The sequence below is a fragment of the Parapedobacter indicus genome, assembly GCF_900113765.1.
Taxonomy (GTDB): domain Bacteria; phylum Bacteroidota; class Bacteroidia; order Sphingobacteriales; family Sphingobacteriaceae; genus Parapedobacter; species Parapedobacter indicus.
Genome location: NZ_FOQO01000004.1, coordinates 346028 through 403698, shown reverse-complemented (window position 1 = coordinate 403698; position 57671 = coordinate 346028). Strand labels below are relative to the sequence as shown.

At 47.3% G+C, this 57671-nt stretch carries 54 protein-coding genes and 3 tRNA genes (1 of these 57 cut by a window edge); 32 read left to right on the top strand and 25 right to left on the bottom strand.

Going from position 1 to position 57671, the window contains the following annotated elements:
• The first annotated feature begins 3 nt into the window (after positions 1-3).
• Together BMZ56_RS10940 and BMZ56_RS10935 are read left to right on the top strand one after the other, a co-directional pair.
• Positions 4-1362 carry a UDP-N-acetylmuramate--L-alanine ligase gene (locus BMZ56_RS10940; protein WP_090626612.1) on the top strand — a complete coding sequence of 453 codons (1359 nt, stop codon included), beginning with the start codon at positions 4-6 and terminating at the stop codon, positions 1360-1362.
• A 76-nt stretch (positions 1363-1438) separates the two neighbouring features.
• Entirely contained in the window at positions 1439-1774 is a 336-nt protein-coding gene (locus BMZ56_RS10935; protein ID WP_090626611.1) for a helix-turn-helix domain-containing protein, read from the top strand.
• A 144-nt stretch (positions 1775-1918) separates the two neighbouring features.
• Here the strand turns inward: BMZ56_RS10935 and BMZ56_RS10930 are convergent, their stop codons facing one another.
• From BMZ56_RS10930 to mqnC, 3 genes are all read right to left on the bottom strand, one after another.
• Positions 1919-2116 carry a hypothetical protein gene (locus tag BMZ56_RS10930; RefSeq protein ID WP_245893175.1) on the bottom strand — a complete coding sequence of 66 codons (198 nt, stop codon included), beginning with the start codon at positions 2114-2116 and terminating at the stop codon, positions 1919-1921.
• Between the two features lie 84 nt (positions 2117-2200).
• Positions 2201-2764: an SMC-Scp complex subunit ScpB gene (gene scpB, locus BMZ56_RS10925; RefSeq protein WP_090626610.1), complete on the bottom strand. Its 564-nt coding sequence runs from the start codon at positions 2762-2764 to the stop codon at positions 2201-2203.
• A gap of 15 nt (positions 2765-2779) precedes the next feature.
• Positions 2780-3904: a cyclic dehypoxanthinyl futalosine synthase gene (gene mqnC, locus BMZ56_RS10920; RefSeq protein WP_090626609.1), complete on the bottom strand. Its 1125-nt coding sequence runs from the start codon at positions 3902-3904 to the stop codon at positions 2780-2782.
• Between the two features lie 155 nt (positions 3905-4059).
• Between mqnC and BMZ56_RS10915 the strand changes: the two genes are divergently transcribed.
• The 9 genes from BMZ56_RS10915 (at position 4060) to ku (ending at position 16417) form a co-directional block, all read left to right on the top strand.
• Entirely contained in the window at positions 4060-4641 is a 582-nt protein-coding gene (locus BMZ56_RS10915) for an RNA polymerase sigma factor (RefSeq protein ID WP_177195121.1), read from the top strand.
• Between the two features lie 70 nt (positions 4642-4711).
• On the top strand, positions 4712-5761 hold the full coding sequence (locus BMZ56_RS10910; protein WP_090626607.1) for a FecR family protein: 1050 nt from the start codon (positions 4712-4714) through the stop codon (positions 5759-5761).
• Between the two features lie 403 nt (positions 5762-6164).
• Complete coding sequence (locus BMZ56_RS10905; RefSeq protein ID WP_245893173.1) at positions 6165-9680, top strand: SusC/RagA family TonB-linked outer membrane protein; 3516 nt, start codon at positions 6165-6167, stop codon at positions 9678-9680.
• A gap of 42 nt (positions 9681-9722) precedes the next feature.
• Positions 9723-11456, top strand: coding sequence for a RagB/SusD family nutrient uptake outer membrane protein (locus BMZ56_RS10900; RefSeq protein ID WP_090626605.1), 1734 nt, complete (start codon positions 9723-9725; stop codon positions 11454-11456).
• Between the two features lie 12 nt (positions 11457-11468).
• The gene (locus tag BMZ56_RS10895; RefSeq protein WP_090626604.1) at positions 11469-12467 is read left to right on the top strand and encodes a sugar phosphate isomerase/epimerase family protein; all 999 of its coding nucleotides are present in this window, start codon (positions 11469-11471) and stop codon (positions 12465-12467) included.
• A 132-nt stretch (positions 12468-12599) separates the two neighbouring features.
• Positions 12600-13898 carry an MFS transporter gene (locus BMZ56_RS10890; RefSeq protein ID WP_090626603.1) on the top strand — a complete coding sequence of 433 codons (1299 nt, stop codon included), beginning with the start codon at positions 12600-12602 and terminating at the stop codon, positions 13896-13898.
• Positions 13899-13909: 11 nt separating this feature from the next.
• A complete protein-coding gene (locus BMZ56_RS10885) occupies positions 13910-14638 on the top strand; it encodes a (Fe-S)-binding protein (RefSeq protein ID WP_090626602.1) in 729 nt (242 codons plus the stop codon).
• A 50-nt stretch (positions 14639-14688) separates the two neighbouring features.
• Complete coding sequence (locus BMZ56_RS10880) at positions 14689-15594, top strand: sugar phosphate isomerase/epimerase family protein (RefSeq protein ID WP_090626601.1); 906 nt, start codon at positions 14689-14691, stop codon at positions 15592-15594.
• Between the two features lie 67 nt (positions 15595-15661).
• A complete protein-coding gene (gene ku, locus BMZ56_RS10875) occupies positions 15662-16417 on the top strand; it encodes a non-homologous end joining protein Ku (RefSeq protein WP_090626600.1) in 756 nt (251 codons plus the stop codon).
• Between the two features lie 196 nt (positions 16418-16613).
• On the opposite strand, the gene BMZ56_RS10870 is transcribed toward ku, so the two are convergent.
• The 4 genes from BMZ56_RS10870 to BMZ56_RS10855 all read right to left on the bottom strand — a co-directional run bounded on the left by BMZ56_RS10870 (position 16614) and on the right by BMZ56_RS10855 (position 22356).
• Positions 16614-18194, bottom strand: a complete 1581-nt coding sequence (locus BMZ56_RS10870; protein ID WP_090626599.1) for a RagB/SusD family nutrient uptake outer membrane protein — start codon at positions 18192-18194, stop codon at positions 16614-16616.
• 20 nt (positions 18195-18214) lie between these two features.
• Positions 18215-21340, bottom strand: a complete 3126-nt coding sequence (locus tag BMZ56_RS10865) for a SusC/RagA family TonB-linked outer membrane protein (RefSeq protein ID WP_090626598.1) — start codon at positions 21338-21340, stop codon at positions 18215-18217.
• A 441-nt stretch (positions 21341-21781) separates the two neighbouring features.
• Positions 21782-21854: transfer RNA gene (locus BMZ56_RS10860), tRNA-Thr, on the bottom strand.
• Positions 21855-21939: 85 nt separating this feature from the next.
• The gene (locus BMZ56_RS10855; RefSeq protein WP_090626597.1) at positions 21940-22356 is read right to left on the bottom strand and encodes an OsmC family protein; all 417 of its coding nucleotides are present in this window, start codon (positions 22354-22356) and stop codon (positions 21940-21942) included.
• A gap of 147 nt (positions 22357-22503) precedes the next feature.
• Here BMZ56_RS10855 and BMZ56_RS10850 point away from each other — a divergent pair, with 147 nt between their 5' ends.
• From BMZ56_RS10850 to BMZ56_RS10835, 4 genes are read left to right on the top strand one after another with little or no spacing between them, the layout of a single operon-like run.
• Positions 22504-23691 carry a cysteine desulfurase family protein gene (locus BMZ56_RS10850; RefSeq protein WP_090626596.1) on the top strand — a complete coding sequence of 396 codons (1188 nt, stop codon included), beginning with the start codon at positions 22504-22506 and terminating at the stop codon, positions 23689-23691.
• Positions 23692-23723: 32 nt separating this feature from the next.
• Entirely contained in the window at positions 23724-24929 is a 1206-nt protein-coding gene (locus BMZ56_RS10845) for a polysaccharide pyruvyl transferase family protein (protein WP_090626595.1), read from the top strand.
• Between the two features lie 9 nt (positions 24930-24938).
• Positions 24939-26120 (top strand): THUMP-like domain-containing protein, encoded by a 1182-nt coding sequence (locus BMZ56_RS10840; protein WP_090626594.1) that lies wholly within the window; start codon positions 24939-24941, stop codon positions 26118-26120.
• A 43-nt stretch (positions 26121-26163) separates the two neighbouring features.
• A complete protein-coding gene (locus BMZ56_RS10835; RefSeq protein ID WP_090626593.1) occupies positions 26164-27156 on the top strand; it encodes an LLM class flavin-dependent oxidoreductase in 993 nt (330 codons plus the stop codon).
• Positions 27157-27203: 47 nt separating this feature from the next.
• Here BMZ56_RS10835 and BMZ56_RS10830 read toward each other — a convergent pair whose 3' ends face one another.
• Positions 27204-27800 (bottom strand): DUF502 domain-containing protein, encoded by a 597-nt coding sequence (locus BMZ56_RS10830; RefSeq protein ID WP_090626592.1) that lies wholly within the window; start codon positions 27798-27800, stop codon positions 27204-27206.
• A gap of 41 nt (positions 27801-27841) precedes the next feature.
• On the bottom strand, positions 27842-30304 hold the full coding sequence (locus tag BMZ56_RS10825; protein WP_090626591.1) for a bifunctional UDP-N-acetylmuramoyl-tripeptide:D-alanyl-D-alanine ligase/alanine racemase: 2463 nt from the start codon (positions 30302-30304) through the stop codon (positions 27842-27844).
• 65 nt (positions 30305-30369) lie between these two features.
• Between BMZ56_RS10825 and BMZ56_RS10820 the strand changes: the two genes are divergently transcribed.
• From BMZ56_RS10820 to BMZ56_RS25980, 5 genes are all read left to right on the top strand, one after another.
• A complete protein-coding gene (locus BMZ56_RS10820) occupies positions 30370-30816 on the top strand; it encodes a regulatory protein RecX (protein WP_245893169.1) in 447 nt (148 codons plus the stop codon).
• A 64-nt stretch (positions 30817-30880) separates the two neighbouring features.
• A tRNA-Gly gene (locus tag BMZ56_RS10815) sits at positions 30881-30956 on the top strand.
• Positions 30957-31013: 57 nt separating this feature from the next.
• A tRNA-Leu gene (locus BMZ56_RS10810) sits at positions 31014-31099 on the top strand.
• Positions 31100-31235: 136 nt separating this feature from the next.
• Complete coding sequence (locus BMZ56_RS26170) at positions 31236-31427, top strand: redoxin domain-containing protein (RefSeq protein ID WP_219822840.1); 192 nt, start codon at positions 31236-31238, stop codon at positions 31425-31427.
• Entirely contained in the window at positions 31381-31605 is a 225-nt protein-coding gene (locus BMZ56_RS25980; protein ID WP_219822841.1) for a peroxiredoxin family protein, read from the top strand. The genes BMZ56_RS26170 and BMZ56_RS25980 overlap by 47 nt, the downstream gene beginning before the upstream one ends.
• Positions 31606-31800: 195 nt before the next feature.
• On the opposite strand, the gene gldG is transcribed toward BMZ56_RS25980, so the two are convergent.
• The 7 genes from gldG to BMZ56_RS10770 form a co-directional block, all read right to left on the bottom strand.
• On the bottom strand, positions 31801-34206 hold the full coding sequence (gldG, locus tag BMZ56_RS10800) for a gliding motility-associated ABC transporter substrate-binding protein GldG (RefSeq protein WP_090626589.1): 2406 nt from the start codon (positions 34204-34206) through the stop codon (positions 31801-31803).
• A gap of 346 nt (positions 34207-34552) precedes the next feature.
• The gene (locus tag BMZ56_RS10795; RefSeq protein ID WP_090626588.1) at positions 34553-35128 is read right to left on the bottom strand and encodes a hypothetical protein; all 576 of its coding nucleotides are present in this window, start codon (positions 35126-35128) and stop codon (positions 34553-34555) included.
• Positions 35129-35209: 81 nt separating this feature from the next.
• The gene (locus BMZ56_RS10790) at positions 35210-35935 is read right to left on the bottom strand and encodes an ATP-binding cassette domain-containing protein (RefSeq protein WP_090626587.1); all 726 of its coding nucleotides are present in this window, start codon (positions 35933-35935) and stop codon (positions 35210-35212) included.
• Positions 35936-35941: 6 nt separating this feature from the next.
• Positions 35942-36886, bottom strand: a complete 945-nt coding sequence (locus BMZ56_RS10785; RefSeq protein WP_090626586.1) for a glycerophosphodiester phosphodiesterase family protein — start codon at positions 36884-36886, stop codon at positions 35942-35944.
• Between the two features lie 58 nt (positions 36887-36944).
• Positions 36945-37457 carry a shikimate kinase gene (locus BMZ56_RS10780; RefSeq protein ID WP_090626585.1) on the bottom strand — a complete coding sequence of 171 codons (513 nt, stop codon included), beginning with the start codon at positions 37455-37457 and terminating at the stop codon, positions 36945-36947.
• On the bottom strand, positions 37450-38640 hold the full coding sequence (locus BMZ56_RS10775; protein WP_090626584.1) for a BT_3928 family protein: 1191 nt from the start codon (positions 38638-38640) through the stop codon (positions 37450-37452). Before BMZ56_RS10775 ends, BMZ56_RS10780 begins: the two co-directional genes overlap by 8 nt.
• Before the next feature lie 23 nt (positions 38641-38663).
• A complete protein-coding gene (locus BMZ56_RS10770) occupies positions 38664-39206 on the bottom strand; it encodes a DUF1599 domain-containing protein (RefSeq protein WP_090626583.1) in 543 nt (180 codons plus the stop codon).
• 139 nt (positions 39207-39345) lie between these two features.
• On the opposite strand from BMZ56_RS10770, the gene BMZ56_RS10765 reads away from it, so the two are divergent.
• Together BMZ56_RS10765 and BMZ56_RS10760 are read left to right on the top strand one after the other, a co-directional pair.
• A complete protein-coding gene (locus BMZ56_RS10765; protein ID WP_090626582.1) occupies positions 39346-40140 on the top strand; it encodes a HipA family kinase in 795 nt (264 codons plus the stop codon).
• Positions 40118-40501, top strand: a complete 384-nt coding sequence (locus BMZ56_RS10760; protein WP_090626581.1) for a DUF3037 domain-containing protein — start codon at positions 40118-40120, stop codon at positions 40499-40501. The genes BMZ56_RS10765 and BMZ56_RS10760 overlap by 23 nt, the downstream gene beginning before the upstream one ends.
• A 32-nt stretch (positions 40502-40533) precedes the next feature.
• Here BMZ56_RS10760 and BMZ56_RS10755 read toward each other — a convergent pair whose 3' ends face one another.
• Genes BMZ56_RS10755 through BMZ56_RS10740 form a run of 4 tightly spaced genes read right to left on the bottom strand, consistent with a single transcriptional unit; the run spans position 40534 to position 42684 of the window.
• Positions 40534-40926: a c-type cytochrome gene (locus tag BMZ56_RS10755; protein WP_090626580.1), complete on the bottom strand. Its 393-nt coding sequence runs from the start codon at positions 40924-40926 to the stop codon at positions 40534-40536.
• Entirely contained in the window at positions 40923-41567 is a 645-nt protein-coding gene (locus BMZ56_RS10750; protein WP_090626579.1) for an SCO family protein, read from the bottom strand. Before BMZ56_RS10750 ends, BMZ56_RS10755 begins: the two co-directional genes overlap by 4 nt.
• 6 nt (positions 41568-41573) lie before the next feature.
• A complete protein-coding gene (locus BMZ56_RS10745) occupies positions 41574-42017 on the bottom strand; it encodes a hypothetical protein (protein ID WP_090626578.1) in 444 nt (147 codons plus the stop codon).
• Positions 42018-42027: 10 nt separating this feature from the next.
• Complete coding sequence (locus BMZ56_RS10740; RefSeq protein WP_245893165.1) at positions 42028-42684, bottom strand: AlbA family DNA-binding domain-containing protein; 657 nt, start codon at positions 42682-42684, stop codon at positions 42028-42030.
• Positions 42685-42768: 84 nt separating this feature from the next.
• On the opposite strand from BMZ56_RS10740, the gene BMZ56_RS10735 reads away from it, so the two are divergent.
• The 3 genes from BMZ56_RS10735 (at position 42769) to BMZ56_RS10725 (ending at position 45716) form a co-directional block, all read left to right on the top strand.
• Positions 42769-43998: an MFS transporter gene (locus BMZ56_RS10735; RefSeq protein WP_090626577.1), complete on the top strand. Its 1230-nt coding sequence runs from the start codon at positions 42769-42771 to the stop codon at positions 43996-43998.
• A 325-nt stretch (positions 43999-44323) separates the two neighbouring features.
• Positions 44324-45061, top strand: coding sequence for a CoA transferase subunit A (locus tag BMZ56_RS10730; RefSeq protein ID WP_090626576.1), 738 nt, complete (start codon positions 44324-44326; stop codon positions 45059-45061).
• Entirely contained in the window at positions 45051-45716 is a 666-nt protein-coding gene (locus BMZ56_RS10725) for a 3-oxoacid CoA-transferase subunit B (RefSeq protein ID WP_090626575.1), read from the top strand. Before BMZ56_RS10730 ends, BMZ56_RS10725 begins: the two co-directional genes overlap by 11 nt.
• On the opposite strand, the gene BMZ56_RS10720 is transcribed toward BMZ56_RS10725, so the two are convergent.
• Genes BMZ56_RS10720 through BMZ56_RS10710 form a run of 3 tightly spaced genes read right to left on the bottom strand, consistent with a single transcriptional unit; the run spans position 45705 to position 48016 of the window.
• The gene (locus BMZ56_RS10720; protein ID WP_090626574.1) at positions 45705-46361 is read right to left on the bottom strand and encodes a uridine kinase family protein; all 657 of its coding nucleotides are present in this window, start codon (positions 46359-46361) and stop codon (positions 45705-45707) included. The genes BMZ56_RS10725 and BMZ56_RS10720 overlap by 12 nt on opposite strands.
• Positions 46348-47241: a LysM peptidoglycan-binding domain-containing protein gene (locus BMZ56_RS10715; RefSeq protein WP_090626573.1), complete on the bottom strand. Its 894-nt coding sequence runs from the start codon at positions 47239-47241 to the stop codon at positions 46348-46350. The genes BMZ56_RS10720 and BMZ56_RS10715 overlap by 14 nt, the downstream gene beginning before the upstream one ends.
• 19 nt (positions 47242-47260) lie before the next feature.
• Positions 47261-48016 carry a DUF4905 domain-containing protein gene (locus BMZ56_RS10710; RefSeq protein ID WP_090626572.1) on the bottom strand — a complete coding sequence of 252 codons (756 nt, stop codon included), beginning with the start codon at positions 48014-48016 and terminating at the stop codon, positions 47261-47263.
• A 58-nt stretch (positions 48017-48074) separates the two neighbouring features.
• Between BMZ56_RS10710 and BMZ56_RS10705 the strand changes: the two genes are divergently transcribed.
• Together BMZ56_RS10705 and BMZ56_RS10700 are read left to right on the top strand one after the other, a co-directional pair.
• Positions 48075-49409 carry an NfeD family protein gene (locus BMZ56_RS10705; protein ID WP_090626660.1) on the top strand — a complete coding sequence of 445 codons (1335 nt, stop codon included), beginning with the start codon at positions 48075-48077 and terminating at the stop codon, positions 49407-49409.
• Positions 49410-49468: 59 nt separating this feature from the next.
• Complete coding sequence (locus BMZ56_RS10700) at positions 49469-49948, top strand: Dps family protein (RefSeq protein WP_090626659.1); 480 nt, start codon at positions 49469-49471, stop codon at positions 49946-49948.
• Between the two features lie 91 nt (positions 49949-50039).
• On the opposite strand, the gene BMZ56_RS10695 is transcribed toward BMZ56_RS10700, so the two are convergent.
• The gene (locus tag BMZ56_RS10695) at positions 50040-51584 is read right to left on the bottom strand and encodes an OmpP1/FadL family transporter (RefSeq protein WP_090626571.1); all 1545 of its coding nucleotides are present in this window, start codon (positions 51582-51584) and stop codon (positions 50040-50042) included.
• Positions 51585-51663: 79 nt separating this feature from the next.
• On the bottom strand, positions 51664-52803 hold the full coding sequence (locus BMZ56_RS25445) for a hypothetical protein (protein WP_143072908.1): 1140 nt from the start codon (positions 52801-52803) through the stop codon (positions 51664-51666).
• A 184-nt stretch (positions 52804-52987) separates the two neighbouring features.
• Between BMZ56_RS25445 and proS the strand changes: the two genes are divergently transcribed.
• The 5 genes in view from proS to BMZ56_RS10660 are tightly spaced (at most 51 nt apart) and all read left to right on the top strand, a layout consistent with a single transcriptional unit that may run on beyond the window.
• Entirely contained in the window at positions 52988-54460 is a 1473-nt protein-coding gene (gene proS / locus BMZ56_RS10680) for a proline--tRNA ligase (protein WP_090626568.1), read from the top strand.
• A gap of 22 nt (positions 54461-54482) precedes the next feature.
• A complete protein-coding gene (locus tag BMZ56_RS10675; RefSeq protein WP_090626567.1) occupies positions 54483-55271 on the top strand; it encodes an NAD-dependent epimerase/dehydratase family protein in 789 nt (262 codons plus the stop codon).
• Between the two features lie 51 nt (positions 55272-55322).
• On the top strand, positions 55323-56468 hold the full coding sequence (locus tag BMZ56_RS10670; protein ID WP_090626566.1) for a cystathionine gamma-synthase: 1146 nt from the start codon (positions 55323-55325) through the stop codon (positions 56466-56468).
• Between the two features lie 14 nt (positions 56469-56482).
• Positions 56483-57382, top strand: coding sequence for a TIGR02757 family protein (locus BMZ56_RS10665; protein ID WP_090626565.1), 900 nt, complete (start codon positions 56483-56485; stop codon positions 57380-57382).
• Between the two features lie 10 nt (positions 57383-57392).
• On the top strand, positions 57393-57671 hold the 5' end (the start) of the coding sequence (locus BMZ56_RS10660) for a TlpA family protein disulfide reductase (RefSeq protein ID WP_090626564.1). 318 nt of this gene lie beyond the right edge of the window; 279 of the gene's 597 nt are visible here — the first part of the coding sequence; it begins with the start codon at positions 57393-57395; its stop codon lies off the right edge, out of view.

Here is a 57671-nt window from a genome sequence, read left to right as displayed (position 1 = left end):
ACTATGCGCGTACACTTTATCGCCATCGGTGGAAGCATTATGCATAACCTTGCGATCGCATTGGCTAAAAAGGGGTATATAGTCAGTGGTTCGGACGATCATATCTACGAACCATCACGGACTAACCTTGTCAGGGAAAACCTGCTGCCAGCACCTGGTTGGGACCCCGAGCGTATCACAGCTGATATCGATGCGGTTGTGCTCGGCATGCATGCAAAGGCAGACAATCCCGAGCTGGTGAAAGCGCAGGAGCTCGGACTCCGCATCTGCTCTTATCCAGAGTTTATCTACGAGCAGACCAAGGAAAAAACGCGGGTGGTCATCGGTGGAAGCCATGGAAAAACCACCATCACCAGCATGGTTATGCACGTACTCAGATCCATCGGACGTGATTTCGACTATTTAGTGGGGGCAAAGCTTGATGAGTTTGACCACATGGTAAAGCTTACAAAGGATGCCCCACTTATGATTATCGAAGGCGACGAATACTTGGCTTCTCCCATTGATCAACGCCCGAAATTTCACTTGTATAAGCCGCATATTGCCCTCATCAGCGGTATTGCCTGGGATCATGTTAACGTATTTCCGACATTTGAAAATTACGTGAATCAGTTCCGTTTATTTATTAAAACCATCGAACCAAAGGGTACCCTGGTTTATAATAAGGAGGACCAGACGCTCCGGGAATTGGTGCTTGAAGACCGATCTAAGATTAATAAACATGGCTATCGTACGCCTGAGTACACCATCAATAAAGGGATTACCTATATGCATACGCATGGCGGCGATGTTCCTTTGCAGGTTTTCGGTAGGCATAATTTATCTAACATTGCGGCTGCTTTTACTGTATGCGAATGGTTGGGGGTAGAACGCGATGCTTTTTATGCGGCTATTAAGCAATTTAAAGGTGCTTCCCGCCGACTGGAATATGTGGCGAGCAACAACGATAGTGTTGTTTATCAGGATTTCGCGCATACGCCCGCCAAACTGAAGGCTAGCATTCATGCACTTAAAGAGCAATTTCCGGATAAAGCGCTGGTAGCCATTGTAGAATTGCATACGTATAGTAGCCTTAATGAAGCATATTTGAAAGAATACAGGGACACGATGCATGATGCTGAATATCCAGCAGTATTTATCAACCAGGAAGCACTTAAACAACGCAACGCCGAATCCATTTCGGAGGATATGCTTAAACATACGTTCAATCAGCCCAACCTGGTTTATTTCAGTAACGTGGAAAGCATGAAGCAATATCTTCTTGCAATGAATCCAACTGGCAGAAACCTCTTGCTTATGAGTTCAGGGAATTATGGCGGTATAAATCTTGTTAATTTTGCCGATAAGTTCTTATATAAGTAAAAACTTTAATTATATTAGTTTGCCAGAAGAATATCGTATTATGACAACTACTTAGATTTCATATATCATCTTACCAATGAATGCATTAGGAAAAAAAATCAGACTCTTACGACATCAAAAGGGGTGGAGCCAGGAAGATGTGGCCAAGCGGTTGGATATATCCATACCGGCTTTTTCCAAAATCGAAACTGGCATAACCGATGTCAATTTATCCCGATTGGACCAAATATCCCGCTTATTTGGCTTGACAGTTGTTCAATTGCTGGCCACCAATGACTCCGAAGAGGAGAAAAAATTTATTTCAGAACTGACGACTGCGAATAAGAAGCTCCAGGAACGTGACGCTGAAGTGATCGAACTTCAGAAGAAAGTGATCGAACTTTACGAGCAGCTACATAAAAAGGGGGAGTAATCTTCAATAGAACACACACATCTACCAAGGTCTGATCATAGACGTAGTAGATGTGTGTGGAAATCAGTGCACAGTACAGTAAGGATACGTGAGCATCCTATGTTCTTGCCAGGTATGGTTTTTGTTCAAATGCGAAACTTTTTGTCAAAAATCATCCTCGTCATCGAAATCATCAAATTCATCCAGCGAGTCCAATTCATCTAATTCGAAATTGTCCCCGTCCTCGAAAAGGTCATCCGAATCGTCATCCTCATCATCGGGACCATTGTCAAAAGAGACCAAAACGTCATCCTCCAGAATCGCTAACTCATTGTCATGCATCATTGGCGTTTTCATAATCATTAAAAAGCATATTGTTTTTGATAGGATAAAAATAACAAGTTTTTGATATCAAAACACTTTTTTTAAAAAAAATATATTGAGTCGTTACTCACTGATTTCTCCGATCGTGTTGTCCTCTTTCTGCACGATCTCTTTGAGCTTCGGCAGGTCTGCCGTGCTGGCGATTCCGAAATGGTCCATGAACAAGTCGCTGGTTCCGTATAGGATGGGTTTGCCTAACGTGTCAGCCTTGCCAACGATTTTGATGAGCTCTTTTTCGAGCAGGCGTTGCACGGAATAGTCACAATTGACTCCGCGGATCTGCTCGATCTCAAGTTTAGTGATCGGTTGCCGGTAGGCGATGATGGCTAGCGTCTCCAATGCTGCTTGGCTGAGTTTCTTCTTCGATCGATGAGCCTGCAGTTGATTAACCGCACTGTAATAGAGCGGTTTTGTCAGAAACTGATAGCCGTTATTAATCGATTTCAGTTCCATCACATGGCTATCGCTCAGGTAGCGGTTCCTGATGTCTTCCAGTGCTTCAAGGATTGCCCCTTCGTCGACAGGGACACCCGCGATTGCTTCAAGCACCTGCCGAATTTCGGATACGCCGATTCCATACTCCGAAGCGTATATCAGGGCTTCTACCTGTTGAACTACATTTTCCAAGTTGGTTTCTATTTGTTAATAGTCAATAACCTGCTCGACCATGGTATTCGGTATGTCCCTGAATTCGTATTTCTGCGTGCGGAGCTGAGGTTGGAACCCCGCTTCACGGATGGCCTCCTGGATGGACTTGGAGGTAAAGCGGTGTGGAGCTCCAGCAGCCGATACGACATTCTCTTCGATCATGATCGATCCGAAATCATTCGCCCCGGCGTGCAGGCAAAGTTGTGCCACCTGTTTTCCTACCGTAAGCCAAGAAGCTTGAATGTTTTTAATGTTAGGTAACATGATGCGGCTTAATGCAATCATGCGGAGGTATTCATCGCCTGTCACATTGTTGGTAATTCCACGGAGTCGTCTGAGGAGGGTACCGTCGTCTTGAAAAGGCCAAGGAATAAATGCAATAAATCCGTAGGCATCCGCTGGTCGCTCTTCCTGTACCTGCCGGATCCAAGTGAGGTGTTCAAATCGTTCTTCCAGGGTTTCGATATGGCCGAACATCATCGTAGCCGAAGTAGGTAAATTAATCTGGTGCGCGGCTCGCATCACATCGAGCCACTCTTTGCCACCACATTTACCTTTTGATATCAACCTTCGCACACGGTCGTTCAATATTTCCGCACCCGCGCCCGGTAATGAGTCCAACCCCGCGTCTTTCAGTGCGCGCAACACATCGATATGAGACATCTGCTCCAGCTTGGCAATATGCGCTACCTCGGGGGGACCAAGCGAATGTAACCGCAATGTGGGATATAGGTGTTTTAGCTTCTTAAAAAGATCGGTATAAAATGCCAAGCCTAGGTCCGGATGGTGCCCACCCTGTAACAATAACTGATCCCCACCGTATCGGAAAGTTTCCTCGATTTTTCGCTTGTAAGTTTCGATATCTGTGATATAACTTTCTTCATGCCCCGGCCGGCGAAAAAAATTACAGAACTTACAGTTAGCGATGCAGACATTGGTTGTGTTGACATTGCGATCAATCTGCCAGGTAACTTTGCCGTGTGGCACCTGTATTTTACGCAATTCATTAGCCACATAACCTAGATCTGCAATTGGCGCATGCTTATACAGATGAATTCCTTCTTCAATCGAAAGAAATTCGAAATCCAATGCACGTCCAAGCAATTTGTCAACGTTCATGATCGCAAAGATACGCAGTTTTTAACAAACCAATTCACTCCTTTTTATTCCGCGTGAAGGAAAAATACGGGGCTACGTGAATTAATAATTGGAATTCTTGCATAAGTGTAATCAAATTGATAAGTTTGTGTCAACCAAGGAGCTAAATTATCTTGTTGAACAAACCTACGGTCGACACAGATTCGGAATTGCTGATTCGCTTAGGCAATGATGACCAAGCTGCGTTTGAGGAGCTGTATAAACGATATTGGCAACGTTGTTATGCGCAGGTGTTACGTCGGTCTGGAGATACTAACCTGGCCGAGGATATTACACAAAGTGTATTTGTATCCCTGTGGGAAAAACGAAAATCCGTCGAGATCCGTAATATTGGAACCTACCTATTTGCTGCAGTACGCTTCCGGTTTATCACGTACCTGAAGGCACAACCCCATGAGGAGGCTTACTCGTTGCATGTTCTCCGCGATCAATACGATGGCCAAAATCCTGTAGAAGTGTCCGTCCGCATCAAAGAACTTAATGAGGCTATTGACAAGGGTGTAGCCATGATGCCGCCCAAAACCAAAATTATCTATACGTTAAGTCGTGCGGAATACTACTCAGTGAAAGAGATCGCAAAAAAACTGAACTTGTCTGAAAAGGCGGTAGAATATCATATCACCCAGTCACTGAAGACGCTGCGCCTTGTTTTGAAAGACTTCCTCACTGTGGCATTGCTACTTCCCGCATTTTTCTAAAAAAAAAATTAGGGATTGCCCCGCTTCAATAGACTACCTAATACTGGCGGATAACAAACACCACAGCAAAATGGGTAGAAAAAGTTTTCATCAGTTATTGCAACGCTATTTAGACGGCCGGTGCTCACCAGCGGAGGAGCAGTTGGTGGATCATTGGTATCGCCTGCTTGATGATGGAAACGAGCAATTCGGAATTAATCCCTCGAATTTACATACCATTGAAGATGCGCTGTGGAAAAAAATTCACGACCAGGTAAATGATGCCCAAGCTGCAGCCAATGAAAATGTAAGGTCGATGACGCCGTACCGGCGCATCCGATATGGGTTGGCAATCGCCGCTGCCGCCATTTTGCTAATTGTGGGTGGTACAGCCGCCTATCTTCGTCTGGTTTGCTATCCCGTAGTACCTACGTTTACTTCAGGAACTGCGAAGGTCGATAGCAACATCGTATTGGTAAAGAACGACACCGAACACCGTATGAATATTATCCTGTCTGACGAATCACTGGTTGAGTTATACCCGGAGGCCTCGCTCGAATACCCAAAGCGCTTTACCGAAGGTCGTCGGGAAGTCCGTTTAGTGGGGAATGCTTTTTTTTCGGTAGTGGCGAACAAAAGTAACCCTTTTTGGGTTTTTCATGAGGGAATGATCACTAAGGTACTGGGAACGAAATTTAAGATAATGGCCCCCAAGGGCAATGCCAAGGGTGAAGTCATTGTTTATTCGGGCAAGGTGGATGTATTCTACAATGCAGGAAGTCGTAATATCGTGGAACGGATTTTGTCCACTCCGCCAAAAGCATCGGTTACGACAAACCAAAAAGCGGTATTGATGCCCAAAAGCCTGAAGGAAACGGTAACGGAGAACCCACTGCCGGTTAGCGAACGGGGGGATGCAATATGTCGCGGACCATTCCACGACATCCCCATGACGGCATTGGCTGAAACACTCAGTGAACTGTATGCATTGGATGTGGTGGCAGATAATGGATTATCACATATTACGTTCACAGGGGATATCAGCGGTATCGGATTATTTAAACAGCTGGATATCATCTGTATGGTTACCGACACCCGGTATGAGGTAATCGGCACGACGATTTTCCTGAAGGATAAATAATGATCACAGAAAACACAGTTATATAACCAAACACACTCATGCACAAAATGATGAAAGATAACAAAACTTAACCCAAATGCTAGGCAACGGGCAGGCGTTGCCAACCAATATATTTAAATAAAACTGTTTCCATACTCCAACCTTGTTAGGGTATTCAAGGCTTTTTTTGGTGTTTTTTCAAACAAAAGCTATTGACGACAGCCAATTATGTTGAACCAAATAAATATGAATATGGGAAAACCGAAGACTTGATAACAAAAACCGGCAATATGGGGGTATTGCCGGCCGTGATCCGGAACCGATTTGTTCCGGGTTTAATTTACAGTTCAAAAAATCCGTTTACGAACCATAATTTTTCAAAAATATGAAAAAAGATCGAATTATTGCGTTAACCAAAACTGCGATGAGACTAACCTTTTTATATGCCCTTATCACGTCGATTGTGGTATTTTCCACCCATGCGAAAGAAGCGGACGCACAGGGTGTTTTAGACAAAAGGATTGAATTATCTGCCAAGCGTGTCACCATTAAGCAAATGATCGCGTCCTTGGAAAATCAATCGGGTGCTCATTTTATCTACAGCTCATCTGCGATTAAAGCCGATCGTAAAATTAAGACCGCAGATCTTTACGGTGATTTATCAGATGTTCTTAATCAGGTTTTTAGGCCGTTGGGGATTGGGTATAAGATCGAAAACGAAAAAGTTCTGCTATTCAGTGTTTTTCAGGATATAACCATTGCCGGCAAGGTTACTGATGCGGCCAATAACGGGCCGATTGTGGGCGCGGCCGTGAAAGTGAAGGGGACAGACCGGGGTACGAGTACCAACGATGACGGCCAGTTCTCTTTAACCGTACAACCCAAGGAAGTGGTGGAAGTCAGCTACGTTGGGTATGTGCCGCAGGAATTTGTGGTAGATAATAACCAGCACGTCTATGAAATTGCTTTACAGCCGTCACTCAGTACGTTGGACGAGGTGGTGGTAACCGGTTACTCGGCGCAACGTGTGAAAGACTTGACCGGCTCTGTGGCCGTTGTCAGTATAAAGGACCTAAAACAACAACCGGCCGCCAGCCCCATTGAAGCCCTTCAGGGCAAAGCCACCGGTGTGCAGATCATCAACGACGGCGCACCTGGCGCTACGCCCCAGATACGCATCAGAGGATTCAGCACCATCAATAATAACGATCCCCTGTATGTGATTGACGGGATGCCTTATGAAGGAAAACTGGGATGGCTGAATGCAAACGATATCGAATCCATGCAGGTATTGAAAGATGCTTCCGCCGCTTCCATTTACGGGGCCCGGGCAAATAACGGTGTCGTCATCATTACCACCCGAAAAGGCCAGAAGGGTGCGCCGAAAATCACCTTTGACGCCTATTATGGTACGCAAAGTCCGCAACGGAATCGGTTTCCTGAATTCCTGAATCCGCAGCAGTTTGCGGAGTATGTGTACCAGCGCTTCAAGAATACCGGTGATCCGGCGCAAGCTCCTGGTATGAGTGAAACAACCGGTACAAATTACGGTTCGGACCCGGATAATCCGGTACTGCCCGATTACCTTTTGGCGGGTACGACGACCGGTCACAATATCACAGAAGCAGATGCAGATCCTGCTAAATATAATTACGCGATGGATCCGGCCCAGTTTTATCAGATTACCCGTGCGAATAAAACCGGTACCAACTGGTTTGATGCCATTACACAAAACGCGCCCATGCAAAATTACCAATTGAGTATACTGGGCGGGGGTGAAAACTCCACATATGCCATAAGCGGAGGGGCATTCAAGCAGGAAGGTACCTATAAATATACCGGATTCGAGCGCTATACCATCCGTAGCAATACGACATTCAGCTTTTTGGACGACCGGGTGACGATCGGCGAAAACATGCAGTATTCCCACACCCGGGGCAATGGCTTCGGCGTGAATGTCAACAGGGCCGGAGACTATCAGGGAGAAGGATCGCCCATCGGCTGGGCGTACCGCATTCAAACCATCGTCCCTGTTTACGATATCATGGGTAATTTTGCAGGTACGCGCGGCGATAAAATGGGGAATGCGGACAATCCCCTGTCCGTGCTGTATCGCGCAAAGGACAATAGCAACAACAGCGGCCAGTTTTTCGGTAGTACATTCGCAGACATCAAATTGGCGAAAGGCTTGAGCTTCCGGACTACTTTTGGGCTGCGCTACGAAAACTACCACAGCAAATCCATCGGGTATCCCAACCCGGAGCGTTCTGAAGGAAGTTTTACAAATAATACGTTGCAAGAGCCGCAAGGGTATAATTCGGAATGGACATGGACCAATACCGCGACGTATAAGAACGTGTTCAATGATGCGCATGACCTCACCTTGCTGGTAGGTACCGAAGCCGTGGAATCAAATTGGCATGAAACCAGGGGATATGGTAATGACTTTTTCATCGCCGGTGACCTGAATTATTACTACTTAAACACGGCGGCAACCACCCGTGCCGAAAGTGAAGGTTCTGAAGGTTCGCTGTTTTCGATTTTCGGGCGGGCCGATTACGCATTTAAAGACCGGTATTTGGTATCGGCAACCCTCCGCCGTGACGGGTCTTCTGCATTCGGGCCAGATAATCGGTATGGCCTGTTTCCTGCTGCAAGCGTTGCCTGGCGGTTGTCCAGTGAGAATTTTATGGCGACGGCGGCTTGGATGGATGACTTAAAGCTCCGGGCAGGTTATGGTACTACGGGCAACCAACGCATTCCCACATTCCAATACCTGAGAAGGTATGCTTCGGGTGTCAATCAGTCTTTTTATCCCATTGCCGGCGGCAACGACCTTTCCAGCGGGTTGTGGACCAATAACTACGATAACCCATCGGTGAAGTGGGAAGAGCTGAAATCGATTAACGTTGGCCTTGACTTCACCCTTTTCAACCGCACGATTGACGGCGCAATTGACTGGTTTGACAGGCGGACGAGCGGCGTGCTGTATCCGGTTCCACAACCTTCTGCGGCGGTAGGAACCGGTTCGTCACCGTTTGTCAACTCCGGCGATATTAAGAATGCTGGATTTGAGGTATCGCTGAATTACCACTATTTTTCCCCGTCAGGCGACGACGATGCCTTCCAGTTTGATGCGGGGGTGTTTTTCTCCCGGTATACGAACGATATTGTCGAACTAGCACCCTCCGTTACCGAACAGCCTTATTTAACACTGCGTGGAGTGACCACTTCCGTATTGAAAGCCGGTGCGCCATTGGGTGCCTTTTATGGATATCAAGTGGCAGGTATTTATCAAGACGATGCCGATATCGCCAACAGTGCATCGTATGAAAATGCCCGGATAGGCGGCTTTAAATTTGCCGATATATCAGGTCCGGATGGGACTCCCGACGGTGTAATTGATGGGAATGACCGAACGGTTATCGGAAATCCACACCCGGATTTCATCTATTCCGTCAGCTTGGGCGCTTCTTACAAACGCTTTGATATCAACATGTTTTTCAATGGATCGCAAGGTAACGAACTCTTTGATCTTACTCGCCAGTATACCGACTTTTATGCGTTTCCCGGCGCCGTGAGCACCCGTACACTGAATGCTTGGAGCCCGAGTAATCCCAACAGTATGATGCCTTCACCACACGCCAAGGCGCCAACTATTGAGTATCAATCATCCAGCTATTATGTGCAAGATGGTAGCTTTTTCCGGATGCGAAACCTTCAGCTGGGTTACACACTTCCCGCGGATCGCATGTTTCAGGGCAAGGTTTCCAACCTAAGAGTATATGCCAGTGTCACCAACCTGTTCACGGTCACGGGTTACAGCGGCATGGACCCGGAAGTAAGCCAGTATTCATCTGATTTTACTGCTCCGGGCGTGGATATGGGGGTTTATCCCGTCCCACGCCAGTATCTGTTGGGATTAAGTGTCACTTTTTAAGGGAATTTGTTCTACATATCTCAAACGTTAAAAATTTTCAACATGAAAAGATATTATAAAAGATACTATAAGTTGGTTGTCGTCATTGTGCTACTGGGCTTGGGCGCGTGTAGCGAGGATTTTTTAAATCGGAGCCCACAAGGGCAACTTACAGATGAGCAGGTGAGCAACACCAAAGCGGTGGAATGGATGCTGATCGGGGCGTACGGTTTGATGAATGGAAATCGCGATGGAACCTGGGGAAACTATGCATCTGCACCCAGTCAATGGGTTTTTGGGGAGGTTGCCGCAGATAATGCCCATAAAGGAAGCGAGCTGGCAGACCAAGCCGTGCTGTTTGATATTGAAATGCATAATACCATCCCTGTCAATGAGCACCTTTCTGCCATGTGGAACAATTATTATGAGGGCATTACCCGCTGTAATGCGACGTTGCGTCAACTTAAAGTGGTGCAGGAATCCACTGACGGCGAGAAGTTTTCAGCGGAAAGGGCGGCTGAAATAGAGGCGGAGGCAAAGATGCTACGGGGCCACTATTATTTCTTCCTATGGCGGGTATTCCGAAATATTCCCTATATCGATGAAACCGTTGCGACCGCCGATGCACCAACGGTTCCCAACAATGTGGATGTACTGCCCATGATTGAAGCTGATTTCCAGTTTGCCGTTCAAAACCTCTCCGATGCAAAACCGCTTGGAGATGCTGGAAGGGTAGACCAAATAGCTGCCAAATCGTATCTCGGGAAAGTCTATCTCTATCAGAAAAAACACGCCGAAGCACTGGTGTTATTTAAGGAAGTCATTGCCGCACGACCTGCGCTTGAAAGTCTTCCCTTTCTGAATAATTTTGATGTAAATACGGAAAACGGGCCAGAGTCTATTTTTGCCGCACAACATGCGATCAATCCGGATGGCGGCGGGGATAATGCGAACGTGGGCGATATGCTCGGTGGACTGTATGGGTCGGCTCCAGCCAATTGCTGCGGTTTCTTCAATCCCAGCTTTGACCTTGTTAATTCGTTTAGGGTAACCGCACTGGGCCTGCCCATGCTTGACGATTCCTATCGGAATAATCCCTATAAGTCGGATTACGGACTGAGCGGAGATGCCAAGGCCAACTATCAGGTGGATAAGACCCTTGCTGTGGACCCGCGGCTTGATTACACCGTGGGTAGGAGAGGCGTGCCCTACCATGATTGGGGAGTCATGCCGGGCGACGGCTGGTTACGTGACCCCGCTTTCGGCGGCCCATTTGTGGGGTATAAGCATATGATTGACCAAGCAGATTTTCCGGGTAACACCCAGTCGGGTGGCGTTAATTATGTGACATCTTTGAATGTAAACATTATCCGGTTGGCAGACGTATACTTGATGGCGGCGGAGTGTGCCGCAGAAACCGGAGACTTGGATTATGCGTTGGCCAGGGTAAATAATGTGCGGGTCCGGGCGGCAAAAATACCGCTCAAAACAGTGGGGGGCGCCAATACTGCCGCATATAACGTAAAACCCTACTTAGCGTTTGCCAACAAAGAATACGCGCTGGACGCGATCCGCTTCGAACGCCGGCTGGAACTTGCTTTGGAAGGGCACCGGTTCTTTGACCTGGTGCGTTGGGGGATTGCCAAAGAAGCGCTGGAAAGTTATTCGGCTTTTGAAGGGGGAATTATAAGCGCGTATAGTGGACTTGATTTTGCAGAAAAAAACAATTACTTCCCGATTCCCCAAGACCAAATCGACAGGAGCGGGGGAGCGCTGATACAAAATGATGGATATTGAGTGGAGGTGGCGATGAATAAAAGAAGGAGATTCGTTAAACAAATGGGTATGGGTGCTGCTGTCATCGCCGCATACCCATTCGTGCATTCGTTGCTTTCCTGCAGGGGCTCCCGGGCCAAAAAGGGGCAGGAAGCCGAGGAGAATGACGCGCTGTTTTTTAAGATTTCGCTCGCCGAATGGTCACTGAACCGGGCGATTTTCGGAGGCCAGCTCGACCATTTGGATTTTCCGCTGTATGCGAAGGAAAATTTCGGAATAAATGCCGTTGAATACGTCAATCAGTTTTTTATGGACAAGGCCACCGATCAAACGTATCTCGGTGACATGAAAAGCCGATGCGACGACAATGGTATTACCAGTGTACTTATTATGTGTGACCTGGAAGGAGATCTGGGGGATGCCGATGCCACCAAGCGGAAACAGGCTGTAGAAAACCACTATAAATGGGTAGAAGCCGCACAATTTCTCGGGTGCCACGCCATTCGCGTAAATGCGGCCGGGCACGGTTCCGCCGAGGACGTGGCACGTTACGCGGCAGGAAGTCTGACAGCCCTGGCAACGTTTGCCCGCGACTACGGCATTGCCGTCATCGTGGAAAACCACGGCGGATACTCCTCCGATGGCAAGTGGTTAAGCCAGGTTATGCGAGAGGTAGACCTTCCTAATTGTGGGACATTGCCAGACATCGGTAATTTTTGCATAAAACGGAGCGAACCGGTGGAACAGACGTTGGAGGCTTACCTGAATGCCGAGTGCCTGGAAGAATACGACCGCTATCAGGGTACGGCGGAATTGTTGCCTTTCGCTAAGGGTGTGAGTGCAAAAACATACGATTTCGATGCGGATGGCAATGAGACCAGCATCGATTACCGGCGGATCCTGAAATCCGTGAAGGAGGCTAAGTTCACCGGGTATGTAGGCATTGAGTACGAAGGACACCGTTTATCGGCCAACGAAGGCATCCTGAAGACCAAGACGATGCTCGAACAGATCGGGCGATCATTGACCTAACCTAGTTAAAACAATCCCGCGCGAGCGGAGGGGGTATCCGAAGGCATGTTTGCTGGGAGATACCCCTTTTATTATCATAGATTTTCCCGGTAAATCCAACTATTTCCTATCTTAGCTGACTCAACAAAACGAATGACGATACAAAAAAACGATACCCCCACCATTCGTGCATGGGCGATGTTTGATTGGGCAAATTCTGCGTATAACCTGGTTATCACCTCCACCATTTTCCCAGCGTATTATACCGCCATCACCTATACAGAGGCACATGGCGATCGGGTTACATTCTTTGGGCTCGAAGTAGTCAATACGGCATTATCCAACTTTGCGTTGTCGGTGGCTTACCTCCTGATGGCCCTAGCCCTCCCCATCTTGTCGTCGGTGGCCGATTTCAAAGGAAACAAGAAGACGTTTATGATGGCGTTTACCTACCTCGGAGGCATTGCCTGCATGGGGTTGTTTTTCTTCAAGCTCGAAACATTGGAGTGGGGGATCGTCTGTTTTACGTTGGCTGCCGTGGGGTACGTAGGTGGGGTGCTGTTCAATAACTCGTACCTTCCACAGATCGCCACGGTCGACCAGCAAGACCGAGTGAGTGCCCAGGGATTTGCCTACGGGTATATCGGTTGTGTGACCATCCAGATTATCTGTTTTGTATTTATCTTAAAACCGGAATGGTTCGGCATTACCGATCCAAGTTTCGCTCCACGGTTATCTTTTTTGCTGGTAGGGTTCTGGTGGATCGGTTTTGCACAGATTCCTTTCATCAAGCTACCTAAGGACCAACGGAATGGGCAGCGTGTTACCAAGCATGTGCTGCAAAAAGGGTTTGCCGAGCTGCGCGACGTATGGGCCCGACTCAAAAAAATACCAGCGATCAAGCGTTTTTTGCCCGCTTTTTTTTTCTATGCGATGGGCGTTCAAACGGTAATGATTGTTGCGGCAGCCTTTGGCGAAAAAATATTACACCTGGGGGCACCCAAGCTGATCGGTACGATTTTGATCATCCAACTGGTTGCCATAGGGGGTGCCTACCTGATGTCGCTGCTCGCCCGTTACATTGGCAACGTGCGTGTGCTGATGCTCATGGTCTGTATCTGGATCGGAATATGTGTCTCGGCTTATTTTATCAACGACGAAGTGCAGTTTTATATTTTGGCTGCGTTGGTCGGATTGGTTATGGGAGGCATACAGTCGCTGTCCCGATCTACGTATTCCAAACTATTGCCTCCCGACGAGGCTGATACCGCTTCATTTTTCAGTTTTTATGACGTTACAGAGAAAATTGCCATCGTTATAGGACTTTTCTCCTTTGCTATCATTGAACAGCTAACGAATAACATTCGGTATTCGGCATTGTGCTTAGGTATATTTTTTGTAGTAGGACTGACGCTTTTGGGAAGGATGCAGGTTTTGGTTAAAAATAGCTAGTAGATTTGTGTATGACGGTTCAGCTCTTTATCCCTTGTTTCACCGATCAATTATTTCCTGAAACGGCGTTTAACACCGTCCGTATTTTGGAAAAGGTTGGATGCAACGTAATTTATAACCCCCAGCAGACCTGTTGCGGACAGCCTGCGTACAACGCCGGCTTTTGGGACGAGGCCAAGCAAGTTGGTCATAAGTTCCTGCATGATTTTGCAGACGACCTGGTCATCGTATCGCCATCGGCATCGTGTACTGGCATGATCAAGAACGCTTATAATAATTTATTTACCAATACAATGGTTCATAACCGCTGCCGATCAATACAGGGGAACATTCATGAACTTTCGGATTTTTTGGTGAATGTACTCAAAAAAGACTACTTTGGGGCTGAATTGGAGGGACGTGCCGTGTACCATGATTCCTGCTCCGCCCTACGCGAATGCCATATCCGGGATGAACCGCGGCAGTTATTAAGCAACGTAGAGGGCCTTGAATTGGTAGAGATGAAGCATACAGACACATGCTGTGGCTTTGGAGGCACCTTTGCCGTGAAGTTTGAAGCTATCTCCAGCGCCATGGCCGAACAAAAAGTGCATCATGCGCTGGAAAGGGAAGCTGATTACATTATTTCCACCGATTCATCCTGCTTGCTGCACCTCCAAGGTTATATCGACAAGCATCGGTTGCCGATCAAAACGATGCACCTGGCAGACGTGCTGGCACATGGATGGGCAAATATTTGAAGACAACGTCATAAACGTAAAATTACTACTAATTAAATGTATAGATAACAATGACAGATAGAAGATCATTTTTGAAGCACCTGGGAGTAGGTGCCCTGAGTGTTTCAGCACTTCCTGTAATGGCCAAGTCAATATTTCCCGCTGTAACGGGCAAAAAGCCATTTTTCGATATTTCGTTGGCCGAATGGTCGTTGCACCGTACCTTGTTCGGGGGCAAGCTCGACAACCTCGATTTTGCCGAGACGGCGGCAAAGAAATTCGGCATCCACGCTGTGGAGTATGTGAATCAATTTTTCAAAGACAAGGCCCAAGATAAGAAATATTTGGCAGAGCTGAATCAGCGCGCCAAGGATAACGGCGTCAAAAATGTGCTAATCATGATCGATGGGGAAGGCCCGTTGGGCTCAACGGATGAAAAAGAGCGTACCCAGGCAGTGGAAAATCACTATAAATGGGTTGAAGCCGCAAAATTTTTAGGCTGCCATGCCATTCGCGTGAACGCGGCGGGAAAAGGTACACCCGAAGAGGTGAAAGCCGCAGCCATTGATGGTTTAGGGCGGTTGAGTGAATTTGCGGCGCCACATGGTATCAGTGTCATCGTGGAAAATCATGGTGGCATATCTTCCCATGGCGATTGGCTAAGTGCTGTGCTTCGGGGAGTAGGCAAGAAAAATTGCGGTAGCTTACCCGACTTTGGGAATTTTTATGAATATGACCGGTACCAGGGCGTGCAAGATTTGATGCCCCTCGCGAAAGGCGTCAGTGCGAAGAGCCATACATTTGATGAAAACGGTAATGAACCTCAAATTGATTACCGGCGGATGCTTCAGATCGTCAAAGATGCTGGTTACAAAGGGTATATCGGTATCGAATACGAGGGAGATCAACTCAGTGAAGAGGATGGTATCTTAGCTACCAAGCGGCTGCTCGAACGCGTCGGCGCTGAGATTGGCTAGGCGGTTTCTGAAATTAAACGACAACATTTCCAAGGCTCTCATTGTTATACTTTCAAAAAGTACGACAATGAGAGCAATATGGACAGGAGCCATCGGCTTCGGATTGGTCAATATTCCAGTAAAAATATTGAGTGCGACGACGGACAGCAGACCCGATTTGGACATGCTCGACCGTAAGGATCATTCCCGCATTCGATACAAACGGGTGAATGAACGAACGGGAAAAGAGATTGGATGGGATCAGATCGTGAGGGGGTATATGCTGGATGACAATTATATCGTTCTTGATGAGGCAGACTTTGAAGAAGCCAGTCCGGAAAAGACCAAAATGATCAACCTTCAATCCTTTGTTAAAGAAGCCGATATCGACAGTATTTATTTCGAAAGCCCGTATTATCTACAGGCACAGAAAGGTGGAGAAAAAGCGTATGTGCTCTTGCTAAACGCACTCGAAAAGACCAAGATGGCCGGTTTGTCCACTTTTGTGATGCGTAACGCTGAAAATCTTGCAGTTATCAGACCCCACCAGGGTATTTTGATGTTGAATAAACTTCGGTTTGAGGAGGAAATCCGATCTGTTGAAGAAATTAAACCCAGCCAGCGTATTAAAATTTCCAAGCCAGAAATGGATATGGCTGTCCAGTTGATCAAACGGCACTCCAGTGACTTTGACATCACGGCGTATCGCGATGAATACAGTAAAGATCTGATGAAAATTATCCGGGCGAAGGCAAAAGGGAAAAGACCTACCGTACGCAAGATCAAGCCGCGCAAAGCTCCATCTGAAGATCTGTTGGAACAATTGAAAGCAAGCCTCGCATAAGATTATCCTATTGCGAGAAGTTTGGCATTAGAATTGCTATGAAGGGAATAGGTTTAGGTTGATAGCCCCCTAACCCCATTGGGGGCGGCCGCTCGTCGCAAGACGGGCGGTTTTTGTTTTAAGGGACAAGGTTATATAAACGCAAAAGCCGCCTCGAAAAATAGCGAAGCGGCTTTTGCGTTTATTCAGGCTTTTTTTATCGGGCGATGTCCTGATACCCCTCGTTTTGTGTCAATTTTGGATTCCGTTGTAATTCGTCCAACGAGATCGGCCAAAGCAAATCGGTTTCCTTGAATGTAGCGCCGGAACCGTTTTGTGTGCCAACGAGCGGTTGGTAGTCAACCTGTCCTTTTACGGATGCAGAGATCACTGGGAACATGCCAGTACGTAGGCAGTCATCCCACATTTTAAATTCTAAGGGTAACTCCCGTAAGCGCTCGGTCCAAACCGCTTCTACAAAATCATCCTCCGGTAGGCTTTGTAGTTCTGCGGTATAATCGGCAGCGGTTTTTCCGTTGATATCCGCCCGCGCTTTAACCTGCGCCAGATACCCGGCTGCGTCTGCATTAACTCCCGACGAACGGGCTATCGATTCTGCTGCAATCAACAAAGCTTCTGCATACCGATATAAATTCCAATCTTTTGTTCCCCGTCCGGTGTTCAACACTGCGTCTTCGTCATAATAATACCAGATGCCGGCCTGTGCTGACGTCCATTTCGTGCCGGTGTTGGGGTTGGTGTATTTCCAGTGAAAAAACTGGTTGGGTTGTATCCGTAGGTCTTCCGCTTCATACACATTCAGAAAACGATCAGTAGGTCCATATACACGCTCGAAGATGGAATACGTTGTAAATATGGAAGTAGCTGACGAACTGAATGCATAGGTTGTCCACCAACCGCTGTTATTGATCGTGCCGTCGTATTCCAACGCGTAGATCGATTCATCCAGGTCGTCCGATTTACGCAGCTTGTTATAGGCGCTATTCAGCGCCAAGTCGCTGTTTGTCGTCAGGCCATGGGGCGAATCCAATACGAGTTGTGCGTAAGTTGCGGCATCGCCATATTTTCCTTGTTGCAAATACACATCGGCCAAGGCCATCGCCGCTGCATACCGGCTGATGCGGTGTGCGTTATTGGCAAACGTACTTGCAGGCAGTGCATCTACAGCTTCTTTTAGATCTGCTTCTATCAACGCATAAACCTCTGCCGTGCCCGTGCGGGGTAGGTATAAGTCATCTGTTGTTGCTTCATAAGGCTCGGTGGACAACGGAAGGTCACCGAACGTTTTTACCAAGTAAAAATAGTTGTATGCTCGGAAGAATTTCGCTTCTCCCACCAATTTTGATTGCAGGTTTGCGTCCATCTCAATTTCGGGGATGTATTTAATCGCTGCGTTTGCAATGTTAATTGCCCGGTAGCAGTCATTCCAGATGCTATTCATCGTATTGGAAACGATCCGTGTATTGTTTTGACGGGTCAGTTCCCGTGAATACAAACAGATCAATTCCTGCCCTTCATAGCTATTGGTGAAGTATCCCGTCAACATGCTATTGATCGAAGCATTCGGTCCGATGTAGGCACTTCCTGCCGATGCATAACGTAATGGTGCGCCCATCCGGTATAGCGAGTTCACCTGTCCTTGCGCCTGTGCTTCATTCTGGTAGTACGCAACTGACGTAACGGCAGAACGGGGCGCTTCATCTAAAAAGCTTTCACAGGCGCCAAAGGTAAACGCGCTGCCACACAGTAAAGCAATTGCTATATTTTTAGTTTTCATAATAACGTCTCTCTTATGGATTATAAAGTAATATTCATTCCCAACATAAACGATTTTGCTCTGGGGTAGGAGAAGAAAACCATATTCTGTCCGAATTTATTCGAGTCTCCCAGTGAAGTGCCTTCCGGATCGTATCCCTGAAATTCTTTGGAGGTAATTAACCAGGGGTTATTGGCGTTGGCATAAACCCTAAGCGCAGCGATACCCAATCTTTTGCACAGGCTGGAATCAAAGGTATATCCCAGTTGAAGCACGTTGAAACGCAGGTACGAACCGTCAGTAACCCATTGGGAATCCACGTTGGTGTCCTGACCGGCATGGCCGTTGTTGGTGAGGTAAACGGCTTGCTGCATGGTATTGGGGTTGGAGCCATTATATGCATCGGTCAGGATGGTTTCCAGACCATTCGTGATGCCAAATCGGTCGTACGTGGAGTGGAAGAATTGTTGCATGGTCTCAACTCCATATACAAATTGCAAATCGACAGTCAGGTCAAAGTTTTTGTAATTGAATGTGTTGATGAAACTTCCTGTCCAGTCAGGCATACCCTTGCCCAAGATTTCCTGTGTAGTTGAACGTTTGGCTCTTCCCACCTGGGCCAGTGTAGCGTCCCCCGCTTCGTAATCCTCAACGGTGTAAACGCCGTAGCGTTTGTAGCCGTAAAAGCTGTTTAGGTTCTCGCCTACGCGGATAATGCTATTTGGCCCGCCAACCCAACTGTTCTGCGGAATATCTTCATCGTTCTCGCCCAATTTCAATACTTCGTTTTTGTTGTAATTTGCATTGAGCGTGATGTTCCAGTTGAAGTCGCTTGTGGTGAATGGAGTAGCCGTTACCATCATATCCAACCCTTGGTTCCTTACTGAACCGATATTTCGCATAACGGAAGAGAAACCGGTGGCGTAAGGAAGCGGTGCGGCAAGCAGTAGGTCGGTTGTTGTCCGGTTGTAATAAGACACGTCAAAATTTAGCTTGTTTTGCAGGATTCCCAATTCTACTCCTACATCATACGTTCCTGTCTTTTCCCATTTCAAATCCGGATTTGACATGGAGCCAAGGTACGAATAGGGCGCACGTGCGCCATCCAGTAAATGCGTGCCAGCAGTCACATTAGCGAGAGACGAGTAGGGGTCGATTTCTGAGTTGCCGGTTAGGCCATAGCTGGTATGCAATTTCAAATTGCTGATCCAAGTATTGTCTTGCATGAAATCTTCGTTGGATACATTCCATGCCAAACCTGCTGAGGGGAAAAATGCATATTTGTTGTTGGCTCCGAATTTGGACGACCCATCATAGCGTCCGGTAAGGGTAAGCGAATACCGGTCATTGTACGAATACGCGGCGCGTAGAAAATAGGAGTTCATTCGCCATTGATCCCAGTCGGACGACGGCGATGAAGGCGTTCTTCCCACTCCCATGTTATTCCATTCATAAAAATCATCGGAGAATCCTTCGGTACGTGAAGCATCATAACCGTACGTACGCTCCTGCCATGAAAGCCCTGCCATCGCATTGATGCGGTGTTTATCGAATGACTTATTATAGGTCAGGTAGGTTTCTTCCTGCCAGTAAAACGTATTGGTGTGCTGGATTTCAGCCCAACCATTTGGCCGGGATATGTTGTTCAGTATAATCGAAGAATAGCCTTTGTAGTCTTTTCGGTGAGCATCGACCCCGAATTGAGTCTTTAAGTCCAGCCCATCTGCCAAATGGAATGTCAAGGCAGCGTTTCCGAAAATCTGTGTATTGTAGCGCATGCGTTTTTGCTTATCCAGGATGGCAACGGGATTGGACATGCCTTCGAAGCCCAATACATCGGTTATCGATGAGGAAGAAGAAGAAGTATATTGCCCGTCTGGCTGATAGATCGGAAGCCAGGGTAGCATTTCGATCATGGTTCTTCTGGCATCCTGACCCCCACCATCCTCCGGCGTATAGCGACCCCAGGTATGGTTTACCAACAGGTTTACACTGGTCGACAACCAATCCAGCGGTTTGGAATCGTACGCCAATTTACCGTTGATCCGCTTGCTGTACGTGTTGTTAACAATGCCTTGTTGATCGGTATAGTTTAAAAACGCACCGGTTGACGATTTTTCATCCCCTTGCTGGATATTCAATTGATGGTTGTGTGTTACACCGGTGCGGGTCGCTTCTTCCTGCCAATGGGTGTTGTACAGTGGATTGCCGTTGCTATCAAAATAGGTGGGATCGTTGAACCAGTCCGTTTTGTCCAACGACCAGGATTTTCCTTGGTACGTATTTTCGTTTTCCAAACCGGTCATAAAAGCTTCTACCCATTGGTTTGCATCCAGCACTTTCATGAATCGCTGCGGCGAGCTAAAGCCGACGGATCCCTGGTAACTAACCGTTTTCCGCCCATCTTTGCTACCTCGTTTGGTCGTGACCAGGATGACGCCGTTTGCGCCACGTGCTCCATATATAGCGGCCGATGACGCATCTTTCAGCACTTCAATGCGTTCGATATCATTCGGGTTAATCAATTGGAAGTCTTCCATCACAACGCCATCCACTACATATAATGGGTTAGATGAAGAATTGATGGTAGCCGTACCGCGAATGACCACGCGGTTTGCATAGGCACCCGGTTGGCTGGAGTTCGAGAAGATGTTCACTCCCGCAGCTTTACCGCGAAGGTTATCCAATGCGCTGAAATTCTGTGCCTTGATCATGTCCTCGCCTTTAGCGATGGAAATAGAACCCGTTACGTCAGACTTGCGCATCGTACCGTAACCTACTACAACCACCTCTTCTAGCGCCTGGGCATCTTCCTGTAACACTACGTTCAGTTGCAACTGATTGCCCACCGTTTGTTCTGTGCTGGTATATCCGATAAAACTATATACCAATACATCGCCAACCTCGGCTTCTATCGTATACTGCCCCTGCTCGTTGGTAGTGGCACCCTTTTGAGTGCCTTTTACGACGACTGAAACGCCGGGTAAGGGAGCCTGGTCGGTCCCGCTGGTTACAATGCCGCTTATCGTGTGTTGTTGATTGACTGAAGTGTAACCGCTTTTTGCGGTCGTCACGTGAAAAGAAGAAGCCATTGCCTGATTGCCATACAGCGATCCACCAATGGTGAACAGCATAGCCATGCTACTGACAAACGTTATACGTCTCATTTAGTTGGTTTTAATTGTTTATAATTACTCTTGCGATCAACAAATTTTAGATTTATACTAAAGCGTTTTAGCTATTAGCTAGCTTTTTATAAGAAAATTAGTTTTTCGCTAATGCGTGTTGTGAATGTGTGTGTTGCGAATGTGTGTGTTTGTTTGGTGTTTCTATTTTTCCATTTAGTGTTTCATTAGGGTTCTACATTGATCATCAATATAGTATGATGACATTTTAATAAAAACCAAAATTAATAATAACTTATTAAAAAAATAGAAAAAGATTGAATAGTTTTTTCAACCGATGAATTTAACCATCTTCTGTATGCGATAGCCATAATTAAACAGAAATCGAAAATATTTATTCCAAAGCTGGCTTTCAAGGGATATTCGGCGTTTATCAAAAAAAAGGTGTACCTGATTTCGATACACCTTTTCTTTTTATGGGTGAGCCGACGATGGGATTCGAACCTACGACCTACGCATTACGAATGCGTTGCTCTACCAGCTGAGCTACGTCGGCTATTGAGTTTTTTTGCGGATGCAAATATATAGCGATACCCTGCAATTACAAAATATTGCAACATTTTTTTGCGTAGTCCGCGCTTCTAAGCCAAAGCCGTGCTTAACTCAATGGTCGTATTCAGTAATTTGGATATGGGGCAGATTTCCTTCGCTTTTTGTGCGATTTCCCTGAACTCAGATTCGGAGATACCAGCCACCTCACCTTTGAGATCCAGGTGTACCGAAGTAATGCTGCCGTCTTCAAAGGTTACCTTGGCCTCGGTATCCAAGCTGGTTGGCTCGTATCCCTTTTCACTGAGAAGAAAACTCAGTTGCATCGTGAAACAGCCTGCGTGTGCTGCGCCGATCAGTTCTTCGGGATTAGTCCCTATACCGTCCTCAAACCGGGTCTTATACGAGTAGGGGGTTTGATCCAGTACGGTGCTTTGGGTGTTAATGGTTCCTTTTCCGTCCTTTCCGGTGCCCTGCCAACTGGCACTTGCCTTTCTGGTAAATTTCATATGCGTTAATTAATTTTAGTTTCAATGGTGAAATAGAGACCCTTAATGATTGTTTTAATCCGATCGGTTTCGTCTTATTCACTATTTTTATGTAAAGTTATGAAGAGAGAACAAGTGTTACGCTAAAATTGTTTATAAATTCGCAACATGGATAGGCTCATATACCTCGACAACAATGCGACTACACCACTCGATCCGCGGGTGTTGGAGGCGATGATGCCGTATTTAACTACTCAGTTTGCCAATGCGTCCAGTGTAACCCACCGGGCGGGCCGGACAGCTGCCGCAGCAGTGGAAAATGCACGGGAGCAAGTGGCTTCGTTCATCGGGGCTAGTTCTAAGGAAATCACTTTCACATCGGGGGCTACCGAAGCTATTAACATGGTATTAAAGGGCGTGTTTGAGCGGTACCGGACCAAGGGTCGGCATTTCATCACATGTCAGACAGAACACAAGGCCGTGCTGGATACCTTTGCCTACTTGGAAAAGCGGGGCGCCGAGGTTACGTATTTACCCGTATCCAGGGAGGGGGCATTAGACTTGAAAGGGCTGGAGGCAGCTATTCGACCAGACACCGTATTGGTTGCATTGATGCACGCCAACAATGAAACCGGTGTATTGCATCCCGTGCAAGACATTGCGAAAATTACCGCAAGCCACGATGTGTTGTTCTTCTGTGATGCTACGCAAGCAGCAGGTAAAGTGCCAATAAACGTAGGGGAAATAGCGATAGACCTACTTTGCCTGAGTGCTCACAAACTTTATGGGCCGAAAGGAGTGGGGGCGCTCTACGTCAGGCGCAGACGAAAACGTATTCAGACCGGTGTGCTGCTGCATGGTGGGAGCCAGGAAAATAAACTTCGAGCGGGGACGTTGAATGTACCGGGTATTGTTGGGTTTGGAGAAGCAGCGGCACTTGCGGGACAGGAGGTGGCTACGGATTCGCTGCGGCTGGCAACGTTACGCGATAAACTGGAGAAGGGATTGATGGCATTACCTGCGACTTTCGTAAACGGGATGGGCACAGCCAGGTTGCCGAATGTCAGCAACATCGCGTTCAAGCATCTCAAGGCCGATCAGGTGATGGTCAGTGTGCCTGACATTGCGCTGGCATCCGGATCGGCATGCGTAAGCGGCACACGGGATCCTTCTCACGTACTGAAAGCAATGGGGCTTTCAGATGCGGATGCACACGCTTCCATCCGGTTTAGCCTGGGACGGTTTAATACCCCCGCTGATATCCGTGCCTGCGTCGCACAGGTTACGGCAAGCGTCAGCAAGCTGCGGGCAGCTTCGCCCATCTGGCAGTTGCATGAATCGGGACTGGTTAACTGAATGATTCGTTACTCATATAAAACACTCGTATATTGGCAACAAAAAGCAATGTTTTAATCGTCGGAGCATTCGATCGTTTCAATTACGGAGACCTGCTGTTTCCGTTGGTTATCGAGGCGCAACTCCACACGTATGGACAACCGTTTGATGCGTCATTTTTCGGTATTATCAACAGCAATCTAAGCGAATTGGGCGGCAAGCCGACGGAAGACATCCGGGCGTTCTATCGCCGGTGCAACGAGGGCCGGGAACATACAAGTATCATTGTGGCCGGAGGCGAAGCGGTGGCGGTTACCTGGAGTTCTTTGCTCTTGGCACTAAATAATGTGTTTAAGCGTACCCACCGTTTTCATCACCGTATCAGTAAGGTATTCGATTTGAATGCGTTTGCCAAGCGGGTATTGCATGGGCAGACCGACCTTCCTTTTGTATTCACCTCTTCGGACTTTCAGGGTGTAGACAACGTTATTTTCAATTCACTCGGCGGCTCTGAATTGGATCCTGCGATTTTCGATCGGTTCCCGGGTTTGGGAGACAAATTACGCCATGTGGATTATTTTGCAGTTCGGGATGAGGCGACGCAGCGTAACTTGGCAGCTCAGGGTGTGCGAACATCGATGTATCCCGATTCAGCCATCCTGATGTCCAAGTTTTATCCGGGTCCGATACTTGCTGGTCGGGTTTCTCCACAGATTGGGCAATATGTGGCTGAAAGACAGGGAACCTATCTGTTTTTTCAAATTAAAAACAACCATGCGAAAAATAACGAGCTGCGGATCGCGCAGCAGTTGGATGCTCTTGTTGAACGACATCCGGATGTCCACCTTTGCTTTTGTCCGATCGGAAAAGCACTCAACCACGATGACCACCTGGCGCTCCAGCGCATCGCTCCATTGCTGAAACATCCGTGTACCGTTTTTGATGAGGTGACAATCTGGGATATTATGTACCTGATTGCCCACGCTAAGGCCTACATGGGCACCAGCCTGCATGGCGCCATTACTGCAATGAGTTATGCGGTGCCTTATGTCGGTTTGACTGTACGTAAACTCAATAGCTACCTGCAAACATGGGGCGTAGAGGGTATCAATCACACCGTTTCCTTGGAGGAGTTGCGCGAAGGATTCGAAAAGGCGATTGGCGTGGACTCCGCATCGCTTAATCAATCACGAGAACAACAAATCCAGGCTGCAGAGGACTCTTTTTTACGTATAAAGCGTTTGGTGCTGCACGGATAAACAACACGCATGAATTCACATATTCTGACTCCAGAAGTACAGCATTACCTGCGGGAGCATGAAGCGGCGCCGCCCGCCGATGTCGCATTGCGGAAGAGTCCATTTCCGGCAGTGTCATCGCTGGAGCTTGCCCAACAACTCGACGCCCGTCAGCGGTGTCGGAAAAAACTGCCGCACTGGTATGAAACACCGTCTATTTACTATCCCGAAAAGATTTCGATAGAGCAAGCCTCCTCTGAGTCCACCGCCAGCTACAAGGCAACCTTGATTCAGCCGGGGCAGCGCGTTGCCGACCTCACCGGTGGTATGGGGGTGGATGCATTCTTTTTTTCTCGCATAGCAAGAGCAGTGGTCCACTGCGAAACAAATAAAGCGCTTTCACAGATAGCCCGGTATAATGCTTCTCAATTGGGAGCAACTAACATCGATTTTGTCGTGTCCGATGGTATGGCCTATCTGACAGAACGACCCGCTGATAATTTCGACTGCATCTACGTAGATCCTTCGCGGCGTGTTGCACAGCGTAAGGTCTTCCGGTTGGAAGATTGCGAACCGGATGTGGTAGCAGCGCAGGATGGGTTACTGCAAAAGGCAAAAAAAAACGTCATTAAATGCGCTCCACTACTCGATATCTCGGCGGCACTGGAACAGCTGCGCGAAGTCAGCGAAATACACATCGTCAGTGTTGACAACGAATGTAAGGAATTGCTGTTTGTCCGTACCCGCGGATTTGACGGTATCCCTCAGCTCGTTGTCGCAGCGCTGCAAACTAGCAGTATCGGTACACTTAGGCTCGATATAACCACGGAAAAATCAGCGGTCGCCGAATTGGGTGATCCCGAAAAATACCTGTATGAACCCGACGCAGCGCTGCTGAAATCGGGTGCTTTCAAATTCATTTCGCAGCATTATGGCATTCGCAAGCTGCATCCACATACTCATCTCTACACGTCGTCTCAACGGATAGCTGATTTTATTGGTAAAACGTATGATGTGGATAAGGTGCTTCAATACGCTGATTTTAAGAAAAGTAAGTTTCCTATTCAGGCAGCGGTCAGCACCCGGAATTTTCCGTTAAAAGTAGACGCACTGCGTCAGCGCCACCGGATCCGTGATGGGGGTGATGAACATCTATTTTTCTGCACGGGGAAGGATGGCCAGCTTTTAGTCATCTTTGCATCAAAATGCTGAAGCCGCCTTGCTTCCCAGGGGTGCAATGTGGTAATTTGCATGCATGGCTAAACAACTCAAGCTTTCAGCATTGGATCTTTCCGTAATCATCGAAGGAGGGAATGCCGCAACGGCGATTGCCCGTACGGTAGAAATTGCCCGCCTGGCAGAACAGTTGGGCTACGAGCGGATCTGGCTCGCGGAACATCACAATATGGAATACATTGCCAGTTCGGCAACGTCTGTCCTTATCGGTCACGTAGCGGATAAAACAACACAGATACGCGTGGGATCCGGAGGGATCATGTTGCCGAACCATGCGCCTTTGGCCATTGCCGAGCAGTTCGGCACATTGGAAACCTTATACCCAGGGCGTATTGATCTCGGGTTGGGCCGGGCACCCGGCACCGATCAGCTGACCGCCATGGCACTGCGCCGTAACAACCTGAATACTGCCTATCATTTTCCGTCGGACGTCAAGGAACTGCAGCTATATTTTGGCAATGACAATAGTGATGGACGCGTCCGCGCATTTCCGGGTGAAGGGCTAAATATTCCGATCTGGATATTGGGTTCGAGCACCGATAGCGCTTATCTGGCCGCAGAGATGGGCCTACCTTATGCGTTTGCCGCACATTTTGCACCGGCGCAGTTCCGCACTGCGATTTCCATCTATCGTGAGCACTTCAAACCATCGGCCCAATTAGACAAACCTTATGTCCTTGCCTGTGTGAATGTGATCGCTGCCGACACGGATGAAGAAGCTCATGTATTGGCCACAAGCATGTACCGCATGTTTCTAGGAATTGTGACCAACACACGTAAACCTCTGCAGCCACCGGTGCCCTCCATGGATCCGTATTGGTCGCCGGATGTCGAAAATGCCGTCAAGCAAATGACCGCCTGTACGTTCATTGGGGGGGCGGGAACTTTGGCATCGCAGCTTTCAAGATTCGTGACAGAAACCGGCATCGATGAGCTCATGACTACGGGCAACATTTATGACCAAGGGGCAAGATTAAAGTCTTATCGCATACTCAAGGAAGTGCTATCGTAAGTAGTTAGTTTCTCATAGTCAAGTAAGGCAAGCAAGTACGGCCTGCCTTATTCGAGTCCACTTACACCGCCAGACACAACGAGCTTCATGGCGTCCGTAGCGCTCATGTTTAGCGGCTTTACGCGCTCGGTCTTTACAATCACGACCTGTCCGGCGAATGAGTAGGAGTACGGGAAATATACAATTACTTCACCCGTCAAGCCGATTTTATGGAGGTCACGCTGCGTCAGAAAGCCGATCTTTTTCAATCCGGTTTCATTCACTTCCACCAGCACCGGTTCATTAAATTTCTTTGCATCTCCGACAAACGCTTCTGTAAAATCTTTAATGGACGAATATAAGGTGTTAAACAGCGGAATCCGGTTGATAAGGCTGTTGAACCAATTATAAATCGGCTCGGTGACGACATTGGTAAACACCATGCCTACGACAACCAAGACGACAATCACCGTGAGAATACCCAATCCCGGTACGTAAAGCGGTCTCCCGGCTTCATCTTCCCAAAACCAGCCACTTAAGTTGAGCGCCGAATCAACACTCGCCACGATCCAGACGATTAGAAACAACGCACCGGCCAAGGGCAATGTCACCAACGTGCCTTTGATTAAATAGTTAAAAAATAAACGTATTGTTTTATTCTTCATATTTTTTGTTTTTGTCCTTATGAATCTTGTTCTTTCACTCCCTACCCATAATAATATACCCGCTTCACGCGCTGCGATATTCCCGTCAGCAACTCATATGGAATGGTACCAATGGTCTTAGCTAATTTCTCCACATTGCCGAAGACGGTTACTTCGTCACCTTCTTTCACATCCAGTCCACTGACATCCAGCATGGTCATGTCCATGCAAATGTCGCCCACGGTGCGCACGGTTGCATTTCCTATGGTCATCTGACCCACGCCGTTTCCGAAGCGCCGGTCATAACCATCGGCGTAGCCGATGCTGACCGTAGCAATTACGCTGTCTCTTGATAAAAGACCGCGCCTACCATACCCCACACTTTCCCCAGCTGCCACCTTTCTGGTTTGTATTACCGTCGTTTTCAGAGAACTTGCCGGTTGCAGGAATAGCATTTGTCCGCCCTCATTGCCGATGCCGTATAGTCCAATACCCAGCCGTACCATATCCAAGTGAGCCTGTGGCCAACGCTGAATACCGGCAGTGTTGGCAATATGCCGGATAACAGGATATCCCAGGGTCGTGCTCAGTCGCTCGGCAAATTCTCCAAAACTAGCCAGTTGGGTTTCTGTAAATGAATCATGTACGGGTGTTCCGGCGGCCGCTAAATGAGAAAATATAGACTGAACTTTTACAGCAGATGTGTCCTTTAAATAGTTAATTAGTAAATCGATATCTTGTATTGAAAATCCCAATCGGTGCATTCCTGTGTCCAGTTTAAGATGGATGGGATAGTCCGATAGCCCTCTCTCAATCAGTACTCCGACAAAATCAGTTAAAATGGCAAAGCTGTATATCTCCGGTTCCAACCGGTGCGCCAACAGGGCATCAAAGGATGTTGGCCTCGGACTCATCACCATAATTGGCAATTGAATGCCCGCTTTCCGCAATTCCACACCCTCATCTACATACGCCACGGCCAAATAATCGACCTTGTTGAACTGGAGCAGATTGGCCACCTCAAAACTACCGCTCCCATAGGAAAAGGCCTTTACCATGACCATTAATTTAACTGACGGGGATAGGAGGGACTTGTATTGATTGAGGTTATGCTCTACCGCATTCAGATTGATTTCAAGCACAGTATCGTGCGATTTCGCAGTCAGCAACCGACTAATCCTTTCAAATGCATATTTTCTTGCACCTTTCAATAAAATAGCTTCATCTTGGAATGTCAGTGATGGAAATTCGGATAAAAATGATTGGGTGTCGAGAAATGCTTCGTGGGTTAAAAAAGCAAATTTGGATGCGTGTTTCAAGAGTGTGGGGCCAATGGTTATCAGTCGGCTTATTCCACTGTTTTTTAATAAGGTGGATACCTTTTCGTAAATATTATCTTCATAAAAAGTAGCACTTGGTATATCCGACAATACTAATGTAAGTTTAGTATGTTGCTGCTGCTGTTGCAAAAAGTCTAGGGCAATAGCAAGCGACGAAAGGTCGTTGCTGTAACTGTCGTCTATCACCGTGCATTGGTTGATGCCCTTTTTCATTTCCAGCCGCATTTCGACCGGTTGAAGCAGAACCATTCGCTCGCTGATCACCTTTTGTTCGTAGCCCATGGCAAGCATTACCGCCCAGCAGCACACGGCATTTTCGCGGGCAGCCGCATCGGTAAATGGAATGATAACTGTTAGCTCTTCGTTCTGATACCGCGCGTGGATCCGGCATCGGTTCCCGTCCAACAATTGATGCGCCGTTACTCGCAACTTCCCTTCGTCCACGCCCCAAGTTAGCTGCTGTTTCGCGGTCGGCATCGGGATACCACGAAGGTGAACAGGCGGGAAAACGGCAATTTTGGCGCCTTCAAAAAGCTTGAGCTTCTCAGTGATTTTTTCGTCGATCGATGAAAACCCTTCGTCGTGGGCGGATCCGATGTTCGTCAATACAGCAATATCCGGTCGAATCATGCGCTGCAAGGCACCCATTTCGTTCGGCCGGCTGATACCGGCTTCGATAATCGCCAGATCGGAGGTGCCATCAAGCTGCCACAATGATAACGCGACTCCAATTTGGGAATTGTAGCTTTTGGGGCTGCGGGCAATGTGGTATTCGGGCGACAGCAATTGGACTAGCCATTCTTTGACAACCGTCTTTCCGTTGCTTCCGGTGATGCCGATTACGGGGTGCATAAAACGATCACGATGACGAGCGGCCAACGTTTGGAGTGCTTCTAATGTATCTTGAACTACTAAAAAGTTCGCATCCGGAAAAGCGGATACGTCGACTTTACTTTCGGCTACCACAAAATTCCGTACCCCTTGCGCATATGCATCGCTGATATATACGTGGCCATCACGCCGTCCCTCCAACGCAAAAAACAACCCATGCACGGTGTCCGATAGTTTTCTGCTGTCAAAGAGCAGCGTAGCCACGGTTGCCGTGTCGTCCGCGATGGAAATGCGGACAGTCGGTATAAGTGCCGAGATCTGCCGGATGGTGTAAAGCCGTTCGTCTATATCCATGGCACGAATTTCAACATTTTTTAGGTACTGATCTAATTTTTTGCCATTTTGGCTAAATGGAGCGTATGGCTGCAAAAATGAAGGCGGAAGCCTATTGTGCTTATCAGGAACGGTCGCAGCAGGAAGTGCGCGACAAGCTTTATAGCTGGGGACTTCATCAGGGAGATGTGGAAGCGGTCATTGCCGACTTGATTGCGGATAATTTCCTCAACGAAGAACGATTTGCGCTGGCTTATGCATCGGGCAGATTTCGTATGAAAGGATGGGGAAGGTATAAGATTAAGCAGGGTTTGATTCTGAAATCGGTGTCTGCGCCACTCATAGGGACGGCATTGTCCAGCTTGGATGAATGGGAATACCGGGAGAAACTATTTGCCATTCTGTGCGCAAAGGCACGGTTGGAAAAAGAAAAGCAACCCCATAAGCGGAAAAATAAACTGTTTCAATATGCATTGAGTAAAGGGTATGAGAGCGAACTGATTCTTGAACTCTTGAATGACAACGAATTGTGAATTTTTTTAAAAAAATGTTGACAGAAGTGGAAAACTGCACTATATTTGCATCCACAAACAGCAAGCGAAAGTAGCTCAGTTGGTAGAGCGCAACCTTGCCAAGGTTGAGGTCGCGAGTTCGAACCTCGTCTTTCGCTCCAAGAGATCCCTTCTTCTTGCAAAGAGAAAAAGGGATTTATTGTTAAAAGACCACCCAAGCCTGGATGGTGGAACTGGTAGACACGCAGGACTTAAAATCCTGTTCGCCCTAAAGCGAGTGCGGGTTCGATTCCCGCTCCAGGTACTGATACAGTAAAAGAGGAATAATCCAGTCCTAATTCTGGGATTCCTCTTTTTTTTATTTCTTTCTTGAGATTTGACACTCATTGGTTTTTTGTTGTATTTGACCCTTAGGAAAGAGCCAAAACTAGATACGACGCTTGGCGTTAGTTCTGCTAGCGTCCCAAGATAAAACGCAGATAGGGCAAATTGCACCGGACTTTCGGCAACAGACACCGAAGGGGGACACAATAAGGCTTTCCGATTTCAGGGGTAAATACCTGCTTCTAGATTTCTGGCTAGTTGGTGCGGTCCTTGACGGGGGGAAATCCAAATCTGGTCAAAGCTTATGATCAATATAAGGACAAGGGGTTCGAAATCCTGGGCGTTTCCATGGATAACCCGGGCCAGCGCGATGCCTGGCTGGAAGCCATAGAGGCAGACGGGCTCACCCTGGGCACAAGTTTCCGATCTCAGGGGCACGAAAAACGAGGCGGCTGTCCTGTATGGCATAACCATGATATCAGCTAACTTTTTGCTGGACCCTGATGGCAAAATTATCGCCAGGGACCTAAGGGGACAGGTAATGACGGATAAACTTGATGTCATTTTTATTGACGGTGGAATGTAATGCCCTATTTTCTGTTATAATCAGTATTCTTCCAGAGGATTTTTGGTAGGAGGCAACGCCTGTCCGTACTCATCTCTGGTGCAGGGTTATTCAAATCACCGCAGTGACGTATAACGCCGTTTTCTCAAATACCCTCGTGCGAACCCGAACAGCAACAACAGCGCAGGTGGCAAAGCGACATTGAGGAGCTGCCAATACTGGCGTTCTTCGTTGATCTTTACCTGATTCAACAAACGCAACTTGATTTCTTTTCCTCGGAGTGCAATGATGCCCGCATCGTCGGTCAGGTAGTCGATCGCGTTGAGCAGGAAGGACTTGTTGCCATACTGCTGCTCGGTATATCGGTCCCAACCTAGGGGGTAGGGCGATCCGTCGTTCGGATTGACCTGTCCTTTGAATACATCGCCGTCCGCAATAGCAATCATTTTTGCGGGTTTTCCCCGTTCAGGTATCTTGATGGGTGCTTTGATTCCAGGAGGTGCCGGCCGGTTTAAAAACGCGGATGGGAAAGGTCCTTCCAGCAGTGCTGCTACTGCATAGGGTTTGTTTTTAAACGCTGCGGGATCGGGAGACTCTTCAACCATTTGCAGGGAGATCGTTGCCGGGAGATTTAGCAACCGTGAAAACGGGGACGATTGGAGGACGACAGATTTGCGTATACCCGCTACAGTGATCGTATCCACTGTGCCTGCAAATTCACTACGGATACCCTCCAGATTCTTTAGGACCGGGTGCGACGTCACTGGCATAAAAACCGGATAGAACAGCCACGGAGCGAGTTCAATCTGCGCTTGGTTTCCTAAGCGTCCCATTGCGAGCGGTATCTGTGCACAATTCATATCGGCGAGGAGGTCATAGTTGAATCGTATCCCGTAGGTAAACAATAGGTCGTCAAGGTTCAACTGCCTGGTGATCACCGTCTGGTCGCCGGTTGTACGCATGCTGTCCAGTTCAGCATCCGTTTGGTCGATCGCCCACAGTACACTTCCGCCATTCATGACAAATTGATCAATCTTGAATTTTTCAGTTTCGGTAAATGCCTGAGTTGGCTTGGCTATGACAAGTGCTGCCAGTTGGTTAAGCCCTTCAAACGTGATGCTGTCCAGGTTGACAAAACCTACCTGAAATCCGGTTGTAAGGGTCTGGATGGCATCAAAAAGCGCTAGGTTGTCCAATTCGCCGTGCCCTTCGGTAAACCCAATCAGGGGGCGTCCGCCCGAACTGACTTTGCGCAGCGCAGATACCACGGCATATTCCAAGTTTTGGATGGAATTGTTCAGTACGGTTTCATGGGAGGCCCCGATGCGGCTTAGCAGCAAATTTATAGGGATTTCATGATCCCCATAAGTAATTAATGCCGCAGGGAAGATCAATTGTTGGGAAAATCCTGTCCCGGTACGTACATTGAGGTTGGTTGGCGTGATGCCCCTGTCAGCAAGGGCTTCCGTATTGGTTTGTTGTTGCTGTATATCTACATCCAATGGGTTCACAACTTCGAAGGTCAGCTTGCCAGCGGAATAAGTAGCTAAATCATTCATTAAATCCACAGTGGATCTTTTCAACCGCTCAAAACCGGAGGGGAGCTTGCCATCGAGCAATAGGATAATGTGTGCCTGCTCCTGGAGATTGCTTACGGTATGTTTTGCAAGTACCGATAGCGTAAACCGTTTTTCGGCGGTAAAATCAATACGGGAAAAATAGAAAGACCCGAGGATATTGATCAATATTAATCCCCCGATAAAAGCGAGCTCAATGATTGCTATTTTTTTCCACGTATTCCGATTTCTGTTTAATATGACATGGGTACATCCGAGAAATACCGTTATCACGCTGATGAAGTACAAGGCATCGCGACTATCCAATACACCCCGGCTGATGGCATCGTAATGGGCTTGGGCACCCAAGCGGGAAGTCAAATAGCTGTAGGAGTTAAAAAAAGGCATCCTGCTGAGTGCATCAAATGCATAAAACAGCAAAAAAGACAGCAGCATCGCGAGCAAAAAGGAAACGATCGGATTGCGGCTGAGTGCAGAGGTGAATAGACCAATGGCCACAAAAGCGGCGCCCAAACATACCAAGCCGAGGTAAGATCCTACCATTGCACCGGTATCTATATTCCCCTGGGGAAGCGCTAACTGATAAACAGTGACCACATATATCAACGTGGGAAGCAACGCTAACAGTACGACGGTAAGGCTGCCAAAGTATTTGCCAAGTATCAGGTGCCACATCCGTACGGGCCGCGTAAGTAGGAGTTCCCAGGTTCCTTCGGCCTTTTCACCGGCAATACTTCGCATGGTAATCGCCGGAATAAGAAACATAAACAGGTAGGGGCTGAGCTGGAAAAAGCTCTCAAGCGTTGCATATCCGTAATCGAGGATACTCGTATCCGGAAAAACCCATAAAAGGAGACCGGTCATCAGTAGGAATAGGCCAATTGCCAAATAGCCCGTGAGCGAATTGAAGTAGGCCGCTATTTCCTTTTTGTAGATACTCAGCAAATCGTTGGCGATTTAATGCCCCGAAAATAGGGAAAAACGTTTACGAAACAAACAGCGGACGGGAAGTGCTTGAGAAGTTTCGGAGCAATGTCCTAAATCAATAGAATAAATAAACAGATTAAGTTTTATAAAATCCAATGATTTATATTATAACCATTGTCTTTATAGACTTTTTTACTGTATTTACGCTATAAAAAGACTATAAAATAAGCTTAAATCAATATAATCAAATTTTTTTGTCTAAATTTTAATTCGGAAACATCTTTGAAATGGGGTGAATAGATTTAAAAAAAAGCGCGGACAAAGATCATCCGCGCTTTCGTGGTTAACTTTAATTATGTAGATTTTATCGCTGTCCGGGAAGATAAACCTGGAACCCCAAGGCTACACCCAAGCCACTTTGGCCGGTTGAACCCGAAACGGTGGCTTTGCTATAGTTATAGCCGGCAGTCACTTCAAGTGCTACACTACTGGTAATAAAATGGGCATAACCTACATTAGCACCAAGTGCCAGTGAGGCACCAGATCCAGGTGAGCTACCGGAAATACCAACGTCACCCTGTGCAAAAAAACGGCCCGTTGCACTGGAACCTTGCGGGAAGTAATAACGAACAAAGGGTGAGACACCGTATCCCCATACGTCATCTTCATCAGGTACGGTGGCCAACGAGCCGATCAATCCCAACCCGATTGCAACACCGTCTGAAATGAAATATCCTGCCCGAGGATTCAACATAATGTTGAAATTTTCCCCTTCAAAACTGTATCCCAAACTACCTAAACTTCCGCCGACAATCCAATTGCCCTTTTGAACAGGGGTCATTCCTACGTTGGCAGAGGTTTGGGGTTTATTGATGTCTTGGGCATTCACTGCAAAGACCCCAGCTAAAAATAGTGCTGAAAATAAAAATACATGTTTCATGGTTTTCGCTTTTAGTGTTAAATCTGATTTTAATGTAGTTTTTTAACTACATTGATATTAACACAAAACATGCCATATTGTTTAAATGATGGGAGAAGAGGGAGTAGTAAGCCGCATGAAGAGTGATTCCAGGTCCAAGTCGGGGTATCTCACAGCCAGTTCTTCCAACGGAAAATCAGCAACGATGTGGCCCTGATGGATGATGATCACGTCGTCACAAACGGCTTCCACTTCCTGCATAATATGGGTGGACAGCAGAACAGTTTTCTGAATACCCAGCTGTTTGATAAGGGAGCGAATATCCTGTAACTGGTTGGGATCCAGCCCTGATGTAGGTTCATCTAAAATCAGTACTTTAGGGTCGTGCAAAATGGTTTGCGCCAACCCAACGCGTTGCCGGTAGCCCTTGGACAGTTCATTAATTTTTTTATATTGTTGGGATTCCAGTCCGGTTAGGGAAATAACTTCAGCTATTCGTTCACGAGCACGGGTAATGCGATGGATTCCTGCGGCGAAGGCCAACATTTCGTGCACATACATGTCCAGATAGAGTGGATTATGTTCCGGCAGATAGCCAATGTGTTGACGAGCAGTCAAGCTGTCTTGGTATACGTCGAAGCCATATACAGACGCATGGCCGGAAGTGGGAGGAATGCTGCCCGACAGAATTTTCAATGTGGTGGATTTGCCCGCACCGTTAGGTCCCAAAAATCCCAGTACCCGTCCCGGCTTGGCACGAAAGGAAATGCCTTTTACCGCGGCATTCGTACCGTAAGACTTGTGGAGCGTGGTAACCTCGATGGACATCTGTATTTATTTAATAAAACGGGACGTTATTTTATGTTTAATGCGGTAGGCCTGTAAGGCCTTACCCGCTTCGAGGGGCCGATCGGTCGACAGAATATCTGCGCCTCGCTCTATCAATGCGGTGTAAACTGTATCTCCACGCACGGCAGCCTGTTTATCCAGGTTGCCCAAGGTGCCCAGAATGCAAAGAATGCCGTGTCCGTGGAGCAGATCGTAGAGTTCCTTGTCTGCCTCACGTGTGCCGACAAAGGCGACGAGGCGGTTATCGGGAATACTGTGGTCATTCAATCTAAGCAGGTCGCCGGCCGACTGGATAGATGCGGAAATCATGACGTTGGGTGCGAGCTGGTGAACGACAGCCGCTTGATCTGCACTGTACGTGATAACTACGCTGTAGGCTTCGGCTTTATTTCGGCGGATGGCATCAATGACCGAAGCATAAGACACACCACGTTTGACATCCAGCGTAAAAATCACCTTCCCTGCACCCCATTGGAGCGTTTCATCCAAAGTGGGTATTCGGTAGGGGGTAACGTTGCCTTCTATGTCTTTCAGTTTCAGTTTTTTTAATGCAGAAAATTCCACATCTTGTACCTGTCCGGTTCCGGTGGTTGTTCGGTCGAGGGTTTCATCGTGCATAAGCACCAACACACCATCTTTGGTCGCACGTATATCACACTCAATGATGATGGGTTGTTGGCGAAAGTTGTTTTCAAAGGTTTCCAGTGCATTTTCCGGAAAGCCTTTGGAAGCTCCGCCCCGATGCACACTGATCAAAGGATAACGCTTTTCGTGATAGGTGAGGAAACGGTACAATTCATCGACCGAGATGAGATCTATCCGATGATTATTGTACCGAAAGTCGCCTCCTATATTTGATGGCAAGCAGGCCACGAAAAGCGAAACCAATAAAGATACGATCAAGAGCGGGATAGTGCGCCACACCATCATAAGGGAAATTTTGCTAAAATGGTAAACGGCTATAAAGGTAGCGAATTCCGTGCGGAATTCAACGTATCAAGTCTACCAATTCATCCAATTGCAGCGATAAATGATTGACGATGTGTGTCGCCTGTTCATAATAGGATGTGCGGTCCGCAAGTTTCGACGTGATATCCGCTAATAACTCTTGCCCAGATAATCCTTTTAAGGCCGGACGTGAAGCAATATCGGTTTGGACGAGTCTGTCCCATAATGCTTTAGGGGGTAGGTAGAAATAGACAGTCGTACCTGTTTCATTCATCCACGCCATATTATCAAAATAACAGGGCGTACCACCACCGGTGGAAATCACTGTCGGTTCGCTCAGCGGTAGGTTTTTTAACGTTCGGCTTTCGACTTGTCTGAATGCCGCTTCGCCATATTTGGTGAAATATTCGGCGATGGGCATGCCGATTTCATGAACGATAACCTCATCCAAGTCGACGAATGTCCGTTCGGTTTTGGTAGCGAGTTTTCGCCCCCAAGTGGTCTTCCCGCTTCCCATAAAACCTATCAGAAACACGGGCTTCATCTCATTCATTTTGGTATGCTTTGCTAAAATACAGTTTATCTAATGTATCGAAACCGGGTAATGTATTGTAGTGCCATTTGTCGATCACGGTGCCATTTTGCATCAATAGGATGCCCGGATTTGCCCGGACCATGCTCTTAAGGGGCACAGCGTCGGCATAAAATATTTCCGCGAGTAGATTCAGTTCGTCACTGATCTGCTCGGCCTCCTGCGTACTACTGGCAGTAAGCAAGACAGAACGTATGTTATAAGCTTCGGCTGCATTCATGACCAATGCGTTGATTTTGCGAAGGGCCTCTAAGTTGGTCTTTTCCAAGTCCCAAGCTACTACTATGAGGTTGTAATATGGATTTTCAATTAGTTCATGGGTCATGTCATCTCCGTTGGCATCGCTAATCAGCAGATCGGATATCGGAATCTGATACCCTTTTTTGACAAGTTTGCTTTCCGGATCGCCGATGATTTCCCAATTTTCATCTTTCCACAATTCTTCGGCAAGGTAAACTTTGTCGGACACCTTTTTTTCTTCTCCCGACGCCTTATTTTTCAACGTGTAGATAATCTCATATTGATCACCCACCTCTCCTGCTGGTAGGGTCATCAATCTGGGCAAGTTATTTCCCTTTTTATAAGGTAAGAAATCAATAAATGGAAGAAAGTTGAGGGTATAAATACCTATTCCCAAGGAAACTACGACCACCATCACGGTAATGATCGACTGAGTGAACCAACCTGAAATAAGTGGATTAATCTGATTCCGGTTGACAAAGATCACTAGAATCAGCAGCAGCAACACGAGGTCTTTACCAAACGATTGCCACGGGGTGAGCGGAATGGCGTCGCCGAAGCAACCACAAGAAGTTACCACCTCAAAAAATGCGGAGTAGAAGGTAAGGAAAGTGAAGAACAGAATCAATAGTAATAGACCCCAGGCCACCGTTCGGCCCCAAAACCCAAGCAGTAGAAGCGCGCCGAGTAAGATTTCCAGACCACAGATGACCACTGCGAGGGCGATGGCATAATCATTGAGGAAATGGGTGCCGAAAACGTGAAAATATTCTTCCAATTTATACCCGAATCCAGTCGGATCATTGGCTTTGATAAAACCGGAGAAGATAAATAGCATTCCGGTGACAATCCGGGAAATTATCAGCAAGTAATTGGTACGTGTATACGTTTGGGTAGTTTGCATCTATGGTCTGCTTTAAAGAATGATTATCTATTGGATAATCCCAATTTAATGAGGGCAAAAACAGCATAATTGAGCATATCCTGATAGTTAGCTTTCACACCTTCGGAAACAACGGTCAGCCCCTCGTTGTTTTCGATTTGCTTTACTCGATAGATTTTTGTCAGGATTAGATCGGTGAGCGAGGTGAGCCGCATTTCCCGCCAGGCTTCCCCGTAATCGTGGTTTTTTGCAAACATCAACTCCTTGGTTTCTGCGACCACTTGGTTATACTTTTCCATCACTTCATTCAGCGGGAGGCTTTCGTTCCGGTTGTCAGCCATAGTCAATTGCATGATAGCGATCACGCAATAGTTCACAATGCCGATGTATTCTTCCTGCACGCCGTCGCCTACTTTGGATACGCGTTTCTCTTCGAGCGTACGTATGCGCTGGGCCTTGATGTAAAGTTGGTCTGTGATGGAAGGCAGCCGCATAATGCGCCACGCGGTGCCGTAATCGGTTGTTTTCTTTTCAAATAGTTGCTGGCAGTGCTCGATGATGCGGTCGTATTGTGCTGAAGTATCCATGTAGGAGCAAATATAAGAAGATTTGTCTTATCAATATGTTCAAGTTATTTTCCTGCACACGAAGCCCCTTTTCTTGAAGTGTCAATACGGTCTGTATGAGCCAACAATTGTTTGCAATTGAGATGCAAGATGTCTAAGTTTGGGCGTGGATAATTCAACATTACGAACCGTACAAGTGACGCGTTATGTCACGCCGCTGCGGGAAGGAGGATCGTTGCCGGCCATTGCCGAGGCGGATGACGGATTTTTGTATGCCCTCAAATTCCGGGGCGCAGGGCAGGGAAGTAAAGCCTTAATAGCGGAATTACTGGGAGGTGAGATTGCCCGTGCATTGGGTTTTCGTGTACCCGAAATCGTATTCGCGGAATTGGATGAAGCCTTCGGCCGCACCGAACCGGATGAAGAGATACAAGACTTGCTGCGGGCGAGTAAGGGGCTGAACCTCGCTCTGCATTACCTTTCGGGCGCGATTACATTTGATCCGGTGGTCAATAAATTGGGCGAAGACTTGGCTTCGCGCATTGTATGGCTGGACTGCCTGCTTACGAATGTCGACCGGACGGTCAGGAATACCAACATGCTAATGTGGCATAAGGAGTTGTGGCTGATTGACCACGGAGCGGCGCTATATTTTCACCATACCTGGGACAACTGGCAGGAACAGGCCGCTAAGCCGTTCGTTCAGGTGAAGGATCATGTCTTGTTGCGGTGGGCATCGCGGTTGGAAGATGTAGAAAGCGAGTTGAAGGGCAAGCTTACCGAATCGGTGATTGAGCGCATTGTGCAGGCGATACCGGATGATTGGCTCGATGGTAGGGAAGGCGTATCACCTGGAGAAGCCCGGGGGGTATATATACAGTTTTTGAAGATGCGGGCATCTGCGTCGGGGATTTTCGTTAAAGAAGCACAAGATGCCAGGGAAAGAATTATTTGAGTATGCCGTGATCCGCTGGGTACCGCGGGTGGAACGCGAAGAATTTGTCAACGTTGGGGTGGTGCTTTATTGCCGGAGCCAGCGTTTTCTGGATATGAAGTATGCATTGCCTTCCGGTAAGCTGCAGGCTTTTTGCCCGACGTATGATCGGGATGAATTGGCATCCTGTTTGGCAGCGTTTCACTTGATCTGCAAGGGCGAGCAGGCCGGCGGATCCATTGCTGCGTTACCGCCGCCGGAACGGTTCCGTTGGCTCACAGCTAAGAGGAGTACAGTTATGCAGTTATCCGCCGTGCACCCGGGACTTTGCATGGACGCAAACCGGACACTTGATCACCTGTTTAACACGCTGGTATTGTAGATAGATAAACCGGAGGTTTTGGTTCATTATATTTAATCACACACCGCCAAAGCTTGTTGCACTTCCTCCAAAGTAAAAATACCCATTTCATTGCCAAACGAGTTGCCGATGTACGTAAGGACATATGCTACCTCAATGGGGGTAAGCTGCGGATTGGGAGGCATCTCGGAACCACCATTTTTGACGATGCAGGGCAGCTGTTCCCGATGCTTAAGCAAGAACGTGCTGTCGGTTAGCGGAGGATAAAGCGTACCCAGTCCTTCACCTTTTGCACCGTGGCAATTTTGACAATGGGCAGTAAACAGCTTTTGCCCATTCACCGTATATTGTGCCGTCCGGATTGCTTGTTCACTTTGACAGGCGTGGAAGAGCAGGTAAATCACGAGCAGCGCTACACCTGTATATAGGGATGTATTACGCGTCATTCATATTCTTTCAACAGAATTGCCAATTCATCGAGCAGCAGCTGTATTTGCTCGTCGTTTGTGCCGTCATAGGCTCCGCGGATATGCCGGTTGCTGTCTATTAGTAGCAGGTATCCGGAGTGGTCGTAGCCGCCGGGGATATTGCTGTCTTCTTTGGTATATACCATATAGCTATCGGACAGGCCATATACGGCCGCCTTGCTGCCGGTAACAAATTGCCACTGATCGTTGGTAACACCGAGCTTTTCGGCGTAGGATTTAAGCACCGACGGTGAATCGTGCCGGAAGTCAATGCTATGCGATAGGAATTTTACGCGCTCGTCGCCTTTATATTTTTCATACACCTTCAGCAGGTTGCGCTGCATAGTAGGGCAAATACTGGGACAGTGTGTGAAGAAAAAATTGGCAATGTATACACCCTTGCTAAATAGCTCATTGGTAATCAGTACGCTGTCTTGATTGAGCAATTGGAAATCTGGTATACTATGGTATAATGTATCTGTGATGGTTTTCCCGTCCACAACTTTTGTTATAGGATCCCGGGATCCCAAGATGGGAAGCGTTTTTGACGTCTTGCTGTTGCATCCCGCCACATAGGCTAGTACACAAACGCCCACCAATAAGAAAAGACTTTTACGCATGGCCACTTAAAATTTTGCCAGTTTATCGGTGGCCTCTTTTGATACCTCGTCAAACAACTGTTTCATCTCCGTTACTTTCTCAACTTCTTTCTTGTAGTATGCCTCTATTTCCGCATCAGATTTGTCTTGAGGGTCTACATCGAAAGCTGTCATCCAGTTCATCATGGAGTCAGTGGCCAGCTCCAGCCGATTTTTTAGTCCTGATAAGTCTGTGCGGGTTTGAGCCGTATCTATATCGGGTTGGGTTTTCTGCAATTGGGGTAAATTAGCCAATATCGAGTCGATCTTTATGGTGTTGCGATCAAATGCACTGATCTGGGGCATAATTTCGTCGTGCACGGCAATTGCTTCCTCCCGAAGCCGGTCGATTTCACCGGTTTCATGGTTGCCATTGTTGCATGCTGCCATCAGTAGTAAGCCGATACTGATCGGTAAGATTGTATGTTTCATAGTACTCCTATTATGGGTTGCCAGACAAAGATAGGGAAAAATATTCTTCCCGGTCGCCGCTATGCACCTCGATAACGCCCGCAACGATTAGGTTGACAAGGATTCGCTGGGTTTTCCGCCTGGATAAGCGGAGATGTTTAGCTAGTTCCGGAAGTCGAGGGTTGGAGTGAACTTGCAGGTATTCCAGCAATTCTTTGGCTTTGTCTGTATAATTGATCAGGACCCCATTGAGCTGGCTGCTTTGATGCAGCACGTCGACAACCACTTTACTTGCCAAAATACTTTTATCCTGAATACGGATGTATACCCACCATTTTTGGTCTTCGCCGAGGGCATAATGCGGCTTGGAATCGCTTTCAGTAATTTCGGCCAGCAATACCAATTTATCATCTACATAAATTTCTTCAAAACGGATATCTATTGCCGGGCGGCAATACTGATGCCCGGCGCGTTGGAGCATGTACTTTTCTTCGTCTTCGTTTTTTACCCCCTTGATGGAACCGTTGTCGGCCACCCCCACCAGCAGTTTCCCACCTTTGTTGTTGGCAAATGCCACCAGTGTTTTCGCGATTTTTTCACAGCTGCTGATTTTGTTTTTAAAATCAAGCTGTTCGCCTTCACCTTGCAATATCAACGATTTGATGGTCACGACCACTAAATTAGCCATAAATAAAAACTTTGCGAACTTTGCATGAAAAAAAAAGTAGAATCCAATGAAAAGCTTAATTTAGCGGCGTAAATTCTCAAATTCATGACCAAAAAGAACCTATCAGAAACCAAAAATACCTGGTTGTTGGTACTCGTGGCTGCCTTGGGTTACTTCGTTGATATTTATGACTTGGTGATATTTTCGATCGTTCGTGTGCAGAGTTTTCAGGACATCGGTATACCGGAGTCCGACATGCGTATGGATGGTGAATATGTGCTCAATATGCAGATGGGTGGATTGTTAGTGGGAGGCATGCTCTGGGGGGTACTGGGTGATCGTTTTGGGCGAATTAAAGTGTTATTCGGCTCCATCCTGATGTATTCGCTGGCCAACATTGCCAACGGATTTGTGCACGACATCCATTCGTATGCCGTGATTCGTCTCGTAGCCGGAATCGGGTTGGCGGGTGAACTGGGGGCGGGCATAACCCTGGTGAGTGAAAGTATGCAGAAAGATAAGCGCGGTTATGGCACCATGGTGGTGGCGTCCGTGGGCGTGCTTGGAGCCATCGCGGCATACTATGTGTCGGAATTTTTCGATTGGCGTAGCGCTTATTTTGCGGGTGGAGGAATGGGATTATTGCTGCTCATTCTACGGGTAGGTGCCTTTGAATCGAACCTATTTAACGGCGTGGTCAGCAAACAGGTAGAAAAGGGAAAGCTGAGCATGTTATTTGCCGATAAAGAACGGTTTAAGCGTTATGTCTACTGCCTGCTGATTGGATTGCCCATCTGGTTTGTGGTGGGTATATTAGTTACGCAGGCGCCGGAATTCGGGAAGGCGCTGGGCGCACCGGTGACGTTGAGCGCCGGTAAAGGGATCTTGTTTACCTACCTGGGGTTGTCGTTTGGTGATGTATTCGCAGGTTTATTTGCTCAGCTGACCAGATCACGGAGATTGGCCGTGTTTCTATTTCAGGTGCTCATTATCGCGACATCGGTGTGGTACCTAAGCAGCGAGGGGCTTACCGAGCAACGGTTTCACTGGATAGCGTTCTTTATGGGAATCGCCATCGGATATTGGGCCACATTTGTAACCATCGCGTCCGAGCAATTTGGTACCAACCTTCGGGCCACGGTAACCACTACGGCGCCTAATTTCGTGCGGGGTGCCTTGATTCCTTCTACGTTACTGTTTGAGTTTTTCGTCAGGCATTCGAATATTGTTACGGCTGCTTATATCATGGTTTTTGTGCTCACCGGCGTTGCGATATTTGCGCTTAGCCAACTAAAGGAAAGTTTTGACAGGGATTTGGATTTTGTGGAACGTTGATTACCGCTTTGGGCATTTTTTACACTGCTTTCCGCGTTTATACTTTTTACAGCATTTCTTGAAATCGCATCCGCAGCCCTCTCGGTAAGGGTTCAATCCTTTGAAATTTTGTGGGTCGACCGGCCGGAAAGGGCTTGTCGATTGTTCTTCAACAAAAAAAGGAATTTCCTCAAACATCACGCGACAAATATAGTATTTATTTAGAAGAAGTCCAATTAAGGGCTGTAAATTTTGCATTTCTTATTTTAACTTGCGGGGTAGGAGCAACTTTTGTATCTTGTCGAATATCCCGGCGGGAATGACCTGTTATAAAGGATGAAAACACATGATCAATAAAGTAGTAACGGATGCGGAAGAGGCCCTTGTTGACGTTATCGACGGGATGACATTGATGTTGGGTGGGTTTGGTTTGTGTGGTATTCCCGAGAACTGTATCAATGAATTGGTAAAGAAGGGCGTTTCGAGCCTGACCTGTATTTCAAACAATGCGGGAGTGGATGACTTTGGTATCGGGTTGTTACTACAGCAGCGTCAGGTAAAAAAGATGATTGCTTCCTATGTTGGCGAAAATGCTGAATTTGAACGGCAATTGTTGAGCGGGGAGTTGGAAGTGGAGCTGATCCCTCAAGGCACATTGGCCACCCGCTGTCTCGCGGCGGGGTATGGGATGCCAGCTATTTTTACGCCAGCGGGGGTAGGGACCGAAGTGGCAGAAGGGAAAGAAGTACGAAATTTTGGTGGTAAGGACTACTTGCTGGAAATGGCCTTTGAGGCCGACTTCGCCTTGGTAAAAGCTTGGCGGGGAGATACGGCGGGCAATCTCATCTATCGGCAAACGGCCCGTAATTTCAATCCGGTTATGGCGATGGCGGGCAAGGTGACAGTGGCCGAAGTGGAGGAACTGGTTCCAGCAGGCACGCTGAACCCGGATCACATCCATACACCGGGTATCTATGTTCACCGGATTTTTCAGGGGGCGAACTACGAAAAGCGGATCGAACAGCGAACAGTCCGCAAATACGAAGGTTTGGACGTAACCAAAGCAGAAGATTATGCTGGATAAAGACGGAATTGCGAGACGGATCGCGAAGGAAATCAAAGATGGTTATTACGTTAATCTTGGAATCGGTATTCCGACTTTGGTGGCCAATTACATTCCTGAGGATACCCATGTGGTGCTTCAGTCGGAAAATGGTCTGCTGGGTATGGGGCCTTTTCCTTACGAAGGGGAAGAAGATTCAGACCTTATCAACGCGGGGAAGCAGACCATTACCATGCTGCCCGGTTCCGCGGTTTTCGATTCAGCGATGAGTTTTGGCATGATCCGGGCGCAGAAAGTAGACCTCACGATATTAGGTGCGATGGAGGTATCGGAATACGGGGATATCGCCAACTGGAAGATTCCCGGTAAATTGGTAAAAGGAATGGGCGGAGCAATGGATCTGGTGGCTTCTGCGAAGAATATCATTGTGGCTATGCAGCAGGTGAGCAAGTCGGGTGATAGCAAGTTGCTCCGGAATTGTACCTTGCCGCTGACTGGCATACGCTGTATCCGCAAGGTAGTGACCGAAATGGCAGTTTTTGAAATCGATATTGAAAATGGCGGGTTTCAGCTGATTGAACGTGCTCCGGGTGTGAGTGTAAACGAAATACGGAATGCGACAGCGGGGCGTTTTTCTGCAGCAGACAACGTGCCCGAAATGCAGTTAGGAGGTTGACGGGCTTAGTCCCGGCACAAGGGTTCTCAGTTCAGCGGATATTTCATCGGTGATGGCGATAATCGGAGCTGGGTCATCGGTATTGTTGATGAGGATGCGGTCGCATTGTTCCCGAAACGGGAGGAGGTATTGACGGTACGCTGGCATTACGTGATTTACCCATTTATACCGTACGTCTTCTTCGAGATACCCACGTTCAATAAAGTCCCGTTTTAATCGCCGCTGCAGGGCAATATCCTCTTCAGCATGCAAGAATATCCGGTGATTGAGTAAGTCGTTGATTTCCTCGTAGAAGAAAATGAACAAACCTTCGACTATCAAGACAGGGGCGGGCTTGATTTCCATTATTTTTGGCTTCAAGGCAGGATTATTGAAGGTATATTCTTCGCGGTATACCGTCTGTCCTTCGAAAAGCAAACGGATATCCCTATAAAAAGCATCTCGGTCGATAGCGGTTGGCAGATCGAAATTATAAAGCTTGTTTTCCTCCTGAGTTTTGGTGTGGGCGGGTATATAGTAATCGTCCTGTGAAACCAGGGCCACCTCGTGCTTGGAAAAATGGTTGATAAAGCAATTAAGAAAAAACGTTTTGCCCGATCCGCTGCTTCCGGCGATGCCGACTACGTAGGGCTCAATTGCCTTCATTGGGGGCACCGTATGCGATTTCAACTTGGAAGCGTCTATCTAGCACACCAATAAGGGATGCAGCAGATTTGGAAATGACAATAACAGCATTTTTGGTTTCCGCGGTGTCGGCAAATTTGCCGACAACTTTGGCGAAGGTCGTGCGGTTGGTCATTGGGTTGGTGATTTTTATTACCGTGCCGATAGGAGCAGTTTTATGCAGCGCCAACATGCTTCCACTTTCCTGATTCAGGTCGTCTATCCATACACCGATCCCTTTTTCTGTCATTTCACGGATGCCATACCGGTTTGTTGGAATTTCCATATTTTCTCCCTCCGCGTCCGTATCGGCGGTGTCTGGCACGATGATTTCACTCATTTTGGGAGGAGGAGGAAGCTCTTCGTTAGGAATCTTCAGGATTTGACCTATTTTCAATGAGTCGCCGGTGAGTCCATTTGCCCGCTTGATGCTTTCGACGGATATGATGAATCGCTTTGAAATAGTAAATAGCGTTTCACGTTTTCCCACTTTATATGTCGTATACTCACCCTGGGCTAATACAGGGGACTGTGAAGGCTGTTGCTGCGCAGCGCTAGCAGAGGTATTTGCGGCCGTAACCGACTCGTATGAGCCCATCGGAATTTGCACGGTGTCACCCACTTTCAGGGGTTTATTTCCGTTTGCGGCAATAATCTGTTTTACGGGGATACCATAATGACGACTTAGTCCAAAATAAGTCTCCTTGGCTTCCAATTGATGAATGATAATTTTTTTGCCGTTCTCATATTTTACCCCAATTGAATCCAATGGTGTTGCGATGGCTTTGGATACAGCGCAACAACCTAACAATAGGATGAAAAAAGATGTCCGATATAGATAGGCTTGATATATGATGCTCATGTCAAAATTTCGTTTCCAATTATACTAAATACGCTACAATTTCCCGTTTATTATCACCGATAAAGAAAAGCTGGTTACTGATTATAAAGAACAGCTCTGGTGCCGCTTTGGCTAGATCGGATATGATAATCCTTTCTGTCAGCAATTTTAACCCACGTGACACGATCAATCTAATGCGGTATGTATCGTCGGTAGTCTCGTGAAACGCCCAAACAGTCCGGTCTTCCACCTGGCAACAGAATAAGTCACCTCTCACATCATAACTTTCCAAAAACGGGGGGATATCACCCACATACCGTTGAGGTAAGACGATGTCCGGCCCGGTAGGTTTATTGGGCAGGTTGTTTTTTTCTGTTAAATGTCCGTTGAGCGGGTTTAGGTATTGTTCGTAACCACTGGCAAAATTGCGATGCCTCACTACGAGCAGCTGGTTTTCGAAGGAAACCAGTGTATAATTGAACTGTTCCCATAAGACTCCACCGGTTACAGCATCAATACAGACGACGCCTGCACCTTCGGGCGTGTTTTGGCCCCATGCGCGCAAAATCAATTTTTCGCTAATGATTCCTGCCAGTGACCAATTCCGGTCGCCATATCGTTTTTCATTGACGAACGATATGCCGGTTTTGTATTCGATCACTGAAAACGAAGGGCTACCTGTGTCTGAATCCCGTGTTTCGATGGCCAGTATACCTGCCGTGATGTCAGCCTCGATCCGCCAAACCACCCCTAAAAAACTTTTTCTGAATGCGGTTTTTAATGTATATTTATCCATTGTTTGGCCTCAAAATTATAACGTTTTGAACGATATGCACAAAAAAAAGCGAGGAAAGATGTCAATGCTCCGGTCAGCACTGATAGTCGGTTGGATCCTGTCTGTCTTTGCGGCGGAGGCCCAGCATGTTTACCAATTTGATTTAGAAGGAGATATCGGTCCCGGTTCGTGGCGCACGGTTAAAAATGCTTATTTGAAAGCAGAGGGTGCCGATGTGGATTTGGTGTTGATTAAGATGAATACATTCGGAGGGATGGTCAATTTTGCGGATTCCATCCGCAGCCGAATATTGGATTCGCCCTTGGAGACGGTTGTCTTTATTAATCACAATGCAGCTTCAGCGGGTGCGCTTATTGCGCTGGCATGTGATCGCATTTACATGAGTAAGGGGTCCGGTATCGGGGCGGCCAGTGTGGTAGATCAGTCGGGCCAGGTGCTGCCAGAAAAACACCAATCATATATGCGAGGCCTGATGCGGGCTACAGCGGAGGCCAAGGGGCGTGATCCTAAGATTGCCGAAGCGTTTGTGGACGGGGATATCGATCTGCCAGCGATCAAGCCTGCAGGTAAAATTCTGACACTTACCTCGTCGGAGGCAGTAAAAATCGGATTAGCGGAAGCGGAGGTTGCGTCAACGGCCGATTTGTTAAAGGCCGAGGAAATCAGTAATCCGCAAATTACCATACATCAGATTACGGTGATTGACCGGATTATTTCGTTCCTTATCAACCCGGCGGTTAGCGGTATCCTAATCTTGTTGATCATTGGAGGGATTTACTTTGAAATGCAAACGCCGGGTATTGGGTTTGCCCTAGTTGTTGCGGTCATCGCTGCTATGTTGTTTTTTGCTCCGCTGTATATCCAAGGGTTGGCAGACAATTGGGAAATCGCTTTGTTTATTGCGGGTATCGTATTGATTCTGCTGGAACTGTTTGTGATTCCAGGCTTTGGTGTTGCGGGAATATTGGGTATTATTTGCCTGGTTTGTGGGTTGGCATTTAGTATGGTGGTCAATGATTATTTTAACTTCTCCATCTCTGAACCCGGTAGGTTGTTCAACTCGTTTTTGTTGGTTATTGCTTCGATGGTGACAGCGACAATCCTAATGGTTATTTTTGGTAAAAATATCCTCAAAACTAAAGCGTTTAAACGCCTGGTGCTACAGGATGAGCAGCGATCTGAAGAAGGGTACACTTCTTCGCGGCGGAATACAGAGCTGGTAAGTAAGGAAGGGGTGGCAAAAACGGTCCTTCGCCCGTCGGGCAAAGTGGAAATTGATGGGAAATGGTACGATGCGGTGGCATTGGATGGTTTTATCGATATCGGAGAAGATATTTATGTGGAGAAGCATGAGAACTATAATCTTTTTGTCAGAAAAAAGCGTATTTCCTGATGCTGCGATAAACTTTTTATAGCTTTAACTGTTTTATGGTTGTATTAAAATCGAATATCATGAACCCAAAAGTAATCAGTTTAGAAGAAAAAAAATTAAGACCTGTTGTTGATCACTTAAATGACTTGTTAGCGAACTATCATATTCATTACCAAAAGCTGAGAGGATGCCATTGGAACGTACGGGGAAATCATTTCTTTACCTTGCATGCCAAATTTGAAGAGCTCTATACCAACGCATTGACCACCATCGACGAGTTGGCGGAACGCATTTTGACATTGGGAAAGTCTCCTTTCAGTACGTTTAAAGATTACGTATCACATTCGGAAATCAACGAGGTAGACACAATTGGTATGAAAGATATCGATATGGTAAAGGCTATTATTGAGGACCTGGAGGCGCTGATTGCCATGCAGCGGGATCTGCTCGAGATTACTTCCGAAGCAGAGGATGAAGGGACTAATGATATGATCAATGCGTTTATGCAATTTAACGAGAAACAGAATTGGATGTTGCGTGCATTTGTGAATAAAGCTTAGTATTTCTTTAGGTTATAAAAACAAAATGGGTAGTAGTGTTTAACACTGCTACCCATTTTGTTTTAGTACCTGATGTTTCAAAAAGTCAATTTCAAAATTTAAGGCCCACTGACAACAATACGTTGTGCCGTTGGTTTTTCACCTCCACAACGGGGCTGTATTGACCTGCTGCATCATCCAACAAGTAAGGAATCATGTTGTAGCTTCGCTGGAAATTCTGGTAAGTCAGATCAACATATACGTTGTTGATCCGATATCCAAGCCCACCGGAAACGGTTTGTCCGCTGTAATCGATACTTTCATCGCTGTAGGGACTTCCCATATATCCGTATCCAGCTCGCACCATGAATTGGGGAGCAATCATGTATTCACCACCTACCCTTACATTGACAGCGTTGGTATAGGTATCGGCAATCCCGTCGTTAAAATCCTGATCGTAGGACGCGTCGGACGATGACATGGACATGCTCGCATAGTCGACGTAGTCAATATCTGCGCTCAGTAGGCCGCCAGCTTCGAAGATATAAGCCAATCCTGCGCTAAGTTTATACGGGGTCCGCAAATTATAATCGTAATAAACGGGATCGCTGGGGCTTTCGTCCGAATTGTCTGTTCCATCTGTTAGGTAATTGGTTATGCCGAAATAGTCCTTGTAGTCATTTGTAAGATTATACCAAGTCGGGGTCATAGCCGTAACGCCAATGTTTAATTGAGGGACAGGTTTAAAAATTACTCCGAGTTTTGCATTGACACCGTTTCCGGAGGTATTTGACCAAGACTCGTCATCGAATACAAAATCAGATTCAAGTAACGGATTATAGGTGTCATAGCCATCCGTAGCTGGGTTTACAAATCGGCTATTCGGATTCTGGGAAAAAATATAACCATAATTTTCGATACTGCCTTCTTCGGTGAACAGTCGATTCATCCGGTAATTGACCCGTGTGAAGCCAATGCTTGCACCAATGTAAAATTTGTTTCCATAGTTTGCACCGAAGGAAAGGTTTGTTTCGGATTGATGGCCCTCCTCTCGATAAAAGGCGGTTTGTAAGTTATCAAGTGTAGTCATGGGTACTAACTCACCTGCAGCATTTTCATCGACCATACCAAATTGCCAACCAATATCCCCCGCTAGGAATCCATCTTCCAACACCATAAAATCACTATAACTGCTTTCATTATTTACGCCCGTAAAGCCCATGGTGGAATTGAAGTTGTTCGTGCGGTGGTATCCAATGCCAATGTTGAAATTTAACCAACCGGATGAAAGGTTGCTGCCCTGTGCCTTCCGCATAGGAATGTGGAATACCGCTGCAGCTTGATTTATCCCTAATTTATCGACATTGTTTTTGCTGTTTGTGCCGAAGTATAGCGCTTTGTTCATGTCACTGCTGAAATCAAACGAGAGGCCAATGTCTGATTGGCTGAAAAAGCCGAGACCAGCGGGATTGCCGGAAATGGAACTTAGGTCGCCTCCGAGCGCTGTTTGCGCATTGCCCAATGCTTTAAAACGGGCGGATGCGCCCTGCTCGGGCTGAGTAAACCGGAGAAATTCATCAAGTGACTGGGCTTTAACGTATGTAAGTGAGCAACTTAATAACAACAAGGAAAGGGGTATATACGCTGATTTTGTCATATGTAGTTAACGTGTAGTTTATGAAGAAGGTCAGCCAATCTGCCTTACAGACTGAAGCTGACCTGTCAATTGAATTTTGTTATCTGCCTCTTCCGCCGCCACGGCTACTTCCGCCGCTGCTTCCACGACTGCTGCTTCCGGATGACGAACCAGAGGAACGGGATGGTGGCGATACGGAGCCGCGGGAACTACTTCCCGATGAGCGGGGTGCTACGCTGCTTGGCCGTGAGGGGCGAGACGGTGCTGCACTGGGTCGTGAGCTTGACGGGCGTGCGGGACGGGCGCTGCTGCCGGATGGGCGTCGTGAGGACGATGGCCTGACGCCATTCGATGGCTGCCTTGAGCTTCCCGGTCTAACAGCTTCTCCACTGGGTCTACGAGACGTGCTGCTTGGTCGAATTGCTTCCCTTGTACGGGTGCCGGTATTGCCGCGTGTCACAGATGTGCGTGTACTACCTGCAGTACCACGAGTTGCCACGGAACGTGTAGAAATACGGCCGTTTGCGTCACGGCTTATCGCTGTCCGGGATGCAGTACGCGTCGTGCCTGCTGACCGACTTGAGCGGCCGGTTCTTACATCCATGCGAGAGCGCGACGCAGATCGAACACCTCTTGTACGATTGTCTACAATAATAGTACCCGGGTAGTAACCACCCCATCCGCCCCAACCCCAACGGTTGTAGGCATAGGGGCCTCCGAAGCCACCACCGTAATAAGGTGATCCCCAACCCCAATAGCCGCCATAGTAAGGACTATAGTAAGGATTATACCAACTGCTGCCCCAACCGAGACCCCAGCCACCCCAGCCAAAACCAAGGCTCCAGGCACTACCCCAACCCCAGCCGGGGTTGTACCATGAATTGAATCCATACCAAGGGTCAAACCATGGATCGTAATAGCTCATACCCGGAGAATTGTAATAAAACCGGTTTATCCGGTTGGCATATTCGCTGTCGCTATATTCGTCTGAATAGTAGTCGCCTGCATAGGCTTCATCCGTATATTGGTCGGCATAATAGCCTTCGTCTGAATATTGCTCGTCTGGAGCTGTTTCCTCATCGTAATAATAATCCGGGCTTTGGTAGCTTTCTTCCACCGCCCGGGCTTGATTATTATAGACGTCGTCGCGGAAAGCTGTCTGCCTTGAGGTGCTACATGACCCCAGAAACAAAATGCTTCCTACAGCTACTGTACTGACTATTAATCTATTGCTTTTCATCTTAACTGTCCTTTCGTCTGGCTAAACCCAACGCTTTCTTGTATAGACGCTTTTTTGAACGTTTGGTTTAATTGTGCTATACAATTTTTTATTCGGTAATTTGCTAAAACCACCTACCTTTGCTGGACAAATATCAATACGTATCCAATCGCAAATGTTATACTAATTTTATCGACGATCAACTATGAGCAAAGGAATTACAAGCCGTGAAACAGATTATTCCCAGTGGTACAATGAATTGGTTGTGAAAGCTGACCTTGCGGAGCATTCGGCAGTACGGGGTTGTATGGTGATCAAACCTTATGGGTATGCCATTTGGGAGAAAATGCAGGCTGCGTTGGATAAAATGTTCAAGGATACCGGCCATAGCAACGCGTATTTTCCGTTGTTTATCCCCAAATCGTTCTTTTCAAAAGAGGCATCCCACGTGGAAGGCTTTGCAACGGAATGTGCGGTGGTTACTCATTATCGGTTGAAGAACGATGGAACGGGTAATATTGTGGTTGATGAAGAGGCAAAATTGGAAGAAGAGCTCATCGTAAGGCCTACGTCCGAAACGATAATCTGGAATACCTATAAAGGGTGGATTGAGTCTTATAGAGATTTGCCTATTTTGGTAAATCAATGGGCCAATGTAGTACGCTGGGAGATGCGAACCCGCTTATTTTTGCGCACGGCAGAATTTCTGTGGCAAGAGGGCCATACGGCGCATGCGACGAAAAAAGAAGCGATTGCAGAAGCCCAACAAATGTTGGCCGTTTATGCCGATTTTGCGGAGAATTGGCTGGCGTTGCCGGTGGTGCGTGGTCGTAAGACAGAAAATGAGCGATTTGCGGGTGCGTTAGATACCCTGTGCATTGAGGCGCTTATGCAAGACGGGAAGGCGCTTCAAGCCGGAACATCACATTTCCTAGGACAGAATTTTGCGAAGGCCTTCGATGTTAAATTTACGGCAAAGGATGGGAAACTTGACTATGTTTGGGCAACCTCTTGGGGTGTATCTACACGGTTAATGGGGGCATTGATTATGGCGCATTCCGATGATCAAGGATTGGTGTTGCCCCCGAAATTAGCTCCGATTCAGGTGGTTATCATTCCGATTTTTAAGACAGAGGATGAACGTACGGCAATTGGAGACTTAGCCGATACGCTGATCGGCGAACTGAAGTCGAAAGGTATTTCCGTTAAGTACGACGATCGTGATACCCAACGTCCGGGATTCAAATTTGCCGAGTGGGAGTTGAAAGGGGTGCCCGTCCGTATTGCAGTAGGTACCCGGGATATGCAGCATGGAACGGTAGAGATTGCACGCCGCGATACCCAAACGAAAGAAACCGTATCTCAGGTCGGATTAGCAGACCGGATCGAACTGTTGTTAACGGATATCCAGCAGCAAATCTATCAGAAGGCAGCGGTATTCCAGGAAGCTAACACGATAAGGGTAGACAGCTACGAAGAGTTTAAACAAGTGCTTGAGGAAAAAGGGGGCTTTATCTCGGCCCATTGGGATGGAACTGCGGAGACTGAACGGTTGATTAAGGAGGAAACGAAAGCAACCATTCGGTGTATACCGCTGGACAATCCTTTCGAACAGGGTGCGTGTATCCGTACGGGAAAGCCGTCTATACAGCGAGTACTGTTTGCACGAGCTTATTAACTAAATAGTACGAGGAAAGCAGATGAAGGTACTCATCGTGGGATGTGGATGGGTAGGCACTTACGTGGCATCTTGCCTGCGGGACGAAGGGCATCGCATATGGGCAACTTGCAGGACACCTAAAAAAGCGCTGGAACTGGACTTCATAGGGCTTCGATCGTATGTAGTTGATTTTGATCGCGACGATGCCGTTGGGCATTTGAATGAAACCACATTTGATGTCGTTATCATCAGTATACCCATTACTCATAAAGATGCGTTTGAAACGGTGACAATCCGTTTCGAACGACTCGTTTCGTTTTTGAGGAATTTATCTTTCGGACAGTTACTGTTTTTTGGCTCAGTGGGCATTTACCCGAAAGTGAGTGGGGTGATCGTTGAAGATACCTTTGCAGCGGATGAACTGGACCAAAAACTATGGACGGGGGAGTCTATGCTGCGCTCAGCTTTTTCCAAATTGAACGTTTTACGGCTGGGAGGGTTGTTTGGTTTTGAACGGACCCTAGCTAAGTATTTTGTTGACAAAGTTTGCGAAATTGGCTACCAAACAGCCAATTTTGTGCATGTGGAAGATATTTACGCAATTATCCGGCTGATGATGGAAAAGGAAGTTCAGAGTAAGACATACAACGTGGTTTGTCCTGAACACCCGCTGAAAAAGGACGTCATCACGGCGTCTGCTGCCAAATATGGATACGGCCTGCCAGCTTCGTTTACAGCCACCGATCAAACTACCAAAATGGTATCGCCCAAACGATTGATGGCAGATTTGGATTATTCGTTTGTTTACCGCTCACCACTTCAGTTTTAGGAGAGGATTTCATAACTTTACGACATTTCCTTATTAAATTACCTGACTATCATGGGATATAAATTTGCGACGAAAGCTATTCATGCTGGGCAACAGGCCGACCCGACTACGGGAGCGGTAATGACGCCGATCTATCAAACATCCACCTACCAACAAGCTGCACCGGGCAACCATAAGGGCTATGAGTATTCGCGCGGCACCAATCCCACTCGCAAAGCATTGGAAGATTGCCTGGCTGCTTTGGAAAATGGAAAATATGGGCTGGCTTTTTCCAGCGGTATGGCGGCTACGGAGACCGTACTGAAATTATTGAGACCCGGCGATGAAGTAATTACCGGTGACGATTTGTATGGTGGGTCGTACCGGATTTTTACGAAGGTTTTTGAACACTACGGCATCAAGTTTCATTTTGTTGATACGTCAGAACCGGATCGGATCGCTGAAAAGATATCTCCTGCAACCCGCCTGATCTGGGTGGAAACCCCTACGAATCCGACATTGAAGCTCGCGGATATCGAAGCAATCGGGCAGGTGGCAAAGCATACAGGAGTACTTTTTGCGGTGGACAATACGTTTGCTTCTCCTTATCTGCAAAATCCATTGGATTTGGGTGCGGATATCGTGATGCACTCCGTGACTAAATATATCGGTGGCCACTCAGACGTGGTGATGGGTGCGTTGGTCATGAACGACAAGGCGTTGTACGATCAGTTATTTTTTTACTACAATGCCTGCGGGGGTACTCCGGGTCCACAGGACAGTTTTCTGGTATTGCGGGGTATCAAAACCCTACACCTGCGGATGAAGGCGCATTGCGAGAACGGCAGAAGGGTAGCTGAATATTTAAAAGATCATCCCCGTATCGAAACGATTTATTGGCCTGGTTTTGAAACGCATCCAGGGCATAACATTGCCCGAAAACAGATGCGCGATTTCGGCGGAATGGTATCCATCGTATTGAAGGGCGCATCACTCGAAGATACATTTAATGTGGCGGCTTCATTTAAAGTGTTCACACTGGCTGAATCCCTTGGCGGTGTGGAATCGCTGATCAATCATCCGGCGACGATGACCCACGGCTCCATTCCCCGGGAAGTGCGGGAAAAGGTAGGTGTGGTAGATAACCTGATTCGCATCAGTGTGGGGGTCGAAGATATCGATGACTTGCTAGCCGACCTGGAGCAGGCACTTGGTTAGGTGATGGGATGCGGATGACACAGATTGAACGGATTCTCACTGATCGGCAGGATGGCATTAAGGGCTTTCTGGACCGCAAGGTCGATGAATATAATCGGCCAGGGTTTATTGAAAACGATCCGATTTGTATTCCTCACCGGTTTGCAGATAGGCAGGACCGGGAGATTGCAGCATTTTTTGCGGCCGTACTGGCTTGGGGGCAGCGGAAGACGATCATCAATAAATGCACAGAATTGCTTGCACGCATGGATGACAAGCCTTTTGATTTCGTCAGGAACCATCGGGAAGGAGATTTGAAACAGTTGTTGGGCTTCAAGCACCGCACGTTCAACGATACGGACCTGCTTTATTTCGTCAGCTTTTTCCGGGCGCATTATATGCGATACGATTCGCTGGAAGATGCTTTTCTACCGCCGGCGGCTGCCAACGCCGAATTCAGGATGGAGTACGCAGCGTCATATACGTCTTTTCCGGACGCCGGTACCTATGCTTCCTCGGCATGCATGTTGGGCAATCTGGGGCAATCCAATTTTACCATAGAACAGGCATTGAATTATTTCCGGAATTATTTTTTCACCCTGCCGGATGCACCTTTGCGTACGCGGAAGCACGTCAGTTCCCCTTTGCAAAATTCTGCCTGCAAGCGGTTAACGATGTTTTTACGCTGGATGGTACGGCGTGATGATAGAGGAGTGGACTTTGGACTGTGGCGGCGGATGGTGCCATCGCAATTAATCTGCCCTTGTGACGTCCACGTGGAGCGCGTGGCGAGAAAACTTGGGTTGATCCGGCGGAAGCAGTCCGATTGGAAAACAGCCTGTGAATTGACAGAAAACCTGCGTAAGCTAGATGCAGATGACCCGGTACGATATGATTTCGCTTTATTTGGGTTAGGGGTGGAGGGAGAATTATAAACTGTTTGGTATGAAGAAAATTAAAATTTCGACGATTATTACGGTTATTTTGGGTGCATTTGTCGTGGCTATGCTTTTCAGTCCGGACATGAAGGCCTGGGTGAGCAGAGGATTAATGAAGATCGGTCTTTTCAAGCCGGATCTGGAACATCCTGTACAAGATTCTCCTGCCGTGTCGGCGGGAACCATTGGTAAGCCACCCATGTTTGTCAGTGATGGCAAGGGAAACCCCATTGACGTGGCCAACCAGACGGGTAAGGTAGTGTTCATTAATTTCTGGGCTACCTGG

What these genes read in the sequence shown, in the direction of transcription:
- BMZ56_RS10940 (WP_090626612.1), top strand. Translation starts at nt 4, where the DNA reads ATGCGCGTACACTTTATCGCCATCGGTGGAAGCATTATGCATAACCTT.
- BMZ56_RS10935 (WP_090626611.1), top strand. Translation starts at nt 1,439, where the DNA reads ATGAATGCATTAGGAAAAAAAATCAGACTCTTACGACATCAAAAGGGG.
- BMZ56_RS10930 (WP_245893175.1), bottom strand. Translation starts at nt 2,116, where the DNA reads ATGATTATGAAAACGCCAATGATGCATGACAATGAGTTAGCGATTCTG.
- mqnC (WP_090626609.1), bottom strand. Translation starts at nt 3,904, where the DNA reads ATGAACGTTGACAAATTGCTTGGACGTGCATTGGATTTCGAATTTCTT.
- BMZ56_RS10910 (WP_090626607.1), top strand. Translation starts at nt 4,712, where the DNA reads ATGGGTAGAAAAAGTTTTCATCAGTTATTGCAACGCTATTTAGACGGC.
- BMZ56_RS10905 (WP_245893173.1), top strand. Translation starts at nt 6,165, where the DNA reads ATGAGACTAACCTTTTTATATGCCCTTATCACGTCGATTGTGGTATTT.
- BMZ56_RS10900 (WP_090626605.1), top strand. Translation starts at nt 9,723, where the DNA reads ATGAAAAGATATTATAAAAGATACTATAAGTTGGTTGTCGTCATTGTG.
- BMZ56_RS10895 (WP_090626604.1), top strand. Translation starts at nt 11,469, where the DNA reads ATGAATAAAAGAAGGAGATTCGTTAAACAAATGGGTATGGGTGCTGCT.
- BMZ56_RS10890 (WP_090626603.1), top strand. Translation starts at nt 12,600, where the DNA reads ATGACGATACAAAAAAACGATACCCCCACCATTCGTGCATGGGCGATG.
- BMZ56_RS10885 (WP_090626602.1), top strand. Translation starts at nt 13,910, where the DNA reads ATGACGGTTCAGCTCTTTATCCCTTGTTTCACCGATCAATTATTTCCT.
- BMZ56_RS10880 (WP_090626601.1), top strand. Translation starts at nt 14,689, where the DNA reads ATGACAGATAGAAGATCATTTTTGAAGCACCTGGGAGTAGGTGCCCTG.
- ku (WP_090626600.1), top strand. Translation starts at nt 15,662, where the DNA reads ATGAGAGCAATATGGACAGGAGCCATCGGCTTCGGATTGGTCAATATT.
- BMZ56_RS10870 (WP_090626599.1), bottom strand. Translation starts at nt 18,194, where the DNA reads ATGAAAACTAAAAATATAGCAATTGCTTTACTGTGTGGCAGCGCGTTT.
- BMZ56_RS10865 (WP_090626598.1), bottom strand. Translation starts at nt 21,340, where the DNA reads ATGAGACGTATAACGTTTGTCAGTAGCATGGCTATGCTGTTCACCATT.
- BMZ56_RS10855 (WP_090626597.1), bottom strand. Translation starts at nt 22,356, where the DNA reads ATGAAATTTACCAGAAAGGCAAGTGCCAGTTGGCAGGGCACCGGAAAG.
- BMZ56_RS10850 (WP_090626596.1), top strand. Translation starts at nt 22,504, where the DNA reads ATGGATAGGCTCATATACCTCGACAACAATGCGACTACACCACTCGAT.
- BMZ56_RS10840 (WP_090626594.1), top strand. Translation starts at nt 24,939, where the DNA reads ATGAATTCACATATTCTGACTCCAGAAGTACAGCATTACCTGCGGGAG.
- BMZ56_RS10835 (WP_090626593.1), top strand. Translation starts at nt 26,164, where the DNA reads ATGGCTAAACAACTCAAGCTTTCAGCATTGGATCTTTCCGTAATCATC.
- BMZ56_RS10830 (WP_090626592.1), bottom strand. Translation starts at nt 27,800, where the DNA reads ATGAAGAATAAAACAATACGTTTATTTTTTAACTATTTAATCAAAGGC.
- BMZ56_RS10825 (WP_090626591.1), bottom strand. Translation starts at nt 30,304, where the DNA reads ATGGATATAGACGAACGGCTTTACACCATCCGGCAGATCTCGGCACTT.
- BMZ56_RS10820 (WP_245893169.1), top strand. Translation starts at nt 30,370, where the DNA reads ATGGCTGCAAAAATGAAGGCGGAAGCCTATTGTGCTTATCAGGAACGG.
- BMZ56_RS10795 (WP_090626588.1), bottom strand. Translation starts at nt 35,128, where the DNA reads ATGAAACATGTATTTTTATTTTCAGCACTATTTTTAGCTGGGGTCTTT.
- BMZ56_RS10790 (WP_090626587.1), bottom strand. Translation starts at nt 35,935, where the DNA reads ATGTCCATCGAGGTTACCACGCTCCACAAGTCTTACGGTACGAATGCC.
- BMZ56_RS10785 (WP_090626586.1), bottom strand. Translation starts at nt 36,886, where the DNA reads ATGATGGTGTGGCGCACTATCCCGCTCTTGATCGTATCTTTATTGGTT.
- BMZ56_RS10780 (WP_090626585.1), bottom strand. Translation starts at nt 37,457, where the DNA reads ATGAATGAGATGAAGCCCGTGTTTCTGATAGGTTTTATGGGAAGCGGG.
- BMZ56_RS10775 (WP_090626584.1), bottom strand. Translation starts at nt 38,640, where the DNA reads ATGCAAACTACCCAAACGTATACACGTACCAATTACTTGCTGATAATT.
- BMZ56_RS10770 (WP_090626583.1), bottom strand. Translation starts at nt 39,206, where the DNA reads ATGGATACTTCAGCACAATACGACCGCATCATCGAGCACTGCCAGCAA.
- BMZ56_RS10760 (WP_090626581.1), top strand. Translation starts at nt 40,118, where the DNA reads ATGCCAGGGAAAGAATTATTTGAGTATGCCGTGATCCGCTGGGTACCG.
- BMZ56_RS10755 (WP_090626580.1), bottom strand. Translation starts at nt 40,926, where the DNA reads ATGACGCGTAATACATCCCTATATACAGGTGTAGCGCTGCTCGTGATT.
- BMZ56_RS10750 (WP_090626579.1), bottom strand. Translation starts at nt 41,567, where the DNA reads ATGCGTAAAAGTCTTTTCTTATTGGTGGGCGTTTGTGTACTAGCCTAT.
- BMZ56_RS10745 (WP_090626578.1), bottom strand. Translation starts at nt 42,017, where the DNA reads ATGAAACATACAATCTTACCGATCAGTATCGGCTTACTACTGATGGCA.
- BMZ56_RS10740 (WP_245893165.1), bottom strand. Translation starts at nt 42,684, where the DNA reads ATGGCTAATTTAGTGGTCGTGACCATCAAATCGTTGATATTGCAAGGT.
- BMZ56_RS10735 (WP_090626577.1), top strand. Translation starts at nt 42,769, where the DNA reads ATGACCAAAAAGAACCTATCAGAAACCAAAAATACCTGGTTGTTGGTA.
- BMZ56_RS10730 (WP_090626576.1), top strand. Translation starts at nt 44,324, where the DNA reads ATGATCAATAAAGTAGTAACGGATGCGGAAGAGGCCCTTGTTGACGTT.
- BMZ56_RS10725 (WP_090626575.1), top strand. Translation starts at nt 45,051, where the DNA reads ATGCTGGATAAAGACGGAATTGCGAGACGGATCGCGAAGGAAATCAAA.
- BMZ56_RS10720 (WP_090626574.1), bottom strand. Translation starts at nt 46,361, where the DNA reads ATGAAGGCAATTGAGCCCTACGTAGTCGGCATCGCCGGAAGCAGCGGA.
- BMZ56_RS10715 (WP_090626573.1), bottom strand. Translation starts at nt 47,241, where the DNA reads ATGAGCATCATATATCAAGCCTATCTATATCGGACATCTTTTTTCATC.
- BMZ56_RS10710 (WP_090626572.1), bottom strand. Translation starts at nt 48,016, where the DNA reads ATGGATAAATATACATTAAAAACCGCATTCAGAAAAAGTTTTTTAGGG.
- BMZ56_RS10705 (WP_090626660.1), top strand. Translation starts at nt 48,075, where the DNA reads ATGTCAATGCTCCGGTCAGCACTGATAGTCGGTTGGATCCTGTCTGTC.
- BMZ56_RS10700 (WP_090626659.1), top strand. Translation starts at nt 49,469, where the DNA reads ATGAACCCAAAAGTAATCAGTTTAGAAGAAAAAAAATTAAGACCTGTT.
- BMZ56_RS10695 (WP_090626571.1), bottom strand. Translation starts at nt 51,584, where the DNA reads ATGACAAAATCAGCGTATATACCCCTTTCCTTGTTGTTATTAAGTTGC.
- BMZ56_RS25445 (WP_143072908.1), bottom strand. Translation starts at nt 52,803, where the DNA reads ATGAAAAGCAATAGATTAATAGTCAGTACAGTAGCTGTAGGAAGCATT.
- proS (WP_090626568.1), top strand. Translation starts at nt 52,988, where the DNA reads ATGAGCAAAGGAATTACAAGCCGTGAAACAGATTATTCCCAGTGGTAC.
- BMZ56_RS10675 (WP_090626567.1), top strand. Translation starts at nt 54,483, where the DNA reads ATGAAGGTACTCATCGTGGGATGTGGATGGGTAGGCACTTACGTGGCA.
- BMZ56_RS10670 (WP_090626566.1), top strand. Translation starts at nt 55,323, where the DNA reads ATGGGATATAAATTTGCGACGAAAGCTATTCATGCTGGGCAACAGGCC.
- BMZ56_RS10665 (WP_090626565.1), top strand. Translation starts at nt 56,483, where the DNA reads ATGACACAGATTGAACGGATTCTCACTGATCGGCAGGATGGCATTAAG.